Genomic DNA, 52,993 nt, shown 5'->3' with positions numbered 1-52,993 from the left:
TCAGCCACTTTCACGGCTGATCCGTGAATAATCTAGGTTTATTTATGCTCTTTCCCGAAAAATTCAGAAAATTTACCGATTCACCTTTCTCTCCGCCGCCATCGCCAGATGCTTCGCCAGTACAGCCGTCGTCACAGCTCCGACGCCGCCCGGGACCGGGGTCGCCGCGGAGGCTTTTTCTTCCAGACCTTCCCAGAGGACGTCGCCGCAGAGCTTTCCGTTCTCATCCACGTTGATTCCAACGTCGATCAGCACAGCTCCTTCCTTTAAGAAGGACGCGTCTAACATCTTCGCCTTACCTGCCGCCGCGACGAGAATGTCCGCTTCCCGGCAGACTGCCTTTAAGTCCTTCGTCTTTGTATGGCACACAGTCACCGTCGCGTTTTCCTTCAACATCAACATGGACAGCGGACGTCCAACGACCATGCTGCGTCCGACGATCACCGCGCGCTTTCCTTCCATTGGAATATCAAATGCCTTTAACACCTCAATGACCGCCTCAGCCGTACACGGAGCAAAACCGTCCTTCTCTCCTGCAAACACCTTCGCCGTATTCACTGCACAGATTCCGTCGAGGTCCTTCTCCGGCCGGATCATCTGCTCCGCACGTTTTTCATTGATATACTTCGGCAGCGGGCGAAATAACAGAATTCCGTCGATGGCCTCGTCATCATTGATCTTCTGGAACTCCGCAAAGAACTCCTCCTCTGTGATATCCGCCGGATACACATATGACATTGTCTCCATTCCATATGCCGCAATACGTTTCATGACATTTCTCTCGTAGGAGAGATCATCCGGCCGCTCGCCGATCCGGACGATGGCCGCTGTCGGCACATATCCGCCTAATTTCCCGTTCATTGCGAGAACCTGTTCCTTGATTTTTGCAGAAACCTCTGCACCCTTTAATGTGATCATCCTCTTACCGCCTTTAACGCAATCTCATAGATCCGGTCTGCCTGTTCCGTTCCCTTTTTTATAAGAAGTTCTGCCTGACTATTCACTGTTTCGGCATACTCCCGGTCCTTCATCATCTTCGTATTGATATACACGCTCATGACAGCGCCGAGAAGCGCGGCCCGGATTCCCTGAATTCCGACACCAGCGTCGCTCACTGCAAGACGGCTTCCGTGGAGCGCCAGAAACTCCATATCATCCAACACGCTGACCGCCCGCTCCATGACTTCCACCGGAACCTTCGCGGCAGCCTTCAGGCATTCTTCCATCCGTTCGTCTTTTATCCTCTTCTCTTCCTCTGTCTCCGCCTTCATGCGGTAGACCTCCGACAGTGGCCGGAATGCCTGCTCATCCGCTTTTTCCAGCCGGATAAAATCCATTCTCGCCTCTCCCAGTCTCACAAGGATCCTCTGGACATCTTCCTCATATATCGCAAACTTTTTCTTACCCGCAGTCAGGTTCCCCTCCATCTCGCCGAGAGCTGTTCCGATCGCGCCGTAAACCGCTGCCGCGCTTCCTCCTCCCGGAGTCGGTGCCTTGGACGCCAACACTTCCAGATATTCGTTCCACTGTTCCATGAACATATTTCCTTCCAAATTTACTCTCTGCATATCGATTGAATCCCCGCATCCGGAAGTACCTGCCATTGGCTGCTGATCCATACCTGTGAATCCTTCTCTTCCTGCAGTCGATTTGCAGTCTTGAAAACTATTATCCATGATTTCACGACTCTTGTCAATCCTGGCTGTATATTTCCTACTATTTTTATAGGATTGCAGATCCGGCAGCTGCTCTCTTTTTCATTCCGATCCCCCTCCCAATACTTTTTGCCTCCAGACCCTTTCTTTACACAGACCGCTCAGACCATTTCCCTGTGATTCCTAATTTATACATGTAAAGAAGTACATGCTCAGCAATCCTCAAAACATTCGTTATTCGCCTATTTTCTTGAAAAATGACTGCCTGCTCGTGCTTCAAACGTATGCCTCCGACAGCATTTGTATTGCATATTATGCATTGTTTTTTATAAAAATACACTTTATGCTTGACATTATGCATCTTACGATGTATATTTATGACGCACAGAGAAATTAAACTTCTGATATAGATTGGAGGACATCATTATGAAAGAGAAAGTTATTTTAGCATATTCCGGCGGACTCGACACAACAGTTCTGATTCCGTGGTTAAAAGAAAATTATGATTACGATGTAGTCTGCGTCTGCATCGACGTAGGACAGGGAAATGAGTTAGATGGTCTGGAAGAGAGAGCAAAATACTGCGGAGCTTCCAAATTATATATCGAGCATGTTGTCGATGAATTCTGCGACGAATACATCGCTCCGTGCGTAAAAGCAAACGCTACCTACGAGAACAAATACCTTCTCGGTACCGCAATGGCCCGCCCGCTGATCGCGAAGATTCTTGTTGATATCGCGAAGAAGGAAGGCGCTGTTGCGATCTGCCACGGTGCTACCGGTAAAGGAAACGATCAGGTTCGTTTCGAGCTTGGCATCAAGGCCCTTGCCCCGGATATGAAGATCATCGCTCCGTGGAGAACCTGGAATATCCAGTCCCGTGAGGAAGAATTAGAGTACTGCGCAAAACACAACATCGATCTTCCGTTCAAGAAGAACGACAGCTACAGCCGTGACCGCAACATCTGGCACATCAGCCATGAAGGTCTTGAGCTGGAAGATCCGGCACAGGCTCCGAACTACGATCATATGCTCGTACTCGGCGTAACACCGGAGAAAGCACCGGATGAAGAGACTGAGATCTCCATCTCCTTCGAGAAGGGATTCCCGGTTGCATTAAATGGCGAGAAGATGAAATTCTCCGAGATCCTCACAAAATTAAATGAACTCGGCGGCAAGAACGGAATCGGCATCACCGATATCGTTGAGAACCGTATGGTCGGCATGAAGTCCCGTGGTGTTTATGAGACTCCTGGCGGAACCATCCTTCTCGAAGCTCACAAGCAGTTAGAGGAACTGATCTTAGACAAAGAGACATTAAAATATAAGAAGAACATCGACAACGAGTACGCTGATGTCGTTTACTCCGCAAAGTGGTTCAGCCCGTTACGGGAGGCATTACAGGCATTCGTTGAGTCCACTCAGGAATATGTGACCGGTGAGTGCAAGATGAAGCTCTACAAAGGCAACATCATCAAGCAGGGCACAACTTCCCCGTATTCCTTATACAACGAGAGCATCGCTTCCTTCACAACAGGCGATCTCTACGATCACCACGACGCTACCGGCTTCATCAACCTCTATGGTCTTTCCACAAAGGTTCGCGCAATGAAGAAGGCAGAGGTCGAGAAGAACCAGAAATAATAACTCTCTTTCATAAAAAACTTAGGCTTGATCCCGGCAGGACATGTTCCCGCCGGGATCTTTTCTTCAGCTGTTCAGATTCTTTACATTTCTGTCATTTTTCTTTCATTCTCTTCACAAAACCTCTTATATCTGACCGTATTCCTTCATTTTTTTTTGACAATTTGGTCACACTTTTTTGATTTAATATGGATCATAAAGAAAGAGAGAGATCCTTTGAAGCACCTGGATCTTTCATTTTTTCTCTTATATTTTCGATATTAGAAAGGAAGACTTAAATTATTATGAAAAAGAAATTACTTCTTACCACTTGCATCGCAGGTATCATCGCACTGGCAACCGCATGCTCTTCCCAGAGCACAACTGCTGCAACGACCGCTGCTTCTACAACGGCTGAGACAACAGCGGCTGCTGTGAAGGAGAATACAACTGCTGCTGAAAAGGAGACAACTGCCGCTGAAAAAGCAGAAGGCAAGAAAGAGGCTGATTCCAAAGCTTCCGAAAACAGCAGTGAAAAAAGCGACGAATCAAAAGAGTCTACAATAACTGGTACCATCAGTGACATAAAAGATTTCATGTTCACGGTAAGTGCTGATGGAAAGGATTACGCGTTCACCTTCGAAGCCGATAAAAAACCGGAAGGTCTCTCCGAAGTCAAGGACGGCGATAAAGTTACTGTAACTTACACCGGAACGGTCAATGAAGTAGACGCTTTTGATGGAACCATTCTTTCCGTGACAAAGGCTAAATAATATACACACGGGTGTGAAATGCGGCACCGCCAGGTCCCAAAAAAGGACCGGCGGTGCCGCGGCTAAAAGGCTGAAGGTAGTCAGCAGTTAGACTATTGACACACAACGATCTGGATCTTATCAAGCAATCGCTTAAGATTCTCATTTTCTTTCTGAAGTCTGGTGCAGCGCTCCCGGTACAGGTCCCGCTGCCTTTCAATGATACGGAAGTTAACGCAGATCTCTTTCATATCCTCGCTCTCTTCCCACGGCAGGTCAGAAAATTCTTTCCCTGCCGCTGGTTTCAGATTCTGCAGTATCTCCCCTGAACATATTTTCTTATTTGCTTCATCTGTTAATTTTTCTGCTGTTTTCATAATCTATCTCCCCTGACGATCATCCACATTTTCTATCCTATTTATTTCTGTTGTCCAGCCCTGCCCTTTTCATCCAAAACTGGAAAAGTTAAAATTTATCAAACAGCCTTTCTGGCTCTCACAATAAGATGCCAGATTGGAAGCAGATACAAGAACACCGCCGCCCCTATCGACACAAGCGGCGCCGACACAGACGCCAGCGGAACCGCACCCGCGATGGACCACGGAATGAGCGGAGCCGTAACGATTACCGAGTTTTCCATATCTATCGCAAATCTCTGCTGATCCGGCTCCAGATCCTTGCAGACCTGGTCCACCAGCATCGTTGCCAGTGTCTGGTTGCAGGCCACCATCCCCGCCACCATGGACGTCATAAGGATCGTACCAAATACGGTGATTTTTCTGCTCACCAAGCCCATCTTCGATTTTAAACCATTTAAAAGTCCGGTTCCCTCAAAGATACCCGAATAGGAGGACGAAATCGTGATGATCAGTGCCACCCGCACCATGGACATGATTCCGCCGCCGTCGATCATGGACGAGATTGATGGATCCGGAGATTGATAACCGTTGACCAGAATTCCAACGATCAGGAACAGGTCCGTGTGCTGCCAGAAAAGGCACACGCCGAGTGCCGTCATGATACTTGCCAGCATCGCCATCCGCACCTGTACCCGGAAAAGTGACAATACCATGATCACCACCGCCGGAAGAATTGGGATCAGTCCCAGATGGAATACGCCAGAAAAGCTCTCCGTCAGCGACAAATTTCCGGCTTCCGCCGCCGGAAATGCGATTCCGCAGACACCGTAAAAGGCACAGGTCAAAATTAGCGGCACGATGGCCGTCCTCACCATCAGACGGATATTGTCAAAAATATTTGTGTGGGTCAGCTCCGAGACCAGCAGCGCGCTGGTGGATACCGGCGAACACCGGTCCCCGAAGAACACGCCGGAGAGAATCGCGCCTCCCGTCAGGATCTCATTGCACCCCATCGCCTTCGCCATGGTCATGCAGATCACGCCCATGGTCGCCGCCGTTCCGAATGCTGTTCCTGTAAGGACGGACACCAGACAGTTTAAAAGAAATGCCATCAAAATCATTACCGACGGATTCATAAGCCCTGCACAGTAGGAGACAATCGCCGGGATCGTTCCTGCCGCCCGCCAGAGCGCCGTCAGCATCCCGATGAGTAAAAACGTAATTAAAATATTTTTCGCCGTCTTGATTCCCTTCCAGGACATCCCGAAAATATCTCTGACCGTATAACCGCGGTTCAAAGTGTACGCGAAAAAGATCAGATATCCAAGTGCCAACGCTGCCAGGATCGGGATTCCCGCAAGGATGCACCCGATCAGCGTCACCGCGAACACGACCAGAACAGCCGTCTCACTGGTTTGTACCTTCATAATGTTTACCTCTTCCCTGTTTTCTTTCGTGAACCATTCCCTCAGCCAGCTGTTCCCTGTTCAGATATCCTGATCCACCTTTATGATTCTAGTATACGCCTGGATTTTCCGCTTGTCTAACTGTATTTTCCGATATATAATACAGCTAAAAAACTGTATATAAGTTACAGATTTCATTCTTTTACACGATTTTCCCAGTTCATTCTGGCTGTCCCGTATCCTTTATGATCAGCACAGCTGATCCGAGACTCTGCACGACACTTACAAGTCAAGCGGATATTCGCAATCCGCTTCGCTACTTGCTCATAACCGAATAACTGCTCCGCAGTTTATCAGAAGGAGCTTGCACTCCTCCTGATACAAGCAAGTCCCCACCCACTGCTTATTGCTTTTCGCAATTGAAGCAGGGGACTTACTTGATTCGGTTAAACTTTCTTTTTTATATTCAGGAGGTTTTATATGAACTTTCTTTCCATGGACTACTTTCTCATGACCGCCGAGAAGCGCAGCTTCACAAAAGCCGCCGATGCTCTCCACATCACCCAGCAGACCCTGAGCACCCACATCGCCAATCTGGAACAGGAGCTGGACTGCAAGCTCTTCGTCCGCCATGTTCCCCTGGAGCTCACCTATGCCGGAGAGATCTTTTGGCAGTACGCCGCAGACTTCCAGAAAAAATACCGGGCAATGCAGCACGAATTTGCCGACCTGACTAAAAATGAGCAGGGCATCCTGCGGATCGGCATCTCCTTTACCCGCTGCCACGCCATCATGCCTGCGATCATCACGGAATACCAACGCCGCTACCCGCATATGGAGATCCAGGTCATCGAAAATGCGAACTCTGGACTACAAAAAGACCTGATGGAACATAAGATCGATCTCGCCATCGCGAAGTTCCCGGATTTTCTGCCAGGGATCACTCTGAGCGATTTCTATGAGGAGGAGGTCGTCCTTCTGCTTGCTGATTCTCTGTTTCATGAGGTCATTTCCGATGCCGCCCCAGCAGATGCCCTATTTTTACATCTTCCAAAAACTATCTGCTGCTCCGGCTCTGATTTCACTCATGGCACCGCTGGCACTGTCTCCTTTTCTGTCCAGGATCTCCCTGCACTGACAGATTCACAGCCAGAACCGTTAATGTTAAGAAGCCCGGAAGACTTCTCGATCTTCGAACACTGCCCATTCCTTCTAAACTACGCCACAGACATCGCCGGTCAGCTCGGAAGACACTTCATCACCATGGGCAATTTCAAACCAATCGTAAAGACCCAGTCCGACAATATGGGAATGCTTCTGGAACTCTGCGCCGCCGGAAAAGGCGCCTGCATCTCCCCGCTGAACCTTGCCATGAGCTCCCTCTCCCCTGAGCAGCGCAAAAAAATGCGGATCATCCATCTCGGACGATCCGCAAAATATAAGATCCGCTTCGGTTCTCTGGAACAACCTTACCAGTGGAAGGCGATCCGGAACTTTATGGATGCCGCGAACGCTGCACTCACCAGAACCGGCACAACCACCTAGCTTTCCGTTCTCTATCGCATGCGGTGTGCCATTTTTCAAATGAACAAAAATTTCTATCTCTTCTCCTAACTGAAAACGATCGACCTGCCCGGGCCCTCTCACCCTGCCAGATAACACCAGACTGGCAGGGTCAGCATGGACATTAGCGTCGTCATAACCACACATCTCGTTGCAAACAGGGCGTCACTGTCATATCTTGCCGCAAAGATCGCCGCCGTAGCTCCGGCAGGCATGCCGGTCATCAGAACGCTGATTCCCAGTGATATGGCATCAAGTCCAAGTCCAACGACCAGTGCTGCTGCCGGGAGAATGATCAGACGGAATACAGAAAACATGGCTGTATCTTTATTAAAGATCGTTGTAATTTTTACATCCGCCAAAATCGTTCCCACGATCAGCATCGTGAGGGCGCTGTTGCAATCCCCAAGATACTTCACTGTCGCCGTGATGACGGCTGGAAGCTTCACCTGCGTCACCATGCAGATCAAGCCCAGATAAATTGCAACCAGACATGGATGTGTCAGCACGTTCTTCGCGACTTTCTTCTTATCCACCTTCTCATCCGCCACAAAATAAGATTTCAAAAAAGTCCCCCAATCGTCGGTCTTTATTACAGCCAACAACCGGGGAACTTCCAGGACTCTATTTTTCTTTACTATACAGCGCCTCTTATAAAAAGCGATTCCAAAACACAGCACCTCATCTTCGATCTTCTGGCTGATATAACCTCCAGACATCAGTATCTCCAGATGAGGAAAAGGTACTTTACTTTGCCCGTAAGAAAAAAGGACATGAAGGCGTAAAGATATCTTGTGATGGTTTTCCAATGCAAAAAGAACACCTGTAAAACAGACGCCGGCACTTTCTTCCGACTATATAGACGCAAAAATCCCCGCCCGGAAACCCGGACGGGGATCATCACCTGTTGTGACACTACCGGCAGAATCACTCTGCTTACTTTATATACATTTACAATTCACGCAAATTAGTTAGCTGCTGCAGCTTTCGCTTCTTTGATCTTCTCTGTCAGCATCGGAACGATCTTGTTTAAGTCGCCTACGATACCGTAGTCAGCTACATCGAAGATCGGAGCAGACTCATCTTTGTTGATCGCAATGATGATGTCAGACTCTTCCATACCAGCTACGTGCTGGATCGCACCGGAGATACCGATTGCGAAGTATACGTGCGGACGAACAGTCTTACCAGTCTGTCCAACCTGAAGATCTTTCGGCTTCCAGCCGGAATCTACAACTGCACGAGAGCAGCTTACGGTACCGCCAATAGCCTCAGCAAGGTCATCAAGAAGCTTGAAGTTCTCTGCGCTTCCAACTCCACGACCACCGGAAACAAGGATCTTTGCATCCATGATATCAGCTACGTCAGATACTGCCTTAACGATCTCAAGAATCTCAACGTACTTGTTGTCCGGAGTGAATCCCGGGTTGAACTCGATAACTTCTGCTCTTCTGCCAGCCTCACGGTCAAGCTTCTGCATAACGCCTGGACGTACTGTAGCCATCTGCGGACGGAATTCCGGGCAAGCGATTGTAGCGATCGTGTTGCCGCCGAATGCCGGACGGGTCATAAGGAGCTGACCATGTTTCTGCTCTTTACCCGGCATAGCAACAAGCGGGAAATCTCCGATATCAAGCTGTGTACAGTCAGCTGTAAGACCTGTATGGATACGTGCGCAAACACGCGGGCCAAGGTCACGACCGATTGCTGTAGCACCGATTAAGAAGATGTCCGGCTTGAACTCGTTGATAACAGATGTGATCGCATGAGTATACGGCTCAGTTCTGTAATCCTTTAATTCCGGATCGTCAACAACGATAACTTTGTCTGCACCGTACTCACCGAGTTCGTCTGCAAGACCTTTTACGTTGGAACCAACTAAAACTGCTGTTACAGTTGTTCCTAAATCTTTTGCCAGGTCTTTACCTTTACCGATCAGCTCCAGAGCGATGCTGCTGATCTGATTGTCTACCTGCTGTGCAAAGACATATACACCCTTATATTCTGCTAAATTCATCACTTTTCACCACACTTTTCTTTTTTTGAATTAAAGTACATGTTTCTCAGTAAGTTTCTCAACAATGTAATTTGCAGCTGCGGACGGATCAAGGTTTGTCTCCTTAACGCCTGCACCCTTTCTTACTTTGTCGGAAGCCTTAGCGATCTGAGTCGGGGATCCCTTAAGACCAAGGTTGGAATCAAGGACATCTTTCAGATCTTTTCTGCCCCAAACGGTGATCTCTTTCTTGTATGCATCGAAGATTCCGCCCGGAGTCATGTAACGCGGCTCATTTAATTCAGAAAGTGCTGTAATTAAGCACGGCATTTTAGCCTTTAACATCATGTATCTATCATCGAACTGACGCTTAACGATTACGGAATCGCCATCGATCTCGATGCCCTCAGCATAGCTGATTACCGGAAGACCAAGGTGCTCGGAGATCTGCGGACCTACCTGAGCTGTATCACCATCGATAGCCTGACGGCCTGTGATGATGAGGTCATAGTCAAGGTTTCTTAAAGCACCAGCGATTGTCTGGGATGTAGCCCATGTATCAGCACCGCCGAGAACACGGTCTGTAACAAGGATACCGTTATCAGCGCCCATAGCCATAGCCTCACGAAGAACTTCCTCAGCCTTCGGAAGACCCATTGTAACTACTGTAACTTCTGCACCATACTGATCTTTTAAGCGAAGAGCTGCCTCCAGACCAGCTTTATCATCCGGGTTCATGATTGTGAGCATAGCTGCTCTGTCAAGTGTTCCATCCGGTTTGAACTTTACGCCGCCCTTAGTATCCGGCACCTGTTTTACACAAACAACGATTTTCACTGTATTTCACTCCTTATTTTCATTTATAGTTATGATCTTCCAGCTGTTAAATTATTATTTTAACAGTGCGCCGGAGATAACCATTCTCTGAACTTCACTTGTTCCTTCGTAGATCTCGGTGATCTTAGCATCACGCATCATACGCTCTACGTCGTACTCTCTGATGTAACCATAACCACCATGGAGCTGAACAGCCTTTGTTGTTACTTCCATAGCAACCTCTGCTGCATACAGTTTAGCCATTGCTGCCTCTACGCCGTAGGACTTCTGAGTAGCCTTAGCCATTGCTGCACGGTAAACCATCATCTGAGCAGCTTTTACCTTTGTTGCCATATCAGCAAGCTGGAACTGTGTGTTCTGGAACTGACCGATTGTGCGGCCGAACTGCTTTCTCTCTTTTACGTAAGCAACTGTTCTGTCAAGGGCGCCCTCTGCAAGACCAAGAGCCTGAGCAGCGATACCGATACGTCCGCCGTCAAGAGTATGCATAGCGATCTTGAAGCCCTCACCCTTCTTACCTAAGAGGTTGTCCTTCGGGATGCGGCAGTCTGTGAAAATAAGTTCATATGTTGCAGATCCGCGGATACCCATCTTCTTCTCTTTTGTACCAAAAGTGAAGCCCGGTGTACCTTTCTCTACGATAAATGCGGAGATCTCTTTCTGCATTTTGCCACGTTTCTCAACTGTGCCTGTAACAGCGATAACGATGTATGTATCAGCATACTTACCGTTCGTGATGAAGCACTTGGAACCGTTTAATACCCACTCGTCGCCGTCTAAAACTGCCTTTGTCTGCTGACCCTGAGCGTCTGTACCAGCGCCCGGCTCAGTTAAACCGAATGCGCCTAACTTCTCGCCTTTTGCAAGCGGAACAAGGAATTTCTGCTTCTGCTCTTCTGTTCCGAATGTCATGATCGGATCCATGCAAAGGGATGTATGTGCGGAAACGATAACGCCTGTAGTACCGCAAACTTTGGAAAGCTCCTCAACGCACATAGCGTATGTAAGCGGATCACAGCCCTGTCCACCATACTCCTTCGGTACCGGAATACCGAGGAAACCGTTTTTAGCCATCTTCTCTACGGTTTCAACCGGGAATCTCTCTTCCTCGTCAACCTCCTGAGCAAGGGGTTTGACTTCCTTCTCGGCGAAATCGTGGAACAGTGTTCTCGCCATCTCATGCTCTTTACCTAATGTAAAATCCATGTTTTTAGTTCCTCCTTGTGAATTGTATCATGTATAACATAGGGAAATGTGGATGCTTCATTTCTCCGATGTACCTATCCATTGGACAAACGTGGTTTCCGCCCGCGTTTATCCTGTCCCGCATTTTGCGGATTCAAAATTCCCGGCATATAACCCAACATATATGCCCAGAATTCCGATTGTGAAAAAAAACACAATCTTAGTTAAAAAATAAATTTAGCGTTTTCTTTACCTCATAAACCTGCTTTCGCTGATATTTAGTGGAAAAAGTAAACGCTATCGGGTTATCTGCCTGACGGGATCAGATCCCCGTCAGGCATTTCCCATACCGGTAACTATCTCCGGATTATTTTGTGTAATCGTAGAAACCCTTGCCGGTCTTTCTTCCAAGAAGGCCGCCGCGAACCATCTTCTTAAGAAGCGGATGCGGACGATACTTCGGATCGCCTGTCTCTGTCTCAAGAACATTCATGATTGCAAGAACAACATCAAGACCAATCAGATCACCGAGAGCTAACGGTCCCATCGGATGGTTAGCGCCAAGCTTCATGGCAGTATCGATACCCTCTACGGAAGCAACGCCCTCAGCATAAATGCCGACTGCTTCGTTGACCATCGGAATAAGGATTCTGTTTACAACGAAACCTGCAGCCTCTTCTACCTGTACCGGAGTCTTGCCGATCTCTTCAGAGATCTTCTTAACAGCTTCAACATCTTCCGGCTTTGTGTTTAAGCCAGCGATAACCTCAACCAGCTTCATAACCGGTGCCGGGTTGAAGAAATGCATACCGATTACATGTCTCTCAACAGCGCTGCCGATCTCTGTAATGGAAAGAGAGGAAGTGTTTGTTGCAAAGATGCAGCTCGGTTTGCAGATCGCGTCGAGCTCTTTAAATGTCTGCTTTTTGATCTCCATGTTCTCGATCGCAGCCTCTACAACGAGGTCACAATCGCCGCAGATATCTTTCACACCAGTTGTGATCTTGTTAAGGATCTTGTCAGCCTCTTCCTGAGTCATTTTGCCTTTTGCGATTCTCTTCTCGAATCCAGCGGCAATCTTCTTCTTTCCGTTCGCTGCAAATGTTTCATTGATGTCGCAGAGCATTACCTCATAGCCTTCAGTCTGTGCGAATGCCTGTGCAATACCGGAACCCATGGTTCCTGCGCCGATAATACCAACTTTCATGATTTTATCTCCTTATATATGCAACAATGTTATGTAATCTTATCGATTTTTGAAGCCGTCCACTTTTCTCTTCTCGAGGAACGCCTTCATTCCTTCCTTCTGATCCTCAGTCTCAAAGCACTCGGAGAAATATTTCTCTTCGATAGAGATTGCGTGGTCAAGGTCGGAAAGGTAACCATCTGTCAGGGACTCCTTGGAATTTCTGACAGCGATCGGTGCGTTGGAGGCGATCTTCTTTGCCAGCTTCATAACTGTCGGAATAAGCTCTTCCTTCGCACATACACCGTTTACAAGGCCGATCCGGTATGCCTCGTCAGCTTTGATATTGACAGCGGCATATACCATTTCCTTTGCCTTTCCGGTTCCGATCAGTCTTGCGAGACGCTGGGTTCCGCCGAATCCCGGAGTAATACCAAGACCAACCTCCGGCTGTCCGAATATAGCGTTTTCGGAGCAGTAACGGATATCGCAGCTCATTGCAAGCTCATTTCCACCGCCAAGTGCAAAGCCGTTGACAGCAGCGATCGACGGGATCGGAAGTGTCTCCAGCTTACGGAAAACATCGTTTCCAGCTTTACTGAATTCACGTGCTTCCTGTACAGTCATCGTGCTCATTGCAGCAATGTCCGCACCGGCAACAAAGGATTTCTCACCTGCGCCGGTCACAACCAGCACTCTTGTTGTACCAAGATCAATGCTGTCAAGAACAGCATCAAGGTCCTGAATAACCTCTGTATTTAACGCATTTAAAGCCTCCGGACGGTTGATGGTGATAACACCAACAAAACCGTCCTGCTCATATTTTACAAAACCCATATCGTTGTTCTCCTCAGATTTTGTCTATGCCCCAGATCAGATTAGTCTCTCTCTACGATTGTAGCACAGCCCATTCCGCCGCCGATGCAAAGAGTTGCAAGACCCTTCTTAGCATCTGCCTTCTCCATCTCATGAAGAAGTGTAACGAGAATACGGCATCCGGAAGCTCCTACCGGGTGTCCGAGAGCGATCGCGCCGCCGTTCGGGTTTAACTTGTTAAGGTCAAAGCCAAGCTCTTTGCCTACTGCTACAGACTGTGCAGCGAATGCCTCGTTAGCCTCGATGATATCGAAGTCTTTGATCTCCATGCCTGTTCTCTTGAGAACTTTTCTTGTAGCTGCAACCGGTCCGATACCCATGATCTTCGGATCTACGCCGCCGAGAGCACCGGCAACCCATGTAGCCATCGGCTTAACACCGAGCTCTTTAGCTTTCTCTTCGCTCATAACAACAACTGCTGCTGCACCGTCGTTGATTCCTGAAGAGTTACCAGCTGTAACTAAGCCGCCGTCTTTCTTGAATGCCGGTTTTAACTTGCCGAGTGTCTCAACCGTTGTTCCGTGACGCGGGCCTTCATCTGTATCTACGATAACTGTCTCTTTTTTCTTCTTAACTTCTACCGGAACGATCTCGTCCTTGAATGCGCCGGACTTCTGAGCAGCCTCTGCCTTCTGCTGGCTTACTGCAGCGAACTTGTCCAGTTCTTCTCTTGTAAGACCCCACTGATCGCAGATGTTCTCAGCTGTGATACCCATGTGGTAGTTGTTGAATGCATCCCAGAGAGCATCGTTAACCATTGTATCAACTAAGGTAGCATTGCCCATACGGTATCCGTAACGGCCTTTCATCATAGCATACGGAGCCATGGACATGTTCTCCATACCACCTGCAACAACGATATCAGCGTCACCGGAAAGGATCATCTCAGCTGCCATGTTAACAGCCTCAAGACCGGAACCGCAAACTACGTTGATCGTAACTGCCGGAACTTCGATCGGGAGACCAGCTTTTAATGTAGCCTGACGAGCTACGTTCTGTCCCTGACCAGCCTGGATTACACAACCCATGTAAACCTGATCAACAGCTTCCGGAGCTACACCAGCTCTCTTTAAAGCCTCTTTAATTACGATTGCGCCAAGTTCCGGAGCCGGGATTGTACTTAATTCGCCACCCATTGTTCCGATTGCGGTACGGCATGCACCTGCCAGTACAATTTTCTTTGCCATTTTCTTTTCCTCCTCATTATACCGCTGCCATGCTCTACACCATATAATTTTTCACAAGCAAGGCAGTATATTATGTATAACTAATAATATCACCAAACCGTTTTTGTGTCAAATAATTCTCAAAAGCTTTTTATATAATTTTTCTAAACAAATTAGAAAGTTTCCTTATCCTTTCGTACAAAAGTTACTTTTTTGCTTTGATGCGGTGTTTTGGCGCTTCGTCATGTTTTGCGAACATTTACGAAGCTTTTTCCCGGAATTATTGACCTTACACCCGGAAAATGTTAAAATAATCTCATAGTCTGTCCGTGCGGCGGTCTATATGGAAACAAGTGCTGCGGATCCGTTTGCATAAGCCTTTCCATATGTGCCGGCATAGGGCGAGCGCCCTGTGCTTCCTGCTTTCGTGTCAACGAAAACAGAAAACTCGCGCGATATATTGCTACTATATTTTTATGGTTACAAAGAGAGGGTATTGAAAATGGATTTCAAACAGATGTATCAGGAAAAGCTGGTTTCCGCAGAGAAGGCAGCTTCTGTAATCAAGTCCGGTGACTGGGTCGATTATGGCTGGACAACAGCGACACCGGTTGCTGTCGACAAGGCGATTGCGAAAAGACTTCCGGAATTAACAGACGTAAACTTCCGCGGCGGTATCTTAATGTGGGTGCCGGAGATCTTCAAGATTGAGAATCCGGCAGAACATATGACCTGGAACTCCTGGCATATGGGCGGTATCGAGAGAAAAGCGATCGCGCAGGGCTTCAGCTACTATGCTCCGATCCGTTACTCTGAGCTTCCAAGATATTACAGAGAATCCCAGACTAAGCCGGACGTAGCTGTATTCCAGGTTTCCCCGATGGACGAGCACGGTTTCTTCAATTTCGGACCGAACGCTTCCCATATGGCGGCTGTCTGCGAGACTTCCAAGGTCGTTATCGTGGAAGTGAACGAGAATATGCCGGTATGCTTCGGCGGCACTGAAGAGGGCGTTCATATCTCTCACGTTGACATGATCGTGGAAGGTGACAACCCGGCGATCGCTGAGATGGGCGGCGCTGCTGCTGCAAGCGATGTCGATGAGGCTGTCGCAAAGCTGATCCTTGAGGAGATCCCGGACGGCGCATGCTTACAGCTTGGTATCGGTGGAATGCCGAACGCGGTCGGCGCTCTGATCGCGAAATCTGACTTAAAGGATCTCGGCGTTCATACTGAGATGTATGTTGACGCATTCGTGGATATCGCAAACGCCGGAAAGATCACTGGCGCAAGAAAGAATATCGACAAAGGCCGTCAGGTATACGCATTCGGCGCAGGTACAAAGAAATTATATGACTATTTAAATAAGAACCCGGAGTGTATGTCCGCACCGGTAGACTACACGAACGATGTCCGCACGATCTCTGCTCTTGACAACTTCATGTCCATCAATAACGCTGTTGACCTTGACCTCTTCGGTCAGGTAAACGCAGAGTCCGCAGGAATCAAGCACATCAGCGGAGCCGGCGGACAGCTCGACTTCGTTCTGGGCGCTTACCTTTCCAGGGGCGGAAAGAGCTTCATCTGCTGCTCCTCCACTTTCAAGAAGAAGGACGGCACCTTAGAGTCCAGAATCGTTCCGACTCTGGCTCCTGGCTCCATCGTAACCGATACCCGTGCGAATATCCACTATCTCGTTACTGAGTACGGTAAAGTAAACTTAAAAGGTCTCTCCACATGGCAGAAGACCGAAGCGATCATCTCCGTAGCGCACCCGCAGTTCCGCGACCAGCTGATCGCAGAGGCTGAGAAGATGCATATCTGGAGAGCAAGCAACAAGCGCTGATCATAAATAAAATGCACAACAGGGGCTGTCAATGGCAGCCCCTGTTGTTGTATAATATGATCATGCATTCAGGATCGGATCCATCAATGTGATCCCCTTTTCATTTGCAAGCTTCCGTCTGCATATTTCCAGAAGAGGCTTCTGATATGGGGACTGGTCCTCCGTCCGGTACAGATAGTAGAGCGTTCTGCTTGGCGGCTCCACATCGAGTTCATGGATCGATACCGGCGTCGTCTTTAAGATGCTTTTTGCGACAGAGATCGGAAGAAACGCCCAGTTATCACCGTTCTGGGTGAAATACTGTAAAAATCCCATCTCATCCAGATAAACCTGTGGAACTGCCGCGCTGTTGAAATAATAGTTATGCCAGGTGTCAAAATTCTGATCCCACTGTGTCCGGATTTCCCGGCGCGGATCCAGCTCTGAGACTTTGATGTTGTGGGGAAGATTCAGATCTTTTCCCACTATCAGGCACAGTTTTTCCTTAAATAATACCTCCGTCTTTACCTGTGACGAATACATCGGATCCGTGATAAAGGCGATGTCCACCGTCTTGTTGTTTACATAGCTGTAAGCTTCACTCGAATGAAGTGTCGTCACATGGAGGCTGCATTCCGGCGTATTCCTTATAAATTCCTGAAACACCGTTGGCAGCATGAATGCAAGGAGGCTTCCGACACTGGCCACATAAAAACTCTTCTCATTGCTCAGCAATGCTTCCTCCTGAGTCTCATTCCAAAGTGCCTGCCAGCGGTGTGCAATTCCAACAAAGGCTCTCCCCTGTCTTGTCAGCTCCACATGACGGACTCCTTTATTCCGGATAAACAGGGAATAGCCCAGTTCTTCCTCCAGTGCGCGGATCCGACGGCCGAGAGCCGGCTGTGTGATATATAATTTTTCTGCCGCCGCAGAAAAGCTTCCGCACTGGGCGATCTTCAAAAACGCTTCAATTTCAAGAAACGTCATGTTCGATTCTCCTTTCTGTGCCGCAACACCAACATGTTCGATATCTTTTTTGCGTGAGCATCTTCATTTCATGCTGTTTCGTTCCAAAATGTTAATATTTATATTTATTATATCAAAACAGGGACGCTTTTACAATTCTATCAAACCATCTTACGATTTTGGGCACAAACGGTATTTTGCGCCCTATATGCCTGGACGTTCCAAAATATTAAGTTTTATTAATATTTAATATTATAATTTGTCACTTTTTATTTACTCATAACCATTTTACTTTCCTGACAAACCATGTTATAATACTCTAATGGAAGGAAGAGCCGCACCAACTCTTCCCGAAACTTTCTTCTCATTATATTATAACGCGATATTTAAAACGCACAGCCGCCTTGGAACGATATTTGGGGTATCGTCCTTGGCGGCTGTGTTCGTTATTCTGATTTGTTGACATTGCAGAAAAAGGCTCTCAAACCACTGAGAAAATGTAAACATTTTTCAGTGGTCCGAAAGCCTTTTTCTGCAATGTCAACTTTAAGCGTTCAGTTCTTTCTTATAAACCTCAATGACTTTCTTCATCGCCTCCGCACCCGGAGCGCCGATGGTCACGCGTTTCTCCACGCATGTCTTCATGGAGATCGCATCGTAAATATCTTCCTCGAATACCGGGCTGATGGACTTGAACTGCTCCAGAGTCAGGTCATCCAATGCCTTGTTCTCGTTGATGCAGAGAAGCACCAGCTGTCCGATGATCCCGTGGGCATCACGGAACGGAACGCCGTGGTTTACAAGGTAGTCCGCAGCATCTGTGGCATTCGTAAAGCCGTTCTTTGCGCTGGCTTCCATCACATCTTTGCGGAATGTCATCGTAGATACCATACCTGTGAAGAGTAAGAGGCAGCCTTTTACGGTGTCGATGGCATCAAAGGTCAGCTCTTTGTCTTCCTGAAGGTCCTTATCGTATGCCAGCGGGATTCCCTTCATGACTGTCAGCATGGACATCAGGGCACCATAGACACGGCCGGCCTTTCCACGGATCAGCTCCGCGATATCCGGATTCTTTTTCTGCGGCATAATGCTGCTTCCGGTGCTGTAAGAATCATCCATCTCAACAAAACGGTACTCGTTACTGTTCCAGATGATGATCTCCTCGGAGAAACGGCTTAAATGCATGGCGATCGTGGAGAGCGCTGCCAGAAGCTCAATGAGGTAATCCCGGTCGGATACGGAATCCATGCTGTTTAAGGTCGGTCCGTCAAAGTCTAAAAGCTCTGCTGTGTACTCGCGGTCTAACGGGTACGTGGTTCCTGCAAGGGCACCGGATCCTAACGGGCAGTAATTCATACGCTTTCTGATATCTGCAAGACGTCCCCTGTCACGGCGGAACATCTCGTAGTAAGCGCCTACATGGTGAGCCAGAGTTACCGGCTGTGCTTTCTGAAGGTGGGTAAATCCCGGCATGTAGGTGTGGAGATTGTCCTCCATAAGCTTTAAGAGAACTTCCAGAAGTCCCTTTAACAGGGCATCTGTCTCATCGATCTCGTCTCTTGTGTAGAGCTTCATATCGAGAGCGACCTGATCATTTCTGCTTCGCCCGGTGTGGAGTCTCTTTCCGGCATCTCCGATCCGTTCGATCAGGTTCGCCTCAACGAAGGAATGGATATCCTCGGATTCCGTTGTGATTTTTAAGGTTCCGTTGTCGATATCTTCACGAATACTCTTTAAGCCGGCAATGATCGCGTCACGGTCTTCCTCTGTGAGGATCCCCTGTTTCGCGAGCATCGTCACATGGGCGATGCTGCCTGCGATATCCTGTCTGTAAAATTTCTGATCGAAGGAGATGGATTCATTAAAATTGTGCACTAACTGGTTCTCTTCCTTCGTAAATCTTCCGCCCCAAAGTTTCATGTCTGTTCCTCCGTTGTCTGTTTTTCATGATTTATATGTTTCTCCGGTTCCGGCATGTCGGGAATTTCGGAATCCGGTTCCTCCATTTCATCTGAGCTCTCTTCCGTTTCTTCATCGAGCTCCGGAATTTCTTCAAATTCATCTTCATCCGCATGTTCTTCTTCTTCTTCTTCTGCTTCCCGTTGCATTCTCCGGATCCTGAGCATCCGCGCTCTATCTCTCCGCCTCTCCATCTCTCTGCGCAAAAACCATAAAAAGATCAGGATCACGATCGATCCGCCTGTGATCAGGACGCCGGGCTTTAATCCCTCCGGGAAATAAGAAAAATCGATCACATGGTCCCCTGCGCCCACATCGATGGCGAGGAATGCGCCGAACGCTTTCCTCGTCTCCACCTTCTGCCCGTCTACCTTCACAGTCCAGCCCTTATCGAAGGGGATCGATGTGAAGAGCATTCCAGCCCGGTCAGCAGTTACAGTTCCGGAAAGCTTCGTATCCTTCCAGCTCGTCAGATGCATCGGCATCCGGTTCAGACGGTCATAGACCTGAATCATGGCATCCTCGGAGAACCGATAGGCAATGGCATTCAACTGCTCCCCCGCCTCATCTGCCGTGAGCTTCACTTCATATCCCGGAGACAGGGTTCCGAGTTCCAGAAGATATCCGCGGTCTACATTGCCAAATGACTTTGAACCCGACGGCAGATCCGCTTTCACGTTCTTCACCTTCTTATTCAGAACGAACACATAGTATTCCCCGGTCATATCCGGTGTGAAGGTGAACGTATTTTTATTCACTGTTCCGCCTGTATCTACAAGAACTTCGTCTGCCCCTGTGACCAGACACAGATCATTCTGTACTTCCGCGGGATTATCCATCTCATACTGCCAGTTCTCCTCAATATCCGAAGGAAGAACAAAGCCTAGCGGCAGTGTATACAGGTTCTCATAGAGATATGTCCCGCCGCTCTCCCTCAAATACATCATAAGCTCCGTGTTGGACACTGCATCGGAATAGAGCGCATATTTTACGGAAAAGATGCTGTCCACAAGCGGTGTGCTGCCCGTGATGCTGTAGGCGTTCGTGGAGGACTCGCATCCAAGCTTCTTAAAGATCTTCGAAAGATCCGCGTTTGCCGTTGAGGAGAACAGGGATACCGACGGGAAATTCATCCATGCGCCGTCGTTTTTCGTCTTCCTCGTCTTTTTCTCCACCCGGTAGAAATCCGATGCCGGTTCCAGAGAATCCTTCAAGATCCGGGCCTCTTCGTTATCCGCAGTGTAGGATTCACGGCTCGTGGTCGTGACACTCGTCACGGTTGTATTGATGGCTGCCTCCATGGAGACCAGCGCCAGTGCCAGAAAGCCGGCTAAGGCCCGCCTTCCTCCTTTATAAATGTAGATCAGTCCCGCGTAAGCCGCAAGGAAGATGATAGACACATAGTAGACAATAAAGTGGAAATGTTCCTGTGTCACCAGCTTTTCTGCCAGAAGTACAAAACAGATGCTTCCCCAGAACGCGACAGCAACATACTTTTTCGGTGTCTCATCCAGATGCGCATAAGCCCGGAAGCAGATAAACAGCATCAGGAAGATATAGATGAAGGACTGTCGGCATGGAAGGCTGTTCGGATAGTGGAATCCATGCCAGATAAAATTCAGCACATTCATGGAAAAGCTTGCAAAAAAGAGCAGCAGCAGTCCGCAGTACACAGCCTTTTCCTTCACGGAGATCTTCTTACATGCCAGATACAGCAAAAAGAAGAGAAATACCGCGACGCCGCAGTAAATATTCGGCCAATGGTCCAGACCGATCTCCGTCTCCACATTTCCGATATGGCGGGCGATCATGTCGAAGATCGGGAAATAGGAAGTCCACGCCTTTGGGAAATCAAAGTTGCCGGATGCCGTGCTCTGGAGCGCACAGATCTCCGGCAGCAGAACTCCCGCCGCGAGTCCGCCGGAAAGCAGGGAGTAGATTCCAAATCTCACGCAGCTCTCCACGTATTTTCTCACCGGACCCGGCTCTTCTAAAATAAGAAGCGCGATGAAATAAAGCACCAGAAACAGGCAGGTCATGATGGAGATATAGTAGTTGGACAGGATGGAAAGCCCAAGGGTCACGCAGTAAAGCATTCCCTTCTGCTCCCTCACAAGACGCTCCAGTCCGTAAACGATCAGCGGGAAGAGGAGAATGCAGTCCAGCCACATGATGTTCCAGCTGTACGCCGCCATATATCCGGACAACGCATAAAAAATCCCGAAAAATCCGACACCCAGAATACAGTTTTTACTGTGCTGCTTTAAATACCAGGCAAAGCTGAGTCCCGAAAGTCCGATCTTTATGACGATCATGATCGTCATGAATTCGATGATGAATTTTTTCGGGCAGAGCAGGATCAGCCAGTTTAAAGGGCTTGCGAGATAATATGCGTAAAGCGCCGCAAAATTAACACCCATTCCCACATCCCAGCTGTACAGAAGACTTCCGCCTGTCCGCAGCTTATGCTGGAATTCTGAGAAGAACGGGGCGTACTGATGATACATGTCCGTCCTCAGAAAGCACCTCTCGCCGAACGGGAAGATCCCTCTCTGGGCAAATATGCAGATCATAACGAGTACCGGGACAAAAAACGCGATCATAAGACCGTCTCTCGACTTTAACACCGGCACCGTTCGTCGTTTCTTCTTACGCGCTTCCGGGATTCTTTCTGGTATTTCTTCCCGGACTGCATCATCAATTTCTTTTATTTCTGTCATACCGTAAAACTCCTCCGTCTACGCAAAAGGTATTTCGCACTCCAAGATCTGATCCGGTCATTTCTTTTTGTCATTCGTAAAAATCAGGATCTTGCTAAACACATAATTCAGTATCACGACCACGACTGAGATCAGAAGCTTGCAGAGAAAGAACTCCATCTTCATGAGATCCACCATAACAAACAGTGCCGCGAGATTAAACAGGAAGGTCGCTACCCGGCAGAGAACAAATGAAACAAATTCTCTCCATACCTTCCCCGGATTCAGCGTATGGCTCTCAAACACCCACCACTTATTCGTCACAAAAGCGAACAGCACCGCAGCCACCCACGCAATGGTCTGAGCAGGAACCGGATCCATCTTCCATATATAATATAGAAGATTTGAGATCGCATAGTCGATCACTGTTGTCAGGACACCGAAGATCAGGTAAGCGATCCCCTCGCGGGCCAGACCGGACTTTCTCTTTCCTGTCTCCTGCTCCGCCGGATCATCCGGTTTCTTTTTCTGATTTATATCTTTTTCTTCCATAAATAATTCCATCCCTCTATCTTTCTCGATAGTCTTTTTCATTTTAGTATACCAACGCAAAAAAGTAAAGGACTGACAGCCGGTAATTCGGCTGTCAGTCCCTCTTTTTTTACGATCATTTCAGTTTTTATTTCTCCGGCAGCCTGTCTGCCGTTTTTCCCACTTTATTCAGCAAGAAGCTTGTCGATACTTACAAGTTTTACGCATACACAGAAAATCTCAGCTGCAAGCTTCAGATCTTCCAGTGTCGGGAAGGACGGAGCAATACGGATATTGGAGTCATGCGGATCCTTGCCGTATGGGTAGGTTGCACCTGCGCCTGTCATAACAACACCGGCATCCTTACACTTTGCAACGATCGCCTTCGCGCATCCATCAAGAGAATCGAAAGAAACGAAATATCCTCCGTTCGGTTTTGTCCACTTACCGATCTCAAGTCCGGCGAGCTCCTTATTTAAGATCTCGTCAACCGCCTCGAATTTCGGGCAGAGGATCGCGGCATGTTTTGCCATCTGAGCCTTGATTCCATCAAGGTTCTTGAAGAAGCGCACATGACGGAGCTGGTTGATCTTATCATGGCTGATAAACTGTACGTTCATCTGTTTCTTCATATCTTCGATATTCGCCTTGGATGTAGCGATTGCGGAGATAGCGGAGCCCGGGAATGTGATCTTCGCTGTGGAACCGATCTTATATACCATATCCGGATTTCCGGCTTTTGCACACTCGGAGAGGATATCAAGGATATGATCCGGATGATCCGGGTGTAAATGATGTACGCAGTAAGCGTTATCCCAGATGATTCTGAAGTCTTTTGCTGCCGGCTTTAAGTTTGCGAATCTCTTTACTGTTTCGTCGGAATAAGACTGTCCGGACGGGTTCGAATAAAGCGGAACGCACCAGATGCCTTTTACGGTCTCATCGTTATTTACATATTTTTCAACAAGATCCATATCCGGACCATCAGCTGTCATCGGAATATTGATCATTTCGATACCGAAGTACTGGGTGATCGCAAAGTGTCTGTCATATCCCGGAACCGGGCAGAGGAATTTTACTTTGTCGAGTTTGCACCACGGAGTGCTTCCGCAAACACCATGTGTCCAGGCACGGCTTACCGTATCAAACATCAATGTCAGGCTGGCATTTCCGTACATAACGATATTTTCAGCCGGAGCATCCATCATAGCTCCCATCAGCTCTTTTGCTTCCTGAATACCGGTCAGGATTCCATAGTTTCTTACATCGCCGTCAGCGGAGATATAGTCGCTGGAGCTGTTTAAGACATCCATCATCGGAAGGGAAAGGTCGAGCTGCTCCTTACATGGCTTGCCACGTGCCATATTCAGGCTTAAATTTTTTCCCTGATACTCTTTGTACACAGCCTCAAGCTGCTCCTTTAAAGATGCAAGTTCTTCCTTTGACATTTCGCGGTATGGTTTCATGTCAGTATCCTCCTCATTTTTTCGTTTTTTACAGCACCGAAAACCCCTTACGGTGTCTGTCCCCTATGACTATATTATAATCGAAGACCGAAAATCTTACAACACAAAAAATAAAGTTTCGCCCTATTTTTCTCACAATTTTGAGCCTTCTTACAAAAATATCTTAACCCTCGCTCCGTTGACTTTTTTTTAACAATAACGTATCATTATATTATTGATTTTTATCGAACAGCCACAGAGGGGGATGCCGAATGATAAATGAAAATAAGAGCGTCAGGGATCTGAAACGCATGGTTCTGATCGGAGCGATCGTCGCCCTCGTATCCCAGCTCTACTGGAATCTTTTTGTATATAATTTCCGTATCTCTTCTTCCGTTATCGTGCTCCCGGTCCTCTTAATGACGCTGGGAAAAAATCTTTCCACGACGATGACCTGTTCGGTAACTGCAGTGATCGTTTTTCTGTTCCGACTGATTGCAGCGGTAAACGGTGGTGCTGATCTCATAACATCCGCGGAAAATTTATTTCCAAACGCGGTCTTCTATTTCTGCTACGGGATCATCTTTAACGCCATGATCCCCGGAAAACATACCGTGTCCTTCAGCCGGTTATTTCCGGCGGTCTTTTTTGCAGATTTTGGATCGAATCTGGTGGAACTCTGTATCTCAGAGAGCTCACTCCACACTATGACACCGGAAAAGGCCGGATACCTTCTCCTGATCGCCCTGTTCCGGACTTTCCTCACAAGCCTGATCTTAATGGCGGAAAGTCACTACCGGACTCTTTTAAAAAACGAAGAGCACGAGAACCGTTACCGCCGCTTGTTCTTAATGACTACAGGCTTAAAGAATGAGATCTACTTCATGCGGAAGAATTCCGAGGAGATCGAATCCGTCATGGCGAACGCCTATAAGCTCTACGAGAAGTTAAACGAGATGGACGTGCCGGATGATATGAAGCACATGTCACTCTCCATCGCGCGGGATGTCCACGAGATCAAGAAAGACTATATCCGGATCATTCAGGGAATTGAGGAGGAGATCTCCGAGGAATACGATGAGAAACGGATGAGCTTTCAGGATATCTTAAAGATCCTTGAAGACACCACCTACCATATGCTGGAGGCGAAAAATGTCCATATCCAGCTGGAGTTCCGATGCTCGGACAACTTTATGACCGAGGAGCACTACGAACTCATGGCCGTGTTAAAAAATCTTGTCAACAATGCCATTGAGGCCATCGAATCCGACCGGAAGATCGGCACGATCTGCATCGAAGAGCACCTTCGTAACGGGAACTACATCTTCTGTGTCACAGATGACGGACCGGGAATCTCACCGCGCCATCTGCCGAACATTTTTAAAATGGGATATTCAACGAAATTTGACCATAAGACCGGAAATATCTTCCGCGGTGTCGGCCTTTATGGGGTAAAAATGACCGTGGAGGAACAGTTTAAGGGAACCATCGAAGTGAGATCGGAGCAGGGCAGCGGAACTGCCTTTACCGTTGTGATTCCGGCGGCTTCCCTTGTGGAGGAAGAATTATGAGAATCTATATAGTAGAAGACGACCTGTCCGTCATCAACATTTTAGAAGACATCATCGAGACACAGGGACTCGGAGAAATCTGCGGCGATTGCGGCGGAGAGCCGGCAAACCTGTCCGACGTGCTGCGGGCAAAGCCTGATGTTGTCCTCGTCGACTTTTTCATGCCGGTAAAGGACGGCGTTGAATTTGTAAAGGAGCTGCGGGCTGTGAACACCACGGTCAAATGTATTATGATCTCCCAGGTGTCCGCCAAGGAGCTGATCAGCAAGGCCTACAGCGCCGGGATCGACTTCTTTATCAGCAAGCCGATCAACCTGATCGAGGTCCGTTCCGTATTAAAAAATGTGGAACAGCAGATCACAAATGAACACACTCTGGCGAATATCCGCCGGATGTTCATGAATGAGATCGACCATATGCCAAAGGGAACGAAGCCGGAATCAGATGACTACGGCAGGAAATTAAAATACATCTTAAACCGCGTCGGCATGTCCGGAGAAAAAGGATGTCCGGATATCATAAAGATCTGCGAATATCTTCACGAGAATCATATTCCTGTATCCAATTTAAGTGTGTCGCAGATGTGCGAGGCGGTCAGTGATTCCCCGAAAAATATGGAGCAGCGGATCCGCCGTACCATCGCAGCCGGAATGTCCAATATCGCCCATATGGGAATCGAGGATTTCATGAACGAGACCTACACCCTGTACTCCGGAACCCTGTTCTCCTTTGAGGATGTGAAGGCGGAGATGGACTATCTCAGAGGAAAGCGCTCCTCAGGAGGGAAGGTCAGCATCAAAAAGTTTATTGACGGACTGATGCTGGAAGCAGAGCGCTAAAACATATTAATTTCTATACGCCGGAATATCTTTTTTCGGCGTATTTTTTGTGGGTTCAGAACTTTTCACATGTTTTCAACTATTACATGTAGAAATCTTGTTAAGAATTTACAATTTTTTGTTAAGTAATTTTTGTAACTTTTTGTAACTTTATGATTTTTTTTGAAGGAACATTCTTATACTCTGACCATAAAAGGTATGGAGGTATAAAAAACTATGTTACAAATTGAACTTAACATGTATCAGGCAGTCGCAGTTGCTGCTCTCGTTCTGCTTCTTGGACGTTTCCTTGTAAGCAAGATCCCATTCTTAACAAAATACTGTATTCCTGAGCCGGTTGTCGGCGGCGTTGTTTACGCAGTTGTTCACCTGATTTTAAGATCCGCAGGAATCCTCGAAATCTCTTTCGACAACACTTTACAGTCCTTCTTCATGACTGTATTCTTCTGTAGTGTTGGTTACACCGCATGTTTCCGTCTCTTAAAGAAGGGCGGCGTTCAGGTACTCTTATTCCTGTTAGTTTCCATTATCATGGTTGCTCTTCAGAATGGCCTTGGCGCTGTACTTGCCGGTGCTTTCCATCTCGACCCGAGACTTGGTCTTGCGGTTGGTTCCATCCCGATGGTCGGCGGACATGGTACCGCAGGTGCATTCGGACCGGTTCTTGAGGAAGCTGGTGTTGCAGGCGCTAACGCGGTTGCGATCGCATCCGCAACCTTCGGTCTTGTTGCCGGCTGTATGATCGGCGGACCGCTCGCTTACCGTCGTATCCATTCCCTGAACTTAAAGTCCACAGAGACTGCTACCGGCAGTGATGAGGTTACAGTTGATAAGAACGAAGTTACCGGCGCGATCGATTCCAGAAGATTCCTGGACAGCGCATTATACCTTGCAATCGCAATCGGTGCCGGCACGATCGTTTCTTTATTCCTTAACAAGTTAATGACATTCCCGAGCTACATCGGAGCAATGGTTGTTGCTGCTATCATCCGTAACATTGTTGACGCAACCCACAAAGATATGCCGATGGAAGAGATCAGCACGATCGGAAGCTTCTCTCTTTCCTTATTCCTTGGTCTCGCAATGATGGGATTAAAGTTATGGCAGCTTGCAGAGCTTGCACTTCCGATGATCGTAATGCTTGCGGCACAGACAGTTCTCATGGCAATCTTCGCTTACTTCGTAGTATTCAACCTTCTCGGAAAGAACTACGACGCAGCCGTTATGACATCCGGCTTCTGTGGATTTGGTATGGGCGCTACACCGAACGCTATGGCAAACATGCAGGCGATCACCGCAAAGTATGGTCCGGCTCCGACCGCATACTTCGTAGTGCCGTTAGTAGGAAGTCTGTTCATCGATTTCTTCAATGCACTTATTATTACGACATTTATGAACTTCCTGTAAGATCCAATTTGGGATCATAGATTGTAACTCTTGAAAAAGGGCCCGCACCGGAATCCTGGGGTATGTTCCGGTGTCCGGGCTCTTTTTCCTGTCTGAAATTTAATTGTAAATTTTTCTGAACGACCAGAATCTCTCTTTATCTTCCTGAAAACAGTTCTATCCCATCGATCATCTGCAGTTCTTCTCTCACACACTGAAAAAATCTTCGGATCTGATCATCCATCCGATTCTCTTTTGTGAGTCCATAGATCGTCATGTCCTCCGGTCCGCCTTCCATCGGACAGATCCACACGTCTTGTCTCTTGAATCGCCTTGCAACAAGAAGCGGGATCACCGCCCATTTTTTTCCATTCAGAAAGTATTCCAGAAATTCCATCTTATCCGCTGTGAGACTCGGATTTGCATCCAGCGGAAACCATCGGCTGTGCCAGATATCATATTCCGGATTCCACGGCAGCCGGATCTGTTCTTCCGGATCCAGCATATCCGGAGTCACTCGCCCCGTTTCTCTCCAGCTCTCACCACCGGCAAACACGAACGGCTCCCTGAACACCGGGAACGGAACTATTCTTCTGGAATTTAAAAGATCCGAGACCAGAGCCACATCAACACTTCCATTTTCCACATACCCATAAATATCAGAAGAACGCCCCGTCTTAAATTCAATGCTGCAGGTGTCCCGAGCGGACATCATTTCTTTCAATACAGCCGGCATCAGATAAAAAGCAATGCTGTTCACTGTGCTGACCCGCAGAAGCGGACTTTTCTTTCTTCTCGGTATCTCCTCCGCCTCCCTGTAAAGTGTCAACAGGCGTTCCGCGACCGGAACGAATTCTTTTCCATTCTCTGTAAGTTCCACGCTTCTCTGACCGCGTCCACGCTCAAAAAGGCTGTATCCCAGTTCCTCTTCCATCGATTTCATTCTGCGGCTCATAGCCGGCTGTGTGATAAAAAGCCGTTCTGCCGCTGCTGAGATACTGCCATACTGGAGAACTGCCAGGAATGCCTCCAACTCTGTTTTTGTCATAATGATCTCCGTTTTCTCCGATTTTCTTTACTGCAAATATTTTATCCTGTTCAAAATATATCATTTTGATTATATTTTACTTTTTAATTATTCATTTTTCAATTAATATTTTCTGTGATACACTGATTTCTGTGAAGGTACTGAACCATCAGATTTCGCACCAGCCGGAGCAGCGCATAGAATTTGGAGTACGCAGTGCGGAACATCCGGTATCAGAAGATTATATTTCAGGAGTACATAACCATGAACCAGACCTCTTTACTTTCCGGCAATATCCGACAGCAGATCTTAACCCTCGCCGTTCCACTGCTGCTTGGAAACATTTTACAACAGCTTTACAACACTGCCGACTCACTGATCGTGGGCAGATTTCTCGGCACCAACGCCTTTGCCTCTGTGGGAATCTCCGGCAGTCTTATGAACCTTTTTATCTTCATCCTCGACGGCTTCTGCGCCGGGATCACGGTAATCCTCGGTCAGTTCTACGGAAGCGGTGACAGAAAAAAATACCGCGAGGAAGTCTTCACCGCTCTTCTTCTCGGCATGATCATCGCCCTTATCATCAGCGGTGTGTGTACCGTCTTTCTGGATCCGATCTTAAACCTGATCCACACCCCGGACGAACTCATTCCTTACGCTGAATCCTACCTTTTCATTATCCTCGCAGGGCTTCCTTTTACCTGTCTTTATAACCTTTTATCCGGAATCCTGCGGTCTATCGGCAACACCAGAGTTGCCCTGTCTTTTCTCGCCGCCGCCATCACAGTGAACATCGCTCTGGACTTTCTCTTTATCGGCATTCTGAGACTTGGAACCGGCGGTGCTGCCGCGGCCACGATCCTGTCACAGTTTTTCTCCGCAATCTGCTGTTTTCTGTATCTGCGGGATACTTATCCGGGACTGCTCTGCCGCAGAGAAGATATTGGTGCTCATAAGGATCTTATGATCCACACTCTGCGCTACGGTCTCATCTCGGCGCTTCAGGCCTCCAGCCTGTATATCGGAAAGATTCTTGTTCAGGGCAGTGTCAATACACTCGGAACACCGGGAATCGCTGCCTATACGGCAGCGACCCGCATTGAGGGATTCGCGAATTCCTTCGGTGACAGCGGAGGAAATGCGGTCTCCGTCATGGTCTCCCAGAATCTTGGGGCTGGAAATCATGACCGGGTGAAAAAAAGTCTATTTTGGGGGCTGATGTTAAACTGGACGGTCTGTGTGGTGATCTCCCTTTTCATGTTCTTTGGTTCCAATCCTGCACTCCGGCTGTTTTTGAGTTCTTCAGACGAGCTGGCTCTCTATTACGGAAACAGTTATATAAGACTGATCTCTGTTTTCTATATATTCTGCTTTACAGGAAGTGCTTACATGGGATACTTTAAAGGACAGGGTTACATGGTCATCGCCTTCTGCGGAACAACCCTACACATTATTTTCCGTGCGATCTGTTCCGCCATCATGATCGGAAAGATGGGGCTCACCGCGGTTGCTCTCTTTTCCGGTCTCGGCTGGATACTCTGTGTGACATTCCTGACGATCAATTTTATCCGAATCGCAGGGAAAAACGCAAACATTCCATTCTCCCATGATCCGAACTGACGCCGGGTCCTTGTTCCCGTGCAGGGAGGCGGGCAAATTCTGAACTGAAAGGGTTGTATAATACAGTGGCCGTGGCAGAATCGTATCATTTCCCCTTGCATTCTCCCTCCTACAGTGCTATAATGTTCAATATCTTGATAAATATTTAATTTTTGAACATCGTAGGAGGTTTCAAATTATGAGTTCCAAAAATTCCGAAACACCATTAAAAGACCGGATCGACTGGGTCACTGTGATCGTACCGTTTCTTGCAATCCTGGCGCTCTGTGTCTGCTTCATCCTGATGCCGGATGCATCAAAGAGCGTTCTCGACACGATCCGTTTTATCCTTGGCGATACCTTCGGCCTGTTCTATCTTGCCGTCGGTCTCTTTGTCTTCCTGCTATCCCTGTATCTGGCATTTTCCAGATTCGGTACGATCCGCCTCGGGAAACCGGATGAAAAGCCAAAATATCCCCTCTTCGTCTGGGCGAGCATGATGTTCACCTCCGGACTCGCAGCCGATATCCTGTTTTACTCCTTCTGTGAATGGATCCTTTACGCGAACGATCCGCATATCGCAGAGCTCGGTTCCATGCAGACCTGGTCCAGCACCTACCCGTTGTTCCACTGGGGTCCGATCCCGTGGGCATTCTATCTGGTACTCGCCGTCTCCTTCGGCTTTATGCTTCATGTGAGAGGCTGTCATAAGCAGAAATATTCAGAAGCCTGCCGCGCGCTGCTCGGAAACAAGGTAGATGGGATTTCCGGAAAGCTCATCGACCTTCTGGCGCTCTTTGCGCTCCTCGCAGGAACCACAACGACATTTGCACTGGCGACTCCGTTGATGTCCCAGGTACTGACGACCCTGTTCCACCTTCCATCCTCCAAATGGATAACGATCGCGATCTTAGGCGTCACCTGCGTCTTCTACACATATGCCCTGCTCCACGGCATGAAGGGGATCTCCCTTCTTGCAAAGTCCTGCATGTATCTGTTCTTTGCCCTGCTCGCATATGTGCTGTTCCTCGGCGGTGAGACACGGTATATTCTGGAGACAGGCTTTGCGGCTGTCGGAAATCTTGCTCAGAATTTCCTCGGCCTCGCAACCTTCACAGACCCGCAGCGGACCACTTCCTTCCCGCAGACATGGACGATCTTCTACTGGGCCTACTGGATGGTGTGGTGCGTGGCATCTCCGTTCTTTATCGGATCCATCTCCCGCGGAAGAACGGTGCGGCAGACGATCCTCGGCGGATATGCCTGCTGCGTCAGCGCCACCTGCCTGAGCTTCATTATTTTAGGAAACTACAGCCTCGGACTCCAGGTGAGCGGAAAACTTGACGTGATGGCGATCTACGCCGCCGGAAATGATCTCTACACAACGATCATCTCCATCATCCAGACACTGCCGCTTGCGCCACTTGTCCTTGTGCTTCTGATCGTTGCCATGGTAGCCTTCTACGCCACCAGCTTCGACTCCATCGCCCTTGTGGCTTCCTCCTACACCTACCGCCAGATCACAGGCGATGAGGAGCCCCACAACGCCGTAAAGGCCTTCTGGGCGATCATGCTGATCCTGCTGCCAATGGCGCTTGTATTTTCCGACAGCTCCATGGCGAACCTGCAGAGCGTGTCCATCATCGCGGCGTTCCCGGTAGCGTTCGTGATCCTGCTGATCATCGCCAGCTTCTTAAAGGACGCGTCGGATTACCTGAAATCATAAAATAGGAGCTACGAAACGTACGGATCGATCACTTTCATCATAAAGTTTGATCCGTACGTTTTTCTTAAACAATTTGTAATTCCCCTGCCACACATTTACCACAAGTTGAAGGGAAAATACCATTGTCATAAATCGGAATTCTGGTATAATAGAATATGTAAACAATTTGAGAATTTTCAGCAGCCGTGAAAACAACGATCTGGCTGCTGTTACAATTTCTATGAGGAGGAAAATTAAATGAGAAAGAAAAATTTCTGCCTGGCAGTACTTTCCGCATCCGCAGTTCTCGCTCTGGGTGCTTCATTCAGTTCTTTTGCTGCTTGGAAGTCCGTAAACAGCGAATGGGTCTACACTGATAATAATGGCAACAACGTGACAAGCGCGTGGAGATCTGACAACGGCGAGTCTTACTATCTCGGCTCTGACGGATATATGGTCCGCAACACACTTCTTGAGGACAACGGAAACTACTACTACTTAAGAAACGGCGGCCAGATGTTAAAGAACGGCTGGCGTTTCCTTGAAAACCCGAGTTGGCAGGGTGACGATAAAGTCGGCGACGCAAGCTGGTACTACTTCGACAATAATGGACGTGCGCTCCGCACAACAGGCGATACTGTAAAGATCGCTGATATCGGCGGAAAGAAGTTCGCGTTTGATATGTATGGAAGAATGCTCACAGGCTGGATCACAGCTGCCGGTGAGAATATCTCCGATGATTCCGACTGGGCAACAGCTACATACTACGGTGACTCGGAAGGCGACGGAAGTCTCGTTACAAACGCCTGGGTATACATCAGCGTTAAGGACGATGACAACGAGGACGATAACGAGCCGACTTACCACTTCTACTTTGCTTCCAACGGTAAGAAGACCGTCAGCACAGAGAAGACCATCGGCAATGTAAAATACACCTTCGATGACAGAGGTGTTGCTCAGGATTCCTGGGTACACAACAGCGACAAGGGTACTTGGAAATATTACGGTGATGAAGAGGAACCGAAGCTTCATACCGGTTGGTTCCAGGCTGTTCCGTCTAAAGAGTTAAACAGCAATGACCATGAAAATGGTACGACTCATTGGTATTATGCAAACTCCAAGGGCGAGATCACTATTCCTACTGCCGACGGCGAAGTTGGAGTTGCTAAAACAATCGATGGAAAATCCTACTTATTCAACGAGGACGGAGAGATGCTCACGGGATTAAGAATTCTTACATACGATGGTTCTAAAATCACCAAGATTTCTTCTGAAGTTGATTCCATCGATACCATCAAAAATATGGATTCCGACACCAAAAAATTATTATACCTTTCCGACAGTGGCGCTGCAAAAACAGGTACAACTACCATCAGCCTTGATGGTTCCACATATACCTTCAGCTTTAAGTCTAATGGTTCTCCAAGAGGTGTCGGCGAAACCGGTATCTCAGACGGATATATCTATATGAACGGTTTACGTCTGACAGCTGATGAGGATACAAAGTACCAAGCCGTTACATACAAGGATCAGGAATACCTTATCAACGAAAACGGTACGATCCAGAAAAATAAAAAGAACATAAAAGACGCTGACGATTACTATTATTGCACAGATAGTAAGGGTGTTTTACGCCATGAGCGGAGCACTGAGAAGTGTACGATTAAGCATTAACCTTCCACCTAAATACACCGCAGATGTTGACAATATGTTTTTAGTATTTACTATAAGCTTCTACAATCTGCAATTGAGGGCATCTTCACTGACTTGGCGAAGGTGCCTTTTCTTTTTCTACATATTGCAATTTCCTGTCAACAAAATTTTCTCTTCCTGCACCTTTACCATTTCACCTCTCCCTGCCTGATTTTCCTCTTCTTCTTGACACACCTCCGCCACAGATTCCTCAAGGTTTCACCACAAAGTATTCACAGCTTAATCACATTTCACTGATATACTTATTTTATCAAAAGGAAAACATAACCAACCAAAAAATTCAGGAGGTTTCACTATGAAAAAGAAGATTATGACTCTCGCGCTTACCGCAGCAATGGCTGCTTCTATGGGAATGACCGCTTTCGCAGGACAATGGGTACAGAACACCACAGGCTGGTGGTGGCAGGAAGACAACGGCTCCTACCCGGTATCCCAGTGGAAATGGCTGGATGGAAATAAAGATGGCATCTACGAATGCTACGCATTTGATTCAAACGGATATATGTACGCGGATACAACAACCCCGGACGGCTATACAGTAAACAAAGAAGGCGCCTGGACCATCGGCAATTCCGTACAGTTAAAATTTGCGAAAGATATGCAGAATGAATCCGGTTCCAACGACAATACCGCTGCTGATAACAGCACATCTGACAATACTGTTTACACAAACGAGGATATGGTCGGAACCTTCCGGATCAACGACGAGAACAGAGAAGATTACTTTGAGTTTATGCTCGGTGCCGGCGATTCTATTGCGGCATTCTACTATGATACCGACGGAGATACCCATATATACAACTTCTCTAAAGTCAGCAATACAAAATACCGCGATTCCTCCAATTCACGTAATCTGACGATCGTAGATTATGATACGATTATTGTAAACGACAGAACCTATATCAGGGACTAATCGCTAATAGCGAGCTGACCACTCCATTCCTTGAAGACATGAAGCTTTCTTCCTGTCGACTATAATTTCTATACCCGTTCCCAGCCCTCGGCATGAAATATTCCTGCCGGGGGCATCTATGATACAGAAGCATATAGAAAAAGCGTATCAACCGATGTATTATCACATCTTTTGATACGCTTTTTTCATGATAACAGTTCCGCCTCACGGCATTCCCGTCTCTTTCTATTCTACATCCTGTCCGCCCTTTACCTGCGGCCGTCCAAGACTTTCCCACTTTAAGAAGGCGCTGATAAATCCGTCGAGTCCGCCGTCAAGAACAGCGTTTACGTTTCCGCTCTCAAAACCGGTACGGTGGTCTTTTACCATCGTGTACGGCTGGAGTACATAGGAACGGATCTGGCTTCCCCATCCGATATCTTTGATATCGCCGCGGATGTCGGAGAGCTTCTCCGCGTTTGCCTGCTGCTTTAACATATACAGCTTTGCCTTTAACATCTGCATCGCCTTGTCCTTGTTCTGGAACTGGGAACGCTCATTCTGGCACTGTACAACAACGCCAGTCGGGATATGGGTGATACGGACCGCGGAGGATGTCTTGTTGATGTGCTGTCCACCGGCACCGCTGGAACGGTAGGTATCAATCCTTAAATCATCCGGATTGATCTCGATATCAAGGTCTTCCTCGATATCCGGCATTACATCGCAGGATACGAAGGATGTCTGTCTCTTTCCGTTGGCGTTGAACGGAGAGATCCTTACAAGGCGGTGTACACCTCTCTCGGACTTTAAGTAACCGAACGCATTCTCTCCGTTGATCTGGATCGTAACCGACTTGATTCCGGCTTCCTCGCCGTCCAGGAAGTCGAGTACCTCCACCTGGTACCCTTTTCTCTCTGCCCAGCGGCAGTACATACGGTATAACATGCTGCACCAGTCACAGGACTCTGTTCCGCCCGCTCCGGCATTCAGTCTTAAGATCGCGTTGTTGTTATCGTACTCCCCTGTGAGAAGTGTGCGGAGACGGAGTGCGTCGAGCTCAGATGTGAACTCGTCGAGCATCTCCTGGATCTCCGGAACGATCTCCGGATCATTTTCCTCATACCCCATCTCGATCATCAGACCGATCTCTTCGTACTGATTCTGGAGCTTGTTGTACTCTGCGACCGTATCTTTCAGGTTTTTCGCTTCCTTCACGAGTCTCGTGGATTTCTCCGCATCCTCCCAGAAGCTCGGCTCCTCCATGGTCTTGTCCAACTCGTCGATCCTTCTGATCTTCGCTTCCAGATTCAGGGAGTCCCTGACCTCCTTCAGTGGAGTTTCATATGTGGATAATGTATATTTAAACTGGTCTAACTCAACCATAGAATCTGTCCTTTCTAATAACATTTCACCAAGGCCGCCTGTTCCCTGTGCGGACCATACGGAATGTTACCTTTCTTATAATGATTTAACAAGGTCAGCGCAGAGGTTCCGCGCTGACCATCATTTCATAAAACAATTGGTATTGATCCTATGCTAACGGTTTTCTTCCGCAGCACTGTTTATATTTCTTGCCGGATCCGCACGGACACGGATCATTCGGGTAGATTTTCTGTGTCTGACGTCTCTGCGGAGCTCTCGCCGCGGAATCGTCACGGTTTGTACCTGTAACCTTGGCAGCCGGCTCTCTCTCCACCTTCTCCTCTACACGGATATGGCAGAGAATACGGATCGTATCTTCACGGATCGCCGCAGTCATATCATCGAACATCTCGTAAGCGTTCATCTTGTACTCTACGAGCGGATCACGGTTGCCGTAAGCCTGTAAACCGATACCTTCACGGAGCTGATCCATATCGTCGATATGGGACATCCACTTGTTGTCGATCACCTTTAAGAGAACGACACGCTCGATCTCACGCACCTGCTCTGCATCCGGGAATTCTGCCTCCTTGGATTCGTAGAACTTCGTTGCCAGTTCTTTTAACATGTGCTTGAATTCGTCCTTGCTCATCTTGCTGATCTCGTCAGTCAGCTCGATCGGCTTTAACGGGATGATCGGAAGAAGAAGATCATTTAATTCCTTGAAGCCCCAGTTCTCCGGAGTCTGCTCGTCACTGACGGACATATCCACAGCGCCCTCAACGATATCGTTGAGCATCTTCATGATCAGCTCACGCATGTTCTCACCGTCGAGTACCTGACGGCGCTCAGCATATACGACCTCACGCTGCTCGTTGTTGACCTCATCGTACTTTAAGAGGTTCTCACGGATACCATAGTTGTTCGTCTCGATCTTCTGCTGTGCTTTTTCGATCGCGGAAGATAACATCTTGTGCTCGATCTGCTCGTTCTCCGGAACGCCGAGGGCATTGAACATGCTCATTAACTTGTCGGAACCGAAGAGGCGCATCAGATCGTCCTCAAGGGAGATATAGAAGCGGGACTCACCCGGATCGCCCTGACGTCCTGCACGTCCGCGGAGCTGATTATCGATACGTCTGGACTCATGACGCTCTGTACCAATGATCTTTAAGCCGCCGAGAGCCTTTGACTCGTCGTCAAGCTTGATATCGGTACCACGGCCTGCCATGTTCGTCGCGATAGTCACCGCGCCGTGAATACCGGCCTGAGCTACGATCTCAGCCTCCAGCTCATGGTACTTTGCGTTTAAGACTTTATGCGGAACCCCGCGCTTCTTTAACATCTGGCTTAACATCTCAGATGTCTCGATGGTGATCGTACCGACGAGGACCGGCTGTCCTTTCTCGTGGGCCTTTACGATCTCCTCAACAACTGCATGGAATTTCTCTTTCTTTGTCTTATATACCGCGTCATTTAAGTCTTTACGGATAACCGGACGGTTTGTCGGGATCACGATAACGTCCATACCGTAGATATTGCGGAACTCTTTCTCCTCCGTCTGGGCTGTACCGGTCATACCGCCTTTTTTCGCATACTTATTAAAGAAGTTCTGGAATGTGATCGTCGCGAGGGTTCTGGACTCTCTCTTAACGTTTACATGCTCCTTCGCCTCGATGGCCTGATGGAGACCATCGGAGTAACGGCGGCCCGGCATGATACGTCCTGTGAACTCATCAACGATCAGGACCTCGTCGTCCTTGACCACATAGTCCTTATCGCGGAACATGAGGTTGTGGGCGCGGAGTGCAAGGATAATGTTGTGCTGGATCTCCAGGTTCTCCGCATCCGCGAGGTTGTCGATATGGAAGAATGCCTCGACCTTCTTAACACCCTGTTCTGTCAGGTTTACGACTTTCTCTTTCTCATTTACGATGAAATCACCGGTCTCGGTGATCTCCTCGCCCATGATGGCGTTGAGCTTGTTAAACTCGCCGGATTCCTCACCGCGGACTAACTGCTTTGCGAGAACATCACAAACCTCATAGAGCTTTGTGGATTTTCCACTCTGTCCGGAAATGATAAGCGGGGTTCTCGCCTCATCGATCAATACGGAGTCCACCTCATCGATGATACAGTAGTCGAGATCACGGAGTACCATCTGCTCTTTGTAGATCGCCATATTGTCACGAAGGTAATCGAAACCGAGCTCGTTGTTTGTCACATAAGTGATGTCACACTGGTAAGCGGCTTTTCTCTCCTCGGAGGTCATGGAGTTTAATACCACACCGACCTTTAAGCCGAGAAACTCATGAACCTGTCCCATCCACTCGGCATCACGTTTTGCCAGATAGTCGTTGACTGTTACGATCTGAACGCCTTTTCCGGCGAGGGCATTTAAGTATGCCGGACAGGTAGAAACAAGAGTTTTACCTTCACCTGTCTTCATCTCAGCGATACGTCCCTGGTGAAGGACGATACCACCGATGAGCTGTACCGGATAGTGCTCCATCTTTAAAACTCTCTTGGCTGCCTCCCTGACGGTTGCGAATGCCTCCGGCAGAAGATCATCCAGAGTCTCCCCCTGTGCGAGGCGCTCTTTGAATTTTCTTGTCTGATCCTTTAATTCTTCATCAGACATCGCCTGCATGGTCGGACGCATTTTTTCGATCTTATCGACGATCGGGTAAATATACTTTAATTCCCGGTCACTGTGCGTACCAAATACTTTTTCAACAAAATTCATTCTGCTTGTTCTCCTACATAAATAAATATACACATGCAGCGATACCCTTTTATCCATCTCGCGGGAGTTATCCACGGATACACGGTCTTTCAAACGCCGGAGCCGGATTTTATCCACATGACGCATGGTTCATCTCACATCAGGCCACTGCATACAAGTTTCTATATCTGAATCGTTTTTGATGTCCGCTGCTCCGTCCTGCGGGATTTTACCGCATAACCGCATACGTCTGCATCGTACAATCCTTAATATTTTAACACCTTCCGGGTTTTTATTCAATGACTTCATGTAATTTTAACATTTCGTACATAAATCCTTATCTCTGCCTGCGCAATTCCCGATAAAACTCCCTGCTACATCTTCTCGCAGCCGCATCGTCCATCTGCGCCGCATCCCTGCTGTTTTTTCTAAAACCGTTTTGACAATTTTTCGACAATTCAATTTTTTCCTCTTCGACATCTCCCTGACTCCTTCCCCCGGCTTCTCCCTCACTTCTGTCTATTTTTCTCTCTTCCTGCCGCTTTTCCCCTTTAAATGTACAACTTGCACAAACCATACATTCGATTGTCTGGTTATCCACTTTATCCACACTCATCCACCGAAATTATGTGGAAAGTTGTCCACCTCGAGAAATGCCGATTTCACGCCATTTCGCAGTTATACACCAAGTTATCCACATTATCCACAAGTTTTTTCCTCCCCATCGGTGGATTTTACGGTTCCTTAATATTTGTTTTATTTTTGTGAACATCTTATAAAATTTACATTTCCGACAACTTTTTTGCCCAATCCCATTGACAAACTGGGAAGGCTTCATATAGTTTTTGAGCTTTTATACACCTTTTTTTACCTTTTTAAATTTTCTCATTTTTTATGTATTTTGGTTGTCTTTTACAGAATTTTGTGCTATACTTAAGTCATCCCAAACAAAGGAGTTGATTTTATGCGTTACACGATCAGCGGAAAAAATATCAACATTACACCAGGCTTAAAAGATGCCGTGGAAAGTAAATTAGGAAAACTGGAGCGCTATTTTTCTCCTGATACTGAAGTACAGGTTACATTGAGCGTAGAGAAAGGACGTCAGAAAATAGAGGTTACGATTCCTGTTAAAGGCAGCATTATCCGAGCTGAGCAGGATTCCAGCGATATGTATGTATCTGTTGATCTCGTTGAAGAAATTATCGAGCGTCAGATCAAGAAATATAAGACAAAGATCGTTGACAAAAAGCAGAACGCCTTAGCATTTAACGAAGCCTTCCTTCAGGAAGAATCCGAGCCGGAGGAGACCGTTAATATCGTAAAGACAAAACGTTTCGCAATGAAACCGATGGATGCCGAGGAGGCTTGCGTACAGATGGAACTCTTAGGACACAACTTCTTTATGTTCCTCAACGCTGATACAAACGAAGTCAATGTAGTTTATAAGAGAAAAGGAAACTCTTACGGACTCATTGAACCGGAGTTCTAAAGAATCCTGAAACTTAATAAGAATGAATAGCCGGGCGGCAGCGTTGATGTGGGAAACCGCACAGTGACTGAAATGCCAGGCAGCAAAAATACAGGCGGTACTTGATTTTAGATTAAGTACCGCCTGTTTATTATGTTTAGATGCCCTTTATCAGTTGCCAACTATTCTTTTCTTCATTTTTGAGTTTCCTTTGCACATGCCGCGCAAGCCTCACATGCGCTCTTCGCGACCGCCATACCGCCCATGGAAGTCTCCCTGAGTTCTGACGGAATCGACCGTCCCACCGCATACATGACACCGATGGTCTCGTCAATCGGGGTGATGCTCTTGATTCCCGCCATAGAAAGTTCCGCGGAAATCAGGGCATTTGACGCCCCCATGGCATTCCGGTTCTGACATGGATTTTCCACAAGTCCGCCGATGGGATCACAAACAAGTCCCAGAATATTCACGATCGCGAAGGATGCCGCGTCGAGACACTGCGCCGGTGTTCCGCCGAAAAGCTCCACAGCCGCTGACGCTGCCATGGCACTGGCCGCTCCCACCTCCGCCTGACATCCGCCCTCTGCTCCGGCTGTCGTGGCATTTCTCGTAATGAGGTATCCCACTGCCGCCGCGTTAAATAACGCCTGGCAGATCTCCTCATCCGTAAATCCGTAGTTTTCCTGCAGGGAACAGCAGACTCCCGGAATTACACCAGAAGAGCCAGCCGTCGGTGCCGCAACGATGAGTCCCATGGACGCGTTGACCTCGAGAACGCCCACCGCATAGGCGATCGCCTTTGAAACCACATCCCCACAGAGATTCTTCTTATTTTCCCTCAGCGTGTGGAGCTTTCTGCTCTCCCCGCCGATCATGCCGCCCATGCTGACGATATTTTCCTTTAACGGCTTCTTCGCCGACGCCTGCATGATGGACCATGCTTTCTTCATTTTCGCCCTTGTCTTCTCCGGATCCTGCTCCAGAAACGTGGTTTCCCGCTCGAACATGGCCTCAGAGATCTTTTTATTTTCCTTTTCGCAGTACTCTAAAAGTTCTGCACCATTTATAAAATTCATCGTTTCTCCCCCCATCAGTCCAGATTGATCGCCGGAACCAAAAGAACGTTTTTCACAGCCTCAAACCCCCGCAGCGCGTTAATCACCTGGCTGGAGACCATAGTATCCACCTCGATGATCGCGTAGGCCATCTTGCCCTTGCTCTCGCGGTAAAGGCGCAGGGAACCGATATTTAAGTCGTAAGCGCTCAAAACGGCCGTCACGAACGCCAGCGTACCCTTTTTGTCGATGTGCTGGACAACAATGGTGCTGTAATTTCCGGTAAGATCAACATCGACGCCGTTTAACCGCGTGATGACCGCATTTCCGCCGCCAATGGACTTTCCGCGCAGGGACATCTCATTTCCATTTTCGTCCTTTACATAGATGTCCACCGTATTCGGATAGATCTCCTTATCTGTGAAGTTTTCCTCGAAGGTAAAGTCAAGTCCTGCCTCTTTCGCGTGCTCAAAGGAATCGCGGATCCTTTCATCATCCGGGTGATATCCAAGGATTCCGCCGACTAATGCACGGTCTGTTCCGTGTCCATGGTAGGTACGGGCGAAGGATCCGTAGAGCACAAAGCGCACCGCCGCCGGCTTCTCCACCATTTTTCCGGCAATAAAAGCGATCCTCAGTGCCCCAGCCGTGTGGGAGCTTGATGGTCCGATCATGTTCGGCCCCAGAATGTCGAACGTTCCGATCTCATTCATACGTGTTTCCTCACTTTTACATATTGTATTTTGTTGTTCCGCAGGTCTGCGCACCTGCCGCGCTGACCATAAAAACATAAGCTGAATGGCAAAAATTCCTATCTAAAATGAATTTTTACATACCACTTTAAAGGCTCTGAGAAGTTATATCTTCTGCCTTCATATTTTGGATTTGTATCCGGCATTTTCCCGGAACCCGCATAAATGCTTGCGAAGCGCGTATTTAAGCCATTTTTCGCATATGCAGTAACTTCTCATATCGTGGCATAAAGTGGCATATTTTGAAAAATTTTGTCGTAAATCTGTCGTAAAAAATCCATCATTTCTGACTATGAAAGTCTCAGTTTTCCTTCCAGATTTGCAAAAGAATTTTTCTATGCCGTTGCTTCCGCATAGATATTCATCGTGGTCGAGATATCCGAATGCCCCATGATTTCCTGAATGACTTTCAGATTGGTTTCATTTTCGCAGAAGCGGGTACAGAACGTGTGCCTCAGATTGTGAACTGAAAAATCCCGAATCAGCAGTGGCTCCCGTTTTTCCTTTTCAGCCAGTTTCACTTCATCCCGATTGTGATCTCTTATAATCCGTTTAATTGCACGATTTATAGTCATCGGGTTATGAAGATTCTGCTCCCTGTTCAGAAAAACAAAATTGGAAAGTCCATCTATCGTCGGAGATTTCAGCTTGAACCGTTTCTGATTCTCACGTTCCTGAAGCAACGCTTCCCTCACCTCTGACAGCATCGGAACTACACGATTGCCAGCGTTCGTTTTGGGCGTTGTAAGACGGAACCGCCAACCATCGTAGTCACGGAAACGGTAAATAACATTATGGTTGATGAAAATCTCATTATTCTCAAAATCACAATCATTCCATCGAAGACCAATCGTTTCACCAATCCTACATCCCGTTCCAAGCAGAAATGTAAACAGTGGCATCCAGTGGCTATAAATCGGCGAGGTTGAAACAAACTGAACAAATGCTGCCTGTTCTGCCTCTGTCAGTGCATGCCTTTGTGGCTTCTCCCAACAATGGCTTTTCTTGATATCACCCTTAAGCCCGTCTGATGGATTACAGCGAATATAACCATCTCTCACCGCCAGTGTAAATGTCGGATGCAGCAATGAATGGATAATCTCCAGGCTGTTCGGTTTAAAACTCAGGTCATTGATCAAGTAATTATAAAATTCCCGAATATCAGAATACTTAATCAAGCTGATTTTCCGCATTCCAAATTTCATACGTACGAACTTATCGTACATATACTTATAATTCGATCTGGTGGATTCTTTCAGTTCCGTCTTGCCACTGAAATAGATATCAAAAACATCATTTAAAAGGATGTTCTGATTTACAAAAAGGATTCCATCCTCCACGTTTTTCTCGGCCTGTTTCCGCTTCTCCCGAAGTTCCTTTAACGTTCCAGCATACACACTATGCCTGCGGTCATCTGCACCTTTATATTCGTAGCTGCCATCATCTAATGTAAACTGCAGCAGCTTCTTGGATTTTTCACTGCAACACAGTCTTTTACTTTTACCACTCTCATATCTGATTTGCAGAATGTATCAAAATCGATATCTGCTGCATCATAAGGCTCTACTACAACCTTTTCTGTATCTTCTGTGGAAGTCTCAGCGGTTACTTCCTCTTTCTCTGCCATTTTATCCATTTCCGTTGGCTTTGTCTCCTTTTCTCGTCTTCTCAAACAATATTTTACACTAAGGCGGTATGATCGTAAACAAGTTCGATTGATCCTATGAATTTTGAATTTTTCGTTACAACAATAAACATACTATGATTCATCGTGTAGCAACCATGTACCCTTTTTGGAAGGACCTACATGTTCCACCAAACCATCTTTCTTCATTTTATTGATATGATACCTGACTCCGGCCACTGATAATCGCATCTGATCTGCGATTTTCTTCACAGTAATCGTTGGCTGTTCTCGCATGATTTCCAGAATCCTGGTTGCGGTTTCCGCATTAGCTTTTTGTTTTTTAATGTTAGTATTGGTTTTTGTGTTAGTGTTAGTGACTTTTTCTGTGTTAGTTTTTATGTTAGTGTTAGTGACTTTTTTTGTGTTAGTCTTTATGTCCGTATCTCTTTTCCGATACATGTTTACCCTAAAATCCCCATCAAAATCAATCAGTTCTGGTTCAGGCAAACCATATTCCGCACAGGCCTCAAACAATCTCGGTATTCCGGTTCCCCATTTCTCAATAATTTTCATATAGGCAAAGGCTCTTGCAATTGCAGGATTTCTCGGTTTTGAATACCCCACCATCATTTTAGAAATGGTGACATTATTTAGGAGCATCCCAGGCGAAGTTACTTCCAGTCTATCATCAAACAATGCCACCTGAATACTCCCCTGTTCGAGATAGCTACGATGTGCTACAGCATTTGCAATAATCTCGCGAATGCTGTCTGTTGGCAATTCATACACATCCTGTCTGTACATACCCTTTATCGTCATTCCCATATTGATTTTTTCAAGGACATACCGATATGCAGCTTCCATCTGTTCCTGAATGGGACCCTCAAATTCTCTCCTGTCAACAAAATACGCACGGTTTGTTCCTTTAAACACACCACACTGGATAGTAGGCTGCTGTGGCATTCTTCCAGTTAAAAGAGCATATGCATTTGTGGGATATATACCACCTTCAGACTCCTTCAGTACACCCCAGGAAATCAATGTGTTCTTGGTTACCTCTTTTATCTTCGCCTTCTCACTATCCTGCCATGTGTTGGCAAGAGCAGTTTCTTTCATACTTTTGCAAAGTTCATTGATGTCACTATCTGAAACCGTCATGTTCTGGCATATTTCACTATCAAAGTGGCGATTCTGCCCTTCTAAAATCAGTTCCTTTAGCATATACCCTTCCACATGTCTGGTTGTGCCAGATACTCTTACATAAGTACCATCAATCATCCCCTGTGATTTTATATAATATGGACGCTGTGCACCTGGTAAAATTTCTACAACAATCACCGTTTTATCTTTAACTGTCTGTAAAGCCACATCCGGTCTGATGGCTGGTTCACACGCATCAGAAATTGCGTTGGTAATGGCATCCATGGTTTTATAAATATTTTCCGTATTCATTCCCACAATTTCTAATGTCTTATCGTCTACTCCGAAAACAATCTTGCCACCTTTACCATTGGCAAAAGCCACCACTGTTTTCATATATTTTTCGCTCTTATCAGGTACCGTCACCTTATACTCGATATTCTTTGATTCGCCAGAAAACAGCATGTTTTCTTTCATAGCAATTACCTCTTAGAGTTCTATGTTTACAATGCTTCTCATCAATTCTATCCTTAATCAGTTTATTTATTCTTTATCATCTTTTCTGCATCTTCTCTTCTAATACAATAATATATATAATATACAGGGGGTGGTAATCATACCTTAGCCAAGCGCTTCCCAGGTTTTTCAATATCCTTTTTTATACTTTTGTCGTAAATCTGTCGTAAATGACCAATTTTTCATCATCGAAACACCCTGCAAAGTCTTATTTTAAGCTATTCTAACTTATCAACAGACTTCATTGTCGGGATTTTTACACACTGCACTATTTCTTATTATACACAATAAGGAGCTGTTTTTCCACAGCTCCTTATTTTTTCTTTATGATCTTTTCTTTTATCTTTTACCCAGTTATCCTGAAGATCAATGGACATCTGCTGCTGGAACAGATTGCTGCATAATAAATTCCTGCAGCTCTTAATCTAAGAAGGTAACCGCTTTCGCCGGAGTACGGTAGTACGCCGTAGAAATAATAATGCCGGTCTTTGATGTGCTGGCGTGGATGATCTTTCCGTCGCCGATGTAGAGGGCAACGTGGTTGATCGTCTTTCCGCTTGCGTAGAATAACAGGTCGCCCGGCTGGATCTGGTCGAGGGAGATTTCCTTGCCGTTTGCCGCCTGGTCTCTTGAGGTACGTCCGGTCGTCACACCGAAATGCTCAAAGATACGCATCGTAAATCCGGAGCAGTCAGCTCCGTTCGTTAAGCTTGTCCCACCGTATACATACGGATTGCCAAGGAACTGTTTCGCATATGCAACGATCGCGGTGCGGACTGCGGAATTGTAGACTGCGCTTCCCGGACCGTTCTGGGTACTCTGATATGAGCCGGAGGTTCCTGTGCTGCTGCCGGTGGAAGTTCCGCTTCCGCCGGGTCCTGCGGTACTGCCGGTATCCTGATTTCCGGTATTCTGGCTTGTGCCGGTCTGGGTGCTCTGGCTGCCCTGACTATTCTGTTCTTTCGTCGTTCCGTTATCCGCGTTCGGATTCTGGGCAATCATTCCGATCGTGGAGGACGGGGTGTCCTTATTTGCAGACGCAGTCTCCTGTCCTGCTTCTTTCTTTAACGCTTCGACCTTCGCGATAGCGTCCTCCGCCTCTTTCCTAATCCTTGCGTCCTCTTCCGCTTTATGGCGCTCTTCCTCGACGCTCACGGCCTGCTTGAACTCCACGCGCTGGGTGACATAATCTTTATGTACATATCCGCTCAGGGATTCATCGACCTGGATCTCGATGAAGTCTCCCTCTTCCTTCACTTCCAGGTACTCAGCGTCCTTGGAAAGTGTGGTGAGTACCGCACTGTCGGTGCTCGGCTGCTCGCGGAGTCTTAAGCTGTCAGCGCTTACCGTCACATAAACCGTACCTATATCTTTCGCGATCCTCTCCGCATCAGCGCCGGTAATAAAGTATTCGGATTTTATGTAACCGGTCACGGTACCGGACTTGATCTGATACCAGGTTCCGCCTTCTCCGTCCACTGTAGCTAAGATCGTTGCTGCGCAGTTGTTGTAGATCTTACCTACAATGCTGCTGGAGATATTCGCCTCGGAGCGGATATTTACGTAATTGCTCACGTGGGAGATCGCCACATTGTCGTATGCCGACTGTTTATTTCCGACGGTGGTAAGTCCCGTTCTCTCACTCACCTGCACCGAAAGGGTTTCCGCCGCATAAGCGATCTGCGGCATCATGAGCGCCACGCTCAGACCGCAGACCGCGATAATTCTTCCTGCTCTGTTCATAGATCGTTTTTTCTCCTGTCTATCTGTCGCCTGAAAACTGCTTGTAAACCATTTTCAAGTGACATTTCCTGATCGATGTCTTGTTTTCTTCGCCTGTTCCCAGGAAATTTCTTTCCTGTTATATCCAGATGGCTCAGGCTTTTATTCTAAAGATTCATGTACCTAAACTCAGACACATGACTTTTGATTTTCTGATTCCTGTCCGTTCAAATATTACTGCCTCTACCGTATCATACGGAATTTTCAGTTCAGGAAATTCCTACTCTATACCGTACAGGTACTGTTCTACAGACGCAACGCAATTTGCCCCGTCTGCCACTGCCGTAACGACCTGGCGGAGCGCCTTTGTACGGACGTCTCCTGCCGCGAAGATTCCCGGAACATTCGTCTTTCCGTCCTCCCCGGCCGCAATATATCCTGCCGGATCCATATCTACGGATCCCTTAAATTCTTCACTGTTCGGGGTGATTCCCACTGCGACGAACACGCCGTCCACAGCCAGATCTCTCTTTTCCCCGGTCTTTTTATTGAGAAGCTTCAGTGTCTCCACTTTTTCCGTTCCACAGATCTCCTCCGGCACAGTATCCCAGAGAATTTCCACGTTTGGAAGCTCCATCAGGCGCTTCTGCAGGCTTTTCGCTCCACGGAATTCGTCTCTCCTGTGGATCACATAGACCTTCTCACAGAGTCTCGCAAGGAAGATCGCGTCCTCAAGGGCAACATCCCCGCCTCCGACCACCGCCGTTATCTTTTTCCGGAAGAACGCGCCGTCGCAGGTCGCACAGTAGGAAACGCCTTTTCCCGTAAGCTCTGCCTCCCCCGGGATGCCAAGCTTTCTGTGGTGGGCACCGGAAGCGATAATGACCGCTTTCGCGAGTCTCGTCTCCTTTTTTCCCACTACCTGACGGATCACAGGCGGGTGTCCCGCTCCCGCTTCTGCCGCCTCTAAGACTTCGTTCTCATCCGCAAGGTCCGCGGTCTCAATTTTTAAGACCGTATCCTTCGCAAACTCCACGCCCAGCTTATCGGCATGCTCCCGGAATTTCATTCCCAGATCGAAGCCGCCGATCCCCGGAAGTCCCGCATAGTTGTCTACCTCATATGTTGTAAGCACCTGTCCGCCGCTCATCATCTCTCTTTCAATCACGAGGGTCTTTAACTCCGCACGTTTTGCGTAGATCGCAGCCCCGAGTCCCGCCGGACCGGAACCGATAATGATCAAGTCATAGATCTGTTCCATGATGCCTCCAATCTCAGTATTTACACCTGTTTCCTATCGTCTTCTGTCCGCACCACGCGGTCAGTCAGCACACAATGCGGCTTCTATAGTATAGCACCATACATATCTATTATACAATCAATTTTCCCGGAATTTAAGTGGCATTCCTGTGGCAAAATCTGCCATCGAACAGCTACGAGAAAACGCAGCCATACGAGGGAGTATGACTGCGTTTTCTGCATCCTAATACATTCACTTGAGGGGTTGGGGTATTGAAGGTATTTATCTGTAACAGTTAAGCCCGTATCTGTATAGAGAGGGTATTTTGGGCTAAACTATTGCATTTTATTTTGCTGCTTCCGCTGCTAATTGCTTCTTTAAGAAGGATAACTGGCCTCCGCTAAGTACAACTGCGATCTCATTGTCTGTGAGATCCAGGCGGGCGCGGAAGGTGAAGTCTTTTGTCTTATCCTTGATGAGAATGGATCTTGTCGGGATCTGGTCGAGGAGATTCTCGAACTCCAGCTCGTCATTCTGGTCAAGGCGGTCATAGTCGGCCGGATCCTCGAATAACATCGGGATCACACCGTGGTTTACAAGGTTTCCTTTGTGGATACGGGCGATGCTCTTTGCGATAACAGCTTTAACACCGAGATACATCGGGTTGATCGCCGCATGTTCACGGGAAGATCCCTGTCCGTAATTCTCGCCGCCAATGATGATACTCTTACCCATGGCTTTCGCCCGTGCTGCGAACTCCGGATCATAGCGGTGGTAGCAGTACTGGGACATCAGCGGGATGTTGGAGCGCATGCTGGAGAACTCAGCGCTGGCCGGGGTGATGTCATCGGTAGAGATATTGTCGCGTCCCTTTAAGCTGATCGGAGCGCAAAGATACTGGGTCGGAGCTTCCGGAACTGGAAGGAACTTGATGTTCGGTCCGCGGACGATCTCGACCTTCTTCGCTTCCTCCTCGGAGAGCGGCGGGATGATCATGGAATCGTCAACAAGATACTGATCCGGCTCCTTGATATCGCCAAGGATCTTTACGTTATCACCCAAAATGTCTTCTGCCGTCGCGAATGTTCCGACGATGGCGGTCGCAGCGGCACTCTCCGGGCTTACAAGATAGATCTTCGCGGTCGGGTTACCGGCACGTCCCTTGAAGTTACGGTTGGAAGTGCGAACAGCAACACCGTCGGTTGCCGGTGTCTGGCCGATGGCACAGCACGGACCACATGCGATCTCAAGAATGCGGACACCTGCAGCGAGCAGCATATCGATGTAACCGTCACGCAGCAGCTCACGGTATGTCTGCTTTGAGGCAATGGCACATGTACAGCTCACATCCTCGTTGACATGACGACCGTTAAATACAAGAGCGGCTTTTGCGATATCCGTGTAACTCGCGTTTGTGCAGCTTCCGATAAATACCTGCTGAACACGTTTCTTTTCTGCATCCTTTAACGGAATCACGTTGTCCGGCTGATGCGGACATGAGATCAGAGGCTCAAGTTCACTCAAGTTGATATCGATGCACTCGTCGTACTCGGCGTCCTCGTCCGGAAGCATCTCAACGTACTTGTCGCCGCGGCCCTGTGCGGTCATGAACTTTTTCACCTGCGCGTCAGCCGGGAAGATCGATGTAGTCGCGCCCATCTCAGCGCCCATGTTCGCGATGGTTGCCCTCGCCGGAACCTCCAGAGCGGCCGCACCAGGTCCTACATATTCATATACATTTCCGAGTCCGCCCTTGATGGTGACAAGCTGAAGCATTTTTAAGATAACTTCCTTCGGGTTGCACCCCGGCTTTAAAGAACCGGTGAGGTTCACTTTTACGACACGCGGCATGGTCAGACGCATCGGAACTCCGGTCATGGCTGTCGCAACATCCATTCCGCCGACTCCGATACAGAGCATTCCGATCGCTCCGCCGTGCGGAGTATGGCTGTCACCGCCCATGCTGATCTTGCCCGGGATACCGAATCTTGCAACATGGACCGCATGGCAGATACCGTTACCCGGTCTGGAAACATGGACACCAAAGCGTTTTGCGGCGGACTGTAAATAAATATGATCATCCGGGGTCTTGTTGTCGACATAGAGCAGGTTGTGGTCTAAGTAGCTGACACTGCACTCGGTGCGGATCCGGTCGAGGCCGATGGCCTCGAATGCAAGGTATGTCATAACGGCATTGATGTCGTGGGTCAATGTCTGGTCAACTTTAATGAAAACTTCCTCGCCCGGAGTCATGCTGCCGGACACGTAGTGGGACTCAATAATTTTTCTGGTCAATGATTTTCCCATGATAAAACCTCCATCATCATCTTCATAGCTGCTGTTTTCGCTTCTTTATTTTCTTTTTCATCTGCACGCTCTGCCGCCTCTGACTTTCCGAAATTTTGCGGCGTCGATCGCGCTCAAATTATCTTTGATCTGGACTCATCATATCATCGGCATCCGGGAAAATAAAATTGAAAGGTGGAATGAAATGATTCAAAAGTGGAATGGGGTACTTTCAAAACCAAATTTTTTCTCTAAAAAACGGGACAAGCTGCCGATTCTGTCGTAAAATAGTACTACAAATCCATGAAACGATTCCGTAGGTCTCCGTATTTCTCGCCCCGGAATCGTTACCATGACTTAAGGGATGTGATTTTTCCATGAAAGACTCCGACTGGAGAATTCTTTATGAACTGCATAAAACATCAAATCTGACGAAAACGGCAAATCTCCTTTTTATGACGCAGCCAACGCTGACAAAGCGTTTAAAACAGATGGAGACGGAGTGGGGCTGTACCATTGTGGACCGGACGCCAAAAGGCCTGACATTTACCGCGGAAGGAAATTTTCTTGCGACACAGGCGGAAAAATATCTGGATCTGTTCCGCGACACAAAGGATGAATTAAAAAAACTGCAGGAGGCCGCACTGACGGAGATCGTGATCGGCGCTTCCTATACTTACAGCAAATACTCGCTCGCGGATGTGCTTGTTCCGTACCAGGTAAAACATCCGAATGTAAAATTCCGGATCGTCAATGATTCCAGTGATGCACTTTACCGCCAGGTTCTCGATGGTTCTGTGGACGTAGGATTTCTGCGCGGGGACTATGAGGGACCGGTAAACCGGACTCTCTTAGGTGAGACACGGGGTTTTCTTGTCTCAAAAACGCCTGTGGAACTGTCCGCGCTTCCCGGAATGCACCGGCTGGAATATAAGACAAATGAAAAAACGACCGGGATCCTGACCAGGTGGTGGGAAATGTGTTTTGCGAACGCTTACCCGTCCGGAATGATGGTCGGGCACATTGACGGAGCATGGAAGCTGATCGATGAGGGGATGGGCTATGCCCTGAGCTTTCTGCCGGAAAACTTTGAGAACCGGTATCAACTGACACTCACGCCGCTTACATGGCCGGACGGAACTCCTGTGACCAGAAGAACCTGGTTTGTGTATCCAAAGGAGAAACGGCTGCCTGAGAAGCTTGCCGATTTTATAAAATATACGGAATCACTTTCTGCGAAAGTTTCCGAATGACCGTCCGATCTGGCTCCGTAATCGTCTAATCACCGCAAGATGAAAAACGCCTGACATGCGCGCATTGTCCAGAGAACAACGTACCTGCACTGACAGCCAAACTTCCCCTTGCTGCTTCATTTTCGTCTTTTATCGGAAGAAGGAATTTCTATGAAAAACATTGACTGGAAAATTTTAAAAGTATTATATGAAAAACGAAGCATCACAAAAGCCGCCGAATCCCTCTTTATGACCCAGTCTGCCCTGACAAAACGGCTGCAGTCCATCGAGAGCGAGTGGGGACGCCAGCTCGTGGAGCGGACAAGCCGGGGTGTGATCTTTACGGATGATGGAAAATATCTGGTCCAGAAAGCGAATATCATGCTGGATTTCCTTCAGGAGATCGAGGACCATTTCGCGGACCGCCATACAAAGACAGAGCTGCTGAAGCTCGGTGTTCCGAACTCGTTCGCAAAGCGCCACTTGCCAAAATTACTTGCCGCCTATCAGAAAAGCGGAGCGAATCTCTATATTAAAACAATTTCAAATTCCAGTGACGTGATCTTAAAGGACCTGATCGACGACACCATCGACATCGGGCTCGTCTGCGGCGATTTCCCGTATCTCGGCGATCAGGTCTGCCTGTTTGAGGAAGAGCTCTACATCGTTGCCCCGAAAGACGCTACGTTGGACTCTATCGAACAGATGCCGCTTATTGAGACCTTCTACAATCCCATGGTCCGCATGATCATCAATCAGTGGTGGAAAAGCCAGTTTGGAAGCAGCCCCCACGAAAAACAGCAGGTTCCATACTTTGATATTGCCATTGAGATGGCAGAGAATGGGCTTGGGATCTGCTTTGTGTTTGGAGATGACTGGAAGATCGATGAAGAAAAGCTGCAGCTGATCCCCGCCTATGACCGGGACGGAAATCCGGTCTCCAGAAAGGTTTCCATGCTGATCTCGGATCACTGCTATAAAAGCGAGGGAATTTCCGATTTTATCCGGTTTGTGGAAAACTATTACGGGGTGAACTGACTCTTGATCCGTCCGCACGGAAAATCTGTATTTCCCGATAACTATTTTGCTCGTAATTGT

At 47.7% G+C, this 52,993-nt stretch carries 42 protein-coding genes; 14 read left to right on the top strand and 28 right to left on the bottom strand.

Features of this window, described 5'->3' with window-relative positions:
• Window positions 1-72: 72 nt before the first annotated feature.
• Together DW826_RS07945 and DW826_RS07940 are read right to left on the bottom strand one after the other, a co-directional pair.
• Window positions 73-918 (bottom strand): bifunctional 5,10-methylenetetrahydrofolate dehydrogenase/5,10-methenyltetrahydrofolate cyclohydrolase, encoded by an 846-nt coding sequence (locus DW826_RS07945; protein WP_015553771.1) that lies wholly within the window; start codon window positions 916-918, stop codon window positions 73-75.
• Window positions 915-1,619 carry a cyclodeaminase/cyclohydrolase family protein gene (locus tag DW826_RS07940; protein ID WP_117552467.1) on the bottom strand — a complete coding sequence of 235 codons (705 nt, stop codon included), beginning with the start codon at window positions 1,617-1,619 and terminating at the stop codon, window positions 915-917. Before DW826_RS07940 ends, DW826_RS07945 begins: the two co-directional genes overlap by 4 nt.
• A gap of 462 nt (window positions 1,620-2,081) precedes the next feature.
• On the opposite strand from DW826_RS07940, the gene DW826_RS07935 reads away from it, so the two are divergent.
• Both DW826_RS07935 and DW826_RS07930 read left to right on the top strand, forming a co-directional pair.
• Window positions 2,082-3,299 carry an argininosuccinate synthase gene (locus tag DW826_RS07935; RefSeq protein WP_021905463.1) on the top strand — a complete coding sequence of 406 codons (1,218 nt, stop codon included), beginning with the start codon at window positions 2,082-2,084 and terminating at the stop codon, window positions 3,297-3,299.
• 284 nt (window positions 3,300-3,583) lie between these two features.
• Window positions 3,584-4,051 carry a hypothetical protein gene (locus DW826_RS07930; protein WP_117552466.1) on the top strand — a complete coding sequence of 156 codons (468 nt, stop codon included), beginning with the start codon at window positions 3,584-3,586 and terminating at the stop codon, window positions 4,049-4,051.
• Window positions 4,052-4,143: 92 nt separating this feature from the next.
• Here the strand turns inward: DW826_RS07930 and DW826_RS07925 are convergent, their stop codons facing one another.
• Together DW826_RS07925 and DW826_RS07920 are read right to left on the bottom strand one after the other, a co-directional pair.
• Window positions 4,144-4,407 (bottom strand): hypothetical protein, encoded by a 264-nt coding sequence (locus DW826_RS07925; protein ID WP_117552465.1) that lies wholly within the window; start codon window positions 4,405-4,407, stop codon window positions 4,144-4,146.
• A 98-nt stretch (window positions 4,408-4,505) separates the two neighbouring features.
• Window positions 4,506-5,816, bottom strand: a complete 1,311-nt coding sequence (locus tag DW826_RS07920) for a Na+/H+ antiporter NhaC family protein (RefSeq protein WP_117552464.1) — start codon at window positions 5,814-5,816, stop codon at window positions 4,506-4,508.
• Window positions 5,817-6,275: 459 nt separating this feature from the next.
• Here DW826_RS07920 and DW826_RS07915 point away from each other — a divergent pair, with 459 nt between their 5' ends.
• Entirely contained in the window at window positions 6,276-7,340 is a 1,065-nt protein-coding gene (locus DW826_RS07915) for a LysR family transcriptional regulator (protein WP_117552463.1), read from the top strand.
• Window positions 7,341-7,438: 98 nt separating this feature from the next.
• On the opposite strand, the gene DW826_RS07910 is transcribed toward DW826_RS07915, so the two are convergent.
• From DW826_RS07910 to DW826_RS07880, 7 genes are all read right to left on the bottom strand, one after another.
• Window positions 7,439-8,077 carry an AEC family transporter gene (locus DW826_RS07910; protein ID WP_117552462.1) on the bottom strand — a complete coding sequence of 213 codons (639 nt, stop codon included), beginning with the start codon at window positions 8,075-8,077 and terminating at the stop codon, window positions 7,439-7,441.
• Window positions 8,078-8,325: 248 nt separating this feature from the next.
• The gene (locus tag DW826_RS07905; protein WP_117503195.1) at window positions 8,326-9,375 is read right to left on the bottom strand and encodes an electron transfer flavoprotein subunit alpha/FixB family protein; all 1,050 of its coding nucleotides are present in this window, start codon (window positions 9,373-9,375) and stop codon (window positions 8,326-8,328) included.
• Window positions 9,376-9,405: 30 nt separating this feature from the next.
• The gene (locus DW826_RS07900; RefSeq protein ID WP_117470189.1) at window positions 9,406-10,191 is read right to left on the bottom strand and encodes an electron transfer flavoprotein subunit beta/FixA family protein; all 786 of its coding nucleotides are present in this window, start codon (window positions 10,189-10,191) and stop codon (window positions 9,406-9,408) included.
• Between the two features lie 54 nt (window positions 10,192-10,245).
• On the bottom strand, window positions 10,246-11,397 hold the full coding sequence (locus DW826_RS07895; protein ID WP_117470188.1) for an acyl-CoA dehydrogenase: 1,152 nt from the start codon (window positions 11,395-11,397) through the stop codon (window positions 10,246-10,248).
• Between the two features lie 346 nt (window positions 11,398-11,743).
• Complete coding sequence (locus DW826_RS07890; RefSeq protein WP_021905470.1) at window positions 11,744-12,583, bottom strand: 3-hydroxyacyl-CoA dehydrogenase NAD-binding domain-containing protein; 840 nt, start codon at window positions 12,581-12,583, stop codon at window positions 11,744-11,746.
• Window positions 12,584-12,622: 39 nt separating this feature from the next.
• Window positions 12,623-13,399: an enoyl-CoA hydratase-related protein gene (locus DW826_RS07885; protein WP_117470187.1), complete on the bottom strand. Its 777-nt coding sequence runs from the start codon at window positions 13,397-13,399 to the stop codon at window positions 12,623-12,625.
• 41 nt (window positions 13,400-13,440) lie between these two features.
• Window positions 13,441-14,625, bottom strand: coding sequence for an acetyl-CoA C-acetyltransferase (locus DW826_RS07880; protein WP_117470186.1), 1,185 nt, complete (start codon window positions 14,623-14,625; stop codon window positions 13,441-13,443).
• 481 nt (window positions 14,626-15,106) lie between these two features.
• Between DW826_RS07880 and DW826_RS07875 the strand changes: the two genes are divergently transcribed.
• Window positions 15,107-16,450 (top strand): butyryl-CoA:acetate CoA-transferase, encoded by a 1,344-nt coding sequence (locus DW826_RS07875; protein ID WP_117470185.1) that lies wholly within the window; start codon window positions 15,107-15,109, stop codon window positions 16,448-16,450.
• Window positions 16,451-16,510: 60 nt separating this feature from the next.
• Here the strand turns inward: DW826_RS07875 and DW826_RS07870 are convergent, their stop codons facing one another.
• From DW826_RS07870 to DW826_RS07850, 5 genes are all read right to left on the bottom strand, one after another.
• On the bottom strand, window positions 16,511-17,416 hold the full coding sequence (locus DW826_RS07870; protein ID WP_117470184.1) for a LysR family transcriptional regulator: 906 nt from the start codon (window positions 17,414-17,416) through the stop codon (window positions 16,511-16,513).
• A 525-nt stretch (window positions 17,417-17,941) separates the two neighbouring features.
• Window positions 17,942-19,315 (bottom strand): argininosuccinate lyase, encoded by a 1,374-nt coding sequence (gene argH / locus DW826_RS07865; RefSeq protein WP_117552461.1) that lies wholly within the window; start codon window positions 19,313-19,315, stop codon window positions 17,942-17,944.
• Window positions 19,312-22,074 (bottom strand): YfhO family protein, encoded by a 2,763-nt coding sequence (locus DW826_RS07860; protein ID WP_117552460.1) that lies wholly within the window; start codon window positions 22,072-22,074, stop codon window positions 19,312-19,314. The genes argH and DW826_RS07860 overlap by 4 nt, the downstream gene beginning before the upstream one ends.
• 57 nt (window positions 22,075-22,131) lie before the next feature.
• On the bottom strand, window positions 22,132-22,605 hold the full coding sequence (locus DW826_RS07855; protein ID WP_158553000.1) for a GtrA family protein: 474 nt from the start codon (window positions 22,603-22,605) through the stop codon (window positions 22,132-22,134).
• A gap of 164 nt (window positions 22,606-22,769) precedes the next feature.
• Complete coding sequence (locus tag DW826_RS07850; RefSeq protein ID WP_015553791.1) at window positions 22,770-24,050, bottom strand: aminotransferase class I/II-fold pyridoxal phosphate-dependent enzyme; 1,281 nt, start codon at window positions 24,048-24,050, stop codon at window positions 22,770-22,772.
• Window positions 24,051-24,301: 251 nt separating this feature from the next.
• On the opposite strand from DW826_RS07850, the gene DW826_RS07845 reads away from it, so the two are divergent.
• From DW826_RS07845 to gltS, 3 genes are all read left to right on the top strand, one after another.
• Window positions 24,302-25,600, top strand: coding sequence for an ATP-binding protein (locus DW826_RS07845; protein ID WP_015553792.1), 1,299 nt, complete (start codon window positions 24,302-24,304; stop codon window positions 25,598-25,600).
• Window positions 25,597-26,439 (top strand): response regulator, encoded by an 843-nt coding sequence (locus tag DW826_RS07840; RefSeq protein WP_117470180.1) that lies wholly within the window; start codon window positions 25,597-25,599, stop codon window positions 26,437-26,439. Before DW826_RS07845 ends, DW826_RS07840 begins: the two co-directional genes overlap by 4 nt.
• A gap of 216 nt (window positions 26,440-26,655) precedes the next feature.
• Window positions 26,656-27,846 (top strand): sodium/glutamate symporter, encoded by a 1,191-nt coding sequence (gene gltS / locus DW826_RS07835; protein ID WP_015553794.1) that lies wholly within the window; start codon window positions 26,656-26,658, stop codon window positions 27,844-27,846.
• A gap of 136 nt (window positions 27,847-27,982) precedes the next feature.
• Here the strand turns inward: gltS and DW826_RS07830 are convergent, their stop codons facing one another.
• Window positions 27,983-28,873 carry a LysR family transcriptional regulator gene (locus DW826_RS07830; protein WP_117503191.1) on the bottom strand — a complete coding sequence of 297 codons (891 nt, stop codon included), beginning with the start codon at window positions 28,871-28,873 and terminating at the stop codon, window positions 27,983-27,985.
• A gap of 243 nt (window positions 28,874-29,116) precedes the next feature.
• Between DW826_RS07830 and DW826_RS07825 the strand changes: the two genes are divergently transcribed.
• From DW826_RS07825 to DW826_RS07810, 4 genes are all read left to right on the top strand, one after another.
• Window positions 29,117-30,472, top strand: coding sequence for an MATE family efflux transporter (locus tag DW826_RS07825; protein ID WP_117503190.1), 1,356 nt, complete (start codon window positions 29,117-29,119; stop codon window positions 30,470-30,472).
• A 178-nt stretch (window positions 30,473-30,650) separates the two neighbouring features.
• Window positions 30,651-32,177 carry a BCCT family transporter gene (locus DW826_RS07820; protein WP_117470177.1) on the top strand — a complete coding sequence of 509 codons (1,527 nt, stop codon included), beginning with the start codon at window positions 30,651-30,653 and terminating at the stop codon, window positions 32,175-32,177.
• 237 nt (window positions 32,178-32,414) lie between these two features.
• The gene (locus tag DW826_RS07815; RefSeq protein ID WP_117470176.1) at window positions 32,415-33,830 is read left to right on the top strand and encodes a cell wall-binding protein; all 1,416 of its coding nucleotides are present in this window, start codon (window positions 32,415-32,417) and stop codon (window positions 33,828-33,830) included.
• Between the two features lie 334 nt (window positions 33,831-34,164).
• Window positions 34,165-34,782, top strand: coding sequence for a hypothetical protein (locus DW826_RS07810; RefSeq protein ID WP_117552459.1), 618 nt, complete (start codon window positions 34,165-34,167; stop codon window positions 34,780-34,782).
• Between the two features lie 225 nt (window positions 34,783-35,007).
• On the opposite strand, the gene prfB is transcribed toward DW826_RS07810, so the two are convergent.
• The 3 genes from prfB to DW826_RS07795 form a co-directional block, all read right to left on the bottom strand.
• Complete coding sequence (gene prfB / locus DW826_RS07805; RefSeq protein WP_117552468.1) at window positions 35,008-36,147, bottom strand: peptide chain release factor 2; 1,140 nt, start codon at window positions 36,145-36,147, stop codon at window positions 35,008-35,010.
• Between the two features lie 148 nt (window positions 36,148-36,295).
• Entirely contained in the window at window positions 36,296-38,872 is a 2,577-nt protein-coding gene (secA, locus tag DW826_RS07800) for a preprotein translocase subunit SecA (protein ID WP_015553798.1), read from the bottom strand.
• Between the two features lie 316 nt (window positions 38,873-39,188).
• Window positions 39,189-39,461, bottom strand: a complete 273-nt coding sequence (locus tag DW826_RS07795; RefSeq protein ID WP_133304050.1) for a hypothetical protein — start codon at window positions 39,459-39,461, stop codon at window positions 39,189-39,191.
• Window positions 39,462-39,815: 354 nt separating this feature from the next.
• Here DW826_RS07795 and raiA point away from each other — a divergent pair, with 354 nt between their 5' ends.
• Window positions 39,816-40,343: a ribosome-associated translation inhibitor RaiA gene (raiA, locus tag DW826_RS07790; protein ID WP_015553800.1), complete on the top strand. Its 528-nt coding sequence runs from the start codon at window positions 39,816-39,818 to the stop codon at window positions 40,341-40,343.
• A 173-nt stretch (window positions 40,344-40,516) separates the two neighbouring features.
• On the opposite strand, the gene sdaAA is transcribed toward raiA, so the two are convergent.
• The 8 genes from sdaAA to DW826_RS07750 all read right to left on the bottom strand — a co-directional run bounded on the left by sdaAA (window position 40,517) and on the right by DW826_RS07750 (window position 50,684).
• Window positions 40,517-41,401, bottom strand: a complete 885-nt coding sequence (sdaAA, locus tag DW826_RS07785; RefSeq protein WP_117470172.1) for an L-serine ammonia-lyase, iron-sulfur-dependent, subunit alpha — start codon at window positions 41,399-41,401, stop codon at window positions 40,517-40,519.
• A 14-nt stretch (window positions 41,402-41,415) separates the two neighbouring features.
• Window positions 41,416-42,093: an L-serine ammonia-lyase, iron-sulfur-dependent subunit beta gene (gene sdaAB, locus DW826_RS07780; RefSeq protein ID WP_015553802.1), complete on the bottom strand. Its 678-nt coding sequence runs from the start codon at window positions 42,091-42,093 to the stop codon at window positions 41,416-41,418.
• Between the two features lie 374 nt (window positions 42,094-42,467).
• Window positions 42,468-43,472 (bottom strand): tyrosine-type recombinase/integrase, encoded by a 1,005-nt coding sequence (locus tag DW826_RS07775; protein ID WP_347472305.1) that lies wholly within the window; start codon window positions 43,470-43,472, stop codon window positions 42,468-42,470.
• A 104-nt stretch (window positions 43,473-43,576) separates the two neighbouring features.
• Window positions 43,577-43,759, bottom strand: coding sequence for a hypothetical protein (locus tag DW826_RS07770; RefSeq protein WP_147327135.1), 183 nt, complete (start codon window positions 43,757-43,759; stop codon window positions 43,577-43,579).
• Between the two features lie 132 nt (window positions 43,760-43,891).
• Window positions 43,892-45,376, bottom strand: a complete 1,485-nt coding sequence (locus DW826_RS07765; protein ID WP_117552456.1) for an RNA-binding domain-containing protein — start codon at window positions 45,374-45,376, stop codon at window positions 43,892-43,894.
• 459 nt (window positions 45,377-45,835) lie between these two features.
• Window positions 45,836-47,158, bottom strand: a complete 1,323-nt coding sequence (locus DW826_RS07760; RefSeq protein ID WP_117552455.1) for a C40 family peptidase — start codon at window positions 47,156-47,158, stop codon at window positions 45,836-45,838.
• 259 nt (window positions 47,159-47,417) lie between these two features.
• Complete coding sequence (gene trxB / locus DW826_RS07755) at window positions 47,418-48,398, bottom strand: thioredoxin-disulfide reductase (protein WP_015553807.1); 981 nt, start codon at window positions 48,396-48,398, stop codon at window positions 47,418-47,420.
• A gap of 324 nt (window positions 48,399-48,722) precedes the next feature.
• The gene (locus DW826_RS07750) at window positions 48,723-50,684 is read right to left on the bottom strand and encodes an aconitate hydratase (protein ID WP_117552454.1); all 1,962 of its coding nucleotides are present in this window, start codon (window positions 50,682-50,684) and stop codon (window positions 48,723-48,725) included.
• A gap of 356 nt (window positions 50,685-51,040) precedes the next feature.
• Here DW826_RS07750 and DW826_RS07745 point away from each other — a divergent pair, with 356 nt between their 5' ends.
• Window positions 51,041-51,916 carry a LysR family transcriptional regulator gene (locus tag DW826_RS07745; protein ID WP_117552453.1) on the top strand — a complete coding sequence of 292 codons (876 nt, stop codon included), beginning with the start codon at window positions 51,041-51,043 and terminating at the stop codon, window positions 51,914-51,916.
• Window positions 51,917-52,066: 150 nt separating this feature from the next.
• On the top strand, window positions 52,067-52,933 hold the full coding sequence (locus tag DW826_RS07740; protein ID WP_117552452.1) for a LysR family transcriptional regulator: 867 nt from the start codon (window positions 52,067-52,069) through the stop codon (window positions 52,931-52,933).
• The last annotated feature ends 60 nt before the right edge of the window (window positions 52,934-52,993 follow it).

It is taken from the genome of Clostridium sp. AM34-11AC, assembly GCF_003435375.1.
In the GTDB taxonomy this organism is placed as follows: Bacteria; Bacillota; Clostridia; order Lachnospirales; family Lachnospiraceae; genus Pilosibacter; species Pilosibacter fragilis.
The sequence above is the reverse complement of the archived record's forward strand: the minus strand, read 5'-3'. Positions and strand labels throughout refer to the sequence as shown.

What these genes read in the sequence shown, in the direction of transcription:
- argH (WP_117552461.1), bottom strand. Translation starts at nt 19,315, where the DNA reads ATGAAACTTTGGGGCGGAAGATTTACGAAGGAAGAGAACCAGTTAGTG.
- gltS (WP_015553794.1), top strand. Translation starts at nt 26,656, where the DNA reads ATGTTACAAATTGAACTTAACATGTATCAGGCAGTCGCAGTTGCTGCT.
- DW826_RS07910 (WP_117552462.1), bottom strand. Translation starts at nt 8,077, where the DNA reads ATGTCTGGAGGTTATATCAGCCAGAAGATCGAAGATGAGGTGCTGTGT.
- DW826_RS07940 (WP_117552467.1), bottom strand. Translation starts at nt 1,619, where the DNA reads ATGGATCAGCAGCCAATGGCAGGTACTTCCGGATGCGGGGATTCAATC.
- DW826_RS07825 (WP_117503190.1), top strand. Translation starts at nt 29,117, where the DNA reads ATGAACCAGACCTCTTTACTTTCCGGCAATATCCGACAGCAGATCTTA.
- DW826_RS07770 (WP_147327135.1), bottom strand. Translation starts at nt 43,759, where the DNA reads ATGGCAGAGAAAGAGGAAGTAACCGCTGAGACTTCCACAGAAGATACA.
- DW826_RS07745 (WP_117552453.1), top strand. Translation starts at nt 51,041, where the DNA reads ATGAAAGACTCCGACTGGAGAATTCTTTATGAACTGCATAAAACATCA.
- DW826_RS07820 (WP_117470177.1), top strand. Translation starts at nt 30,651, where the DNA reads ATGAGTTCCAAAAATTCCGAAACACCATTAAAAGACCGGATCGACTGG.
- DW826_RS07905 (WP_117503195.1), bottom strand. Translation starts at nt 9,375, where the DNA reads ATGAATTTAGCAGAATATAAGGGTGTATATGTCTTTGCACAGCAGGTA.
- DW826_RS07850 (WP_015553791.1), bottom strand. Translation starts at nt 24,050, where the DNA reads ATGAAACCATACCGCGAAATGTCAAAGGAAGAACTTGCATCTTTAAAG.
- prfB (WP_117552468.1), bottom strand. Translation starts at nt 36,147, where the DNA reads ATGGTTGAGTTAGACCAGTTTAAATATACATTATCCACATATGAAACT.
- DW826_RS07925 (WP_117552465.1), bottom strand. Translation starts at nt 4,407, where the DNA reads ATGAAAACAGCAGAAAAATTAACAGATGAAGCAAATAAGAAAATATGT.
- DW826_RS07840 (WP_117470180.1), top strand. Translation starts at nt 25,597, where the DNA reads ATGAGAATCTATATAGTAGAAGACGACCTGTCCGTCATCAACATTTTA.
- DW826_RS07830 (WP_117503191.1), bottom strand. Translation starts at nt 28,873, where the DNA reads ATGACAAAAACAGAGTTGGAGGCATTCCTGGCAGTTCTCCAGTATGGC.
- sdaAA (WP_117470172.1), bottom strand. Translation starts at nt 41,401, where the DNA reads ATGAATTTTATAAATGGTGCAGAACTTTTAGAGTACTGCGAAAAGGAA.
- DW826_RS07880 (WP_117470186.1), bottom strand. Translation starts at nt 14,625, where the DNA reads ATGGCAAAGAAAATTGTACTGGCAGGTGCATGCCGTACCGCAATCGGA.
- DW826_RS07845 (WP_015553792.1), top strand. Translation starts at nt 24,302, where the DNA reads ATGATAAATGAAAATAAGAGCGTCAGGGATCTGAAACGCATGGTTCTG.
- DW826_RS07860 (WP_117552460.1), bottom strand. Translation starts at nt 22,074, where the DNA reads ATGACAGAAATAAAAGAAATTGATGATGCAGTCCGGGAAGAAATACCA.
- DW826_RS07740 (WP_117552452.1), top strand. Translation starts at nt 52,067, where the DNA reads ATGAAAAACATTGACTGGAAAATTTTAAAAGTATTATATGAAAAACGA.
- DW826_RS07760 (WP_117552455.1), bottom strand. Translation starts at nt 47,158, where the DNA reads ATGAACAGAGCAGGAAGAATTATCGCGGTCTGCGGTCTGAGCGTGGCG.
- DW826_RS07810 (WP_117552459.1), top strand. Translation starts at nt 34,165, where the DNA reads ATGAAAAAGAAGATTATGACTCTCGCGCTTACCGCAGCAATGGCTGCT.
- DW826_RS07855 (WP_158553000.1), bottom strand. Translation starts at nt 22,605, where the DNA reads ATGGAAGAAAAAGATATAAATCAGAAAAAGAAACCGGATGATCCGGCG.
- trxB (WP_015553807.1), bottom strand. Translation starts at nt 48,398, where the DNA reads ATGGAACAGATCTATGACTTGATCATTATCGGTTCCGGTCCGGCGGGA.
- DW826_RS07815 (WP_117470176.1), top strand. Translation starts at nt 32,415, where the DNA reads ATGAGAAAGAAAAATTTCTGCCTGGCAGTACTTTCCGCATCCGCAGTT.
- DW826_RS07870 (WP_117470184.1), bottom strand. Translation starts at nt 17,416, where the DNA reads ATGACGTTTCTTGAAATTGAAGCGTTTTTGAAGATCGCCCAGTGCGGA.
- DW826_RS07930 (WP_117552466.1), top strand. Translation starts at nt 3,584, where the DNA reads ATGAAAAAGAAATTACTTCTTACCACTTGCATCGCAGGTATCATCGCA.
- secA (WP_015553798.1), bottom strand. Translation starts at nt 38,872, where the DNA reads ATGAATTTTGTTGAAAAAGTATTTGGTACGCACAGTGACCGGGAATTA.
- DW826_RS07935 (WP_021905463.1), top strand. Translation starts at nt 2,082, where the DNA reads ATGAAAGAGAAAGTTATTTTAGCATATTCCGGCGGACTCGACACAACA.
- DW826_RS07890 (WP_021905470.1), bottom strand. Translation starts at nt 12,583, where the DNA reads ATGAAAGTTGGTATTATCGGCGCAGGAACCATGGGTTCCGGTATTGCA.
- DW826_RS07945 (WP_015553771.1), bottom strand. Translation starts at nt 918, where the DNA reads ATGATCACATTAAAGGGTGCAGAGGTTTCTGCAAAAATCAAGGAACAG.
- DW826_RS07920 (WP_117552464.1), bottom strand. Translation starts at nt 5,816, where the DNA reads ATGAAGGTACAAACCAGTGAGACGGCTGTTCTGGTCGTGTTCGCGGTG.
- DW826_RS07895 (WP_117470188.1), bottom strand. Translation starts at nt 11,397, where the DNA reads ATGGATTTTACATTAGGTAAAGAGCATGAGATGGCGAGAACACTGTTC.
- raiA (WP_015553800.1), top strand. Translation starts at nt 39,816, where the DNA reads ATGCGTTACACGATCAGCGGAAAAAATATCAACATTACACCAGGCTTA.
- DW826_RS07750 (WP_117552454.1), bottom strand. Translation starts at nt 50,684, where the DNA reads ATGGGAAAATCATTGACCAGAAAAATTATTGAGTCCCACTACGTGTCC.
- DW826_RS07875 (WP_117470185.1), top strand. Translation starts at nt 15,107, where the DNA reads ATGGATTTCAAACAGATGTATCAGGAAAAGCTGGTTTCCGCAGAGAAG.
- DW826_RS07885 (WP_117470187.1), bottom strand. Translation starts at nt 13,399, where the DNA reads ATGGGTTTTGTAAAATATGAGCAGGACGGTTTTGTTGGTGTTATCACC.
- DW826_RS07915 (WP_117552463.1), top strand. Translation starts at nt 6,276, where the DNA reads ATGAACTTTCTTTCCATGGACTACTTTCTCATGACCGCCGAGAAGCGC.
- DW826_RS07765 (WP_117552456.1), bottom strand. Translation starts at nt 45,376, where the DNA reads ATGAAAGAAAACATGCTGTTTTCTGGCGAATCAAAGAATATCGAGTAT.
- sdaAB (WP_015553802.1), bottom strand. Translation starts at nt 42,093, where the DNA reads ATGAATGAGATCGGAACGTTCGACATTCTGGGGCCGAACATGATCGGA.